This is a genomic window from Vreelandella boliviensis LC1 (genome assembly GCF_000236035.1).
Classification (GTDB): Bacteria; Pseudomonadota; Gammaproteobacteria; order Pseudomonadales; family Halomonadaceae; genus Vreelandella; species Vreelandella boliviensis.
Window position 1 is genome coordinate 352006 of sequence record NZ_JH393258.1, and the last position, 57671, is coordinate 409676.

The 57671-nt window shown below is 54.6% G+C and carries 50 protein-coding genes; 24 read left to right on the top strand and 26 right to left on the bottom strand.

Annotated elements, in window-relative coordinates:
• Positions 1 to 971: HTH-type transcriptional regulator CysB (gene cysB / locus KUC_RS10825; RefSeq protein WP_040481014.1), on the bottom strand; the 971-nt coding region annotated here is incomplete at its 3' end.
• A 389-nt stretch (positions 972 to 1360) separates the two neighbouring features.
• On the opposite strand from cysB, the gene trxA reads away from it, so the two are divergent.
• Positions 1361 to 1684, top strand: a complete 324-nt coding sequence (gene trxA, locus KUC_RS10830; RefSeq protein ID WP_007113240.1) for a thioredoxin — start codon at positions 1361 to 1363, stop codon at positions 1682 to 1684.
• Between the two features lie 96 nt (positions 1685 to 1780).
• Here the strand turns inward: trxA and KUC_RS10835 are convergent, their stop codons facing one another.
• Complete coding sequence (locus tag KUC_RS10835) at positions 1781 to 2878, bottom strand: AI-2E family transporter (protein ID WP_007113241.1); 1098 nt, start codon at positions 2876 to 2878, stop codon at positions 1781 to 1783.
• Between the two features lie 224 nt (positions 2879 to 3102).
• Between KUC_RS10835 and KUC_RS10840 the strand changes: the two genes are divergently transcribed.
• The gene (locus KUC_RS10840; protein WP_040480677.1) at positions 3103 to 3975 is read left to right on the top strand and encodes an SIMPL domain-containing protein; all 873 of its coding nucleotides are present in this window, start codon (positions 3103 to 3105) and stop codon (positions 3973 to 3975) included.
• Here the strand turns inward: KUC_RS10840 and serS are convergent.
• The gene (gene serS, locus KUC_RS10845; protein ID WP_007113242.1) at positions 3920 to 5197 is read right to left on the bottom strand and encodes a serine--tRNA ligase; all 1278 of its coding nucleotides are present in this window, start codon (positions 5195 to 5197) and stop codon (positions 3920 to 3922) included. The genes KUC_RS10840 and serS overlap by 56 nt on opposite strands.
• A 199-nt stretch (positions 5198 to 5396) precedes the next feature.
• On the opposite strand from serS, the gene KUC_RS10850 reads away from it, so the two are divergent.
• Positions 5397 to 5987 carry a DUF4202 domain-containing protein gene (locus tag KUC_RS10850; RefSeq protein ID WP_007113243.1) on the top strand — a complete coding sequence of 197 codons (591 nt, stop codon included), beginning with the start codon at positions 5397 to 5399 and terminating at the stop codon, positions 5985 to 5987.
• A 115-nt stretch (positions 5988 to 6102) separates the two neighbouring features.
• Positions 6103 to 9291, top strand: a complete 3189-nt coding sequence (locus KUC_RS10855) for an FAD-binding and (Fe-S)-binding domain-containing protein (RefSeq protein WP_007113245.1) — start codon at positions 6103 to 6105, stop codon at positions 9289 to 9291.
• Here KUC_RS10855 and trpC read toward each other — a convergent pair.
• From trpC to KUC_RS10880, 5 genes are all read right to left on the bottom strand, one after another.
• Positions 9288 to 10091, bottom strand: coding sequence for an indole-3-glycerol phosphate synthase TrpC (trpC, locus tag KUC_RS10860; RefSeq protein ID WP_007113246.1), 804 nt, complete (start codon positions 10089 to 10091; stop codon positions 9288 to 9290). The two genes, KUC_RS10855 and trpC, sit on opposite strands and share 4 nt — an antisense overlap.
• 40 nt (positions 10092 to 10131) lie before the next feature.
• Positions 10132 to 11151 (bottom strand): anthranilate phosphoribosyltransferase, encoded by a 1020-nt coding sequence (gene trpD, locus KUC_RS10865; protein WP_007113247.1) that lies wholly within the window; start codon positions 11149 to 11151, stop codon positions 10132 to 10134.
• 37 nt (positions 11152 to 11188) lie between these two features.
• Entirely contained in the window at positions 11189 to 11809 is a 621-nt protein-coding gene (locus KUC_RS10870; protein ID WP_050804847.1) for an anthranilate synthase component II, read from the bottom strand.
• A gap of 88 nt (positions 11810 to 11897) precedes the next feature.
• Positions 11898 to 14699, bottom strand: a complete 2802-nt coding sequence (gene fdhF, locus KUC_RS10875) for a formate dehydrogenase subunit alpha (RefSeq protein ID WP_007113249.1) — start codon at positions 14697 to 14699, stop codon at positions 11898 to 11900.
• Positions 14696 to 16447: an NAD(P)H-dependent oxidoreductase subunit E gene (locus tag KUC_RS10880; RefSeq protein ID WP_007113250.1), complete on the bottom strand. Its 1752-nt coding sequence runs from the start codon at positions 16445 to 16447 to the stop codon at positions 14696 to 14698. Before KUC_RS10880 ends, fdhF begins: the two co-directional genes overlap by 4 nt.
• A gap of 183 nt (positions 16448 to 16630) precedes the next feature.
• Between KUC_RS10880 and KUC_RS10885 the strand changes: the two genes are divergently transcribed.
• Positions 16631 to 17551, top strand: a complete 921-nt coding sequence (locus KUC_RS10885; RefSeq protein ID WP_007113251.1) for a metal ABC transporter substrate-binding protein — start codon at positions 16631 to 16633, stop codon at positions 17549 to 17551.
• A gap of 14 nt (positions 17552 to 17565) precedes the next feature.
• On the opposite strand, the gene KUC_RS10890 is transcribed toward KUC_RS10885, so the two are convergent.
• The gene (locus tag KUC_RS10890) at positions 17566 to 18294 is read right to left on the bottom strand and encodes a phosphoglycolate phosphatase (RefSeq protein ID WP_007113252.1); all 729 of its coding nucleotides are present in this window, start codon (positions 18292 to 18294) and stop codon (positions 17566 to 17568) included.
• Positions 18295 to 18424: 130 nt separating this feature from the next.
• Between KUC_RS10890 and KUC_RS10895 the strand changes: the two genes are divergently transcribed.
• The gene (locus KUC_RS10895) at positions 18425 to 19723 is read left to right on the top strand and encodes an NAD(P)/FAD-dependent oxidoreductase (protein ID WP_040480679.1); all 1299 of its coding nucleotides are present in this window, start codon (positions 18425 to 18427) and stop codon (positions 19721 to 19723) included.
• A gap of 14 nt (positions 19724 to 19737) precedes the next feature.
• Here the strand turns inward: KUC_RS10895 and rpe are convergent, their stop codons facing one another.
• Positions 19738 to 20430, bottom strand: a complete 693-nt coding sequence (gene rpe, locus KUC_RS10900; protein WP_007113254.1) for a ribulose-phosphate 3-epimerase — start codon at positions 20428 to 20430, stop codon at positions 19738 to 19740.
• Between the two features lie 223 nt (positions 20431 to 20653).
• Here rpe and cysP point away from each other — a divergent pair, with 223 nt between their 5' ends.
• The 4 genes from cysP to KUC_RS10920 are packed head-to-tail and all read left to right on the top strand — an operon-like array spanning position 20654 to position 24463.
• Entirely contained in the window at positions 20654 to 21664 is a 1011-nt protein-coding gene (gene cysP, locus KUC_RS10905) for a thiosulfate ABC transporter substrate-binding protein CysP (protein WP_007113255.1), read from the top strand.
• Positions 21665 to 21690: 26 nt separating this feature from the next.
• On the top strand, positions 21691 to 22545 hold the full coding sequence (cysT, locus tag KUC_RS10910; protein ID WP_007113256.1) for a sulfate ABC transporter permease subunit CysT: 855 nt from the start codon (positions 21691 to 21693) through the stop codon (positions 22543 to 22545).
• The gene (gene cysW, locus KUC_RS10915; protein WP_007113257.1) at positions 22545 to 23372 is read left to right on the top strand and encodes a sulfate ABC transporter permease subunit CysW; all 828 of its coding nucleotides are present in this window, start codon (positions 22545 to 22547) and stop codon (positions 23370 to 23372) included. Before cysT ends, cysW begins: the two co-directional genes overlap by 1 nt.
• Positions 23369 to 24463 (top strand): sulfate/molybdate ABC transporter ATP-binding protein, encoded by a 1095-nt coding sequence (locus KUC_RS10920; RefSeq protein WP_007113258.1) that lies wholly within the window; start codon positions 23369 to 23371, stop codon positions 24461 to 24463. Before cysW ends, KUC_RS10920 begins: the two co-directional genes overlap by 4 nt.
• A gap of 62 nt (positions 24464 to 24525) precedes the next feature.
• On the opposite strand, the gene KUC_RS10925 is transcribed toward KUC_RS10920, so the two are convergent.
• Positions 24526 to 25143 carry an alpha-ketoglutarate-dependent dioxygenase AlkB family protein gene (locus KUC_RS10925; protein ID WP_007113259.1) on the bottom strand — a complete coding sequence of 206 codons (618 nt, stop codon included), beginning with the start codon at positions 25141 to 25143 and terminating at the stop codon, positions 24526 to 24528.
• A 137-nt stretch (positions 25144 to 25280) separates the two neighbouring features.
• On the opposite strand from KUC_RS10925, the gene KUC_RS10930 reads away from it, so the two are divergent.
• Positions 25281 to 26174, top strand: a complete 894-nt coding sequence (locus tag KUC_RS10930) for a DMT family transporter (protein ID WP_007113260.1) — start codon at positions 25281 to 25283, stop codon at positions 26172 to 26174.
• A gap of 158 nt (positions 26175 to 26332) precedes the next feature.
• Positions 26333 to 26926 carry a YajG family lipoprotein gene (locus KUC_RS10935; protein WP_007113261.1) on the top strand — a complete coding sequence of 198 codons (594 nt, stop codon included), beginning with the start codon at positions 26333 to 26335 and terminating at the stop codon, positions 26924 to 26926.
• Positions 26927 to 26991: 65 nt separating this feature from the next.
• Here KUC_RS10935 and KUC_RS10940 read toward each other — a convergent pair whose 3' ends face one another.
• From KUC_RS10940 to KUC_RS10950, 3 genes are all read right to left on the bottom strand, one after another.
• Positions 26992 to 27624, bottom strand: a complete 633-nt coding sequence (locus KUC_RS10940; RefSeq protein ID WP_007113262.1) for a class I SAM-dependent methyltransferase — start codon at positions 27622 to 27624, stop codon at positions 26992 to 26994.
• A gap of 54 nt (positions 27625 to 27678) precedes the next feature.
• The gene (locus tag KUC_RS10945; RefSeq protein WP_007113263.1) at positions 27679 to 28314 is read right to left on the bottom strand and encodes a TIGR04211 family SH3 domain-containing protein; all 636 of its coding nucleotides are present in this window, start codon (positions 28312 to 28314) and stop codon (positions 27679 to 27681) included.
• An 88-nt stretch (positions 28315 to 28402) separates the two neighbouring features.
• Positions 28403 to 28732, bottom strand: a complete 330-nt coding sequence (locus KUC_RS10950; protein ID WP_007113264.1) for a DUF1820 family protein — start codon at positions 28730 to 28732, stop codon at positions 28403 to 28405.
• 206 nt (positions 28733 to 28938) lie between these two features.
• Here KUC_RS10950 and KUC_RS10955 point away from each other — a divergent pair, with 206 nt between their 5' ends.
• Genes KUC_RS10955 through KUC_RS10965 form a run of 3 tightly spaced genes read left to right on the top strand, consistent with a single transcriptional unit; the run spans position 28939 to position 33039 of the window.
• Complete coding sequence (locus KUC_RS10955; RefSeq protein WP_040480682.1) at positions 28939 to 30162, top strand: ATP-grasp domain-containing protein; 1224 nt, start codon at positions 28939 to 28941, stop codon at positions 30160 to 30162.
• Positions 30163 to 30192: 30 nt separating this feature from the next.
• Positions 30193 to 32250, top strand: a complete 2058-nt coding sequence (locus KUC_RS10960; RefSeq protein WP_007113266.1) for a hypothetical protein — start codon at positions 30193 to 30195, stop codon at positions 32248 to 32250.
• 30 nt (positions 32251 to 32280) lie between these two features.
• The gene (locus tag KUC_RS10965) at positions 32281 to 33039 is read left to right on the top strand and encodes a TlyA family RNA methyltransferase (RefSeq protein WP_007113267.1); all 759 of its coding nucleotides are present in this window, start codon (positions 32281 to 32283) and stop codon (positions 33037 to 33039) included.
• Between the two features lie 7 nt (positions 33040 to 33046).
• Here KUC_RS10965 and mscK read toward each other — a convergent pair whose 3' ends face one another.
• A complete protein-coding gene (gene mscK / locus KUC_RS10970) occupies positions 33047 to 36364 on the bottom strand; it encodes a mechanosensitive channel MscK (RefSeq protein WP_007113268.1) in 3318 nt (1105 codons plus the stop codon).
• Positions 36365 to 36563: 199 nt separating this feature from the next.
• Here mscK and KUC_RS10975 point away from each other — a divergent pair, with 199 nt between their 5' ends.
• The 4 genes from KUC_RS10975 to KUC_RS10990 all read left to right on the top strand — a co-directional run bounded on the left by KUC_RS10975 (position 36564) and on the right by KUC_RS10990 (position 38699).
• Entirely contained in the window at positions 36564 to 37595 is a 1032-nt protein-coding gene (locus KUC_RS10975) for a phospholipase A (protein ID WP_040481016.1), read from the top strand.
• Positions 37596 to 37676: 81 nt separating this feature from the next.
• Positions 37677 to 38009, top strand: a complete 333-nt coding sequence (locus tag KUC_RS10980; protein ID WP_007113270.1) for an ElaB/YgaM/YqjD family protein — start codon at positions 37677 to 37679, stop codon at positions 38007 to 38009.
• Positions 38009 to 38413, top strand: a complete 405-nt coding sequence (locus KUC_RS10985; RefSeq protein ID WP_007113271.1) for a phage holin family protein — start codon at positions 38009 to 38011, stop codon at positions 38411 to 38413. Before KUC_RS10980 ends, KUC_RS10985 begins: the two co-directional genes overlap by 1 nt.
• Positions 38388 to 38699, top strand: coding sequence for a YqjK family protein (locus tag KUC_RS10990; protein WP_007113272.1), 312 nt, complete (start codon positions 38388 to 38390; stop codon positions 38697 to 38699). The genes KUC_RS10985 and KUC_RS10990 overlap by 26 nt, the downstream gene beginning before the upstream one ends.
• Before the next feature lie 33 nt (positions 38700 to 38732).
• Here the strand turns inward: KUC_RS10990 and KUC_RS10995 are convergent, their stop codons facing one another.
• Positions 38733 to 39917 (bottom strand): BaiN/RdsA family NAD(P)/FAD-dependent oxidoreductase, encoded by a 1185-nt coding sequence (locus KUC_RS10995; protein WP_007113273.1) that lies wholly within the window; start codon positions 39915 to 39917, stop codon positions 38733 to 38735.
• 135 nt (positions 39918 to 40052) lie between these two features.
• Between KUC_RS10995 and KUC_RS11000 the strand changes: the two genes are divergently transcribed.
• Entirely contained in the window at positions 40053 to 41135 is a 1083-nt protein-coding gene (locus tag KUC_RS11000) for an efflux RND transporter periplasmic adaptor subunit (protein WP_007113274.1), read from the top strand.
• Entirely contained in the window at positions 41135 to 44269 is a 3135-nt protein-coding gene (locus KUC_RS11005; RefSeq protein WP_007113275.1) for an efflux RND transporter permease subunit, read from the top strand. Before KUC_RS11000 ends, KUC_RS11005 begins: the two co-directional genes overlap by 1 nt.
• Before the next feature lie 133 nt (positions 44270 to 44402).
• On the opposite strand, the gene KUC_RS11010 is transcribed toward KUC_RS11005, so the two are convergent.
• Complete coding sequence (locus KUC_RS11010) at positions 44403 to 44831, bottom strand: DUF3617 domain-containing protein (protein ID WP_040480684.1); 429 nt, start codon at positions 44829 to 44831, stop codon at positions 44403 to 44405.
• A gap of 164 nt (positions 44832 to 44995) precedes the next feature.
• On the opposite strand from KUC_RS11010, the gene KUC_RS11015 reads away from it, so the two are divergent.
• A complete protein-coding gene (locus KUC_RS11015) occupies positions 44996 to 45205 on the top strand; it encodes a zinc ribbon domain-containing protein (protein WP_007113277.1) in 210 nt (69 codons plus the stop codon).
• Between the two features lie 6 nt (positions 45206 to 45211).
• On the opposite strand, the gene KUC_RS11020 is transcribed toward KUC_RS11015, so the two are convergent.
• From KUC_RS11020 to KUC_RS11035, 4 genes are all read right to left on the bottom strand, one after another.
• The gene (locus KUC_RS11020; protein WP_040480686.1) at positions 45212 to 46042 is read right to left on the bottom strand and encodes an ABC transporter permease subunit; all 831 of its coding nucleotides are present in this window, start codon (positions 46040 to 46042) and stop codon (positions 45212 to 45214) included.
• Between the two features lie 10 nt (positions 46043 to 46052).
• Positions 46053 to 46964, bottom strand: a complete 912-nt coding sequence (locus KUC_RS11025; RefSeq protein WP_007113279.1) for an ABC transporter permease subunit — start codon at positions 46962 to 46964, stop codon at positions 46053 to 46055.
• A gap of 68 nt (positions 46965 to 47032) precedes the next feature.
• Entirely contained in the window at positions 47033 to 48214 is a 1182-nt protein-coding gene (locus tag KUC_RS11030; protein WP_040480688.1) for an ABC transporter ATP-binding protein, read from the bottom strand.
• 101 nt (positions 48215 to 48315) lie between these two features.
• On the bottom strand, positions 48316 to 49419 hold the full coding sequence (locus KUC_RS11035; RefSeq protein WP_007113281.1) for a polyamine ABC transporter substrate-binding protein: 1104 nt from the start codon (positions 49417 to 49419) through the stop codon (positions 48316 to 48318).
• A gap of 367 nt (positions 49420 to 49786) precedes the next feature.
• On the opposite strand from KUC_RS11035, the gene ahpC reads away from it, so the two are divergent.
• The gene (ahpC, locus tag KUC_RS11040) at positions 49787 to 50350 is read left to right on the top strand and encodes an alkyl hydroperoxide reductase subunit C (RefSeq protein ID WP_007113282.1); all 564 of its coding nucleotides are present in this window, start codon (positions 49787 to 49789) and stop codon (positions 50348 to 50350) included.
• Between the two features lie 184 nt (positions 50351 to 50534).
• Positions 50535 to 52091, top strand: a complete 1557-nt coding sequence (gene ahpF / locus KUC_RS11045) for an alkyl hydroperoxide reductase subunit F (RefSeq protein WP_007113283.1) — start codon at positions 50535 to 50537, stop codon at positions 52089 to 52091.
• A gap of 146 nt (positions 52092 to 52237) precedes the next feature.
• Here ahpF and phaC read toward each other — a convergent pair whose 3' ends face one another.
• The 5 genes from phaC to prmB form a co-directional block, all read right to left on the bottom strand.
• The gene (gene phaC, locus KUC_RS11050; protein ID WP_007113284.1) at positions 52238 to 54193 is read right to left on the bottom strand and encodes a class I poly(R)-hydroxyalkanoic acid synthase; all 1956 of its coding nucleotides are present in this window, start codon (positions 54191 to 54193) and stop codon (positions 52238 to 52240) included.
• 123 nt (positions 54194 to 54316) lie between these two features.
• Positions 54317 to 54727 (bottom strand): phasin family protein, encoded by a 411-nt coding sequence (locus tag KUC_RS11055; RefSeq protein ID WP_007113285.1) that lies wholly within the window; start codon positions 54725 to 54727, stop codon positions 54317 to 54319.
• Positions 54728 to 54936: 209 nt separating this feature from the next.
• On the bottom strand, positions 54937 to 55434 hold the full coding sequence (locus KUC_RS11060; RefSeq protein WP_050804849.1) for a hypothetical protein: 498 nt from the start codon (positions 55432 to 55434) through the stop codon (positions 54937 to 54939).
• A 90-nt stretch (positions 55435 to 55524) separates the two neighbouring features.
• Positions 55525 to 56616: a chorismate synthase gene (gene aroC, locus KUC_RS11065; protein ID WP_040480690.1), complete on the bottom strand. Its 1092-nt coding sequence runs from the start codon at positions 56614 to 56616 to the stop codon at positions 55525 to 55527.
• Between the two features lie 13 nt (positions 56617 to 56629).
• Positions 56630 to 57589: a 50S ribosomal protein L3 N(5)-glutamine methyltransferase gene (gene prmB / locus KUC_RS11070; RefSeq protein ID WP_040480692.1), complete on the bottom strand. Its 960-nt coding sequence runs from the start codon at positions 57587 to 57589 to the stop codon at positions 56630 to 56632.
• Positions 57590 to 57671: the final 82 nt, after the last annotated feature.

A 57671-nucleotide genomic window follows, 5' to 3' on the forward strand; every position in this document is an offset into this window, starting at 1 on the left:
TACACCGGTAGGTCTAAATCGTCAAACAGCGACTGTTCATGGCGCGGGCCTGCCGTTAGTGCTTCATCAACCCGGTCGCGGGTTAAGTGAGGCGCAAAGCGCTCCAAAAAGTCATACATATAGCCGCGCATAAAGGTTCCACGACGAATACCGATCTTGGTCGTGGAGCTGGCAAACAGATGGCTTGCATCCAGCGCCACCAAATCCTCATCAAGCGCCTCGTCCACAGCCATGTGTGCCACAATGCCCACCCCCATGCCCAGCCGCACGTAGGTCTTGATCACGTCGGCATCGGCGGCAGTAAGCACCACATTGGGCGTTAGCCCTTTCGCTTTGAAAGCATCGTCTAACTGCGAGCGACCGGTAAACCCAAACACGTAGGTGACCAGCGGATGTTCGCCGAGTGCCTCAAGGGTTAACGGGGCCTGGTTTGTCGCTAAGGGGTGCCCCTTAGGTACCAGTACGCAGCGATTCCAGCGATAGCACGGCAGTAGCACTAAATCGGTAAACAGCTCTAACGACTCAGTAGCAATGGCGAAATCGGCTTGCCCTTCACTGACCATTTGCGCAATCTGCTTGGGTGTACCCTGCTGCATATGCAGGGCCACATCGGGATATTTCAGGGTAAATTCGCTGATAATCGGCGGTAGCGCGTAGCGAGCTTGGGTATGGGTCGTGGCAATGGCCAAGCTACCGCGGCGCTCATCACTATGCTCCTGAGCCACCTGCTTGATGTTTTCTGTGAGGCGCAGTACCTGCCCTGCCAGGTCGATAATCGACTGCCCCGCAGGCGTCACCCGTGTTAGGTGCTTGCCGCTGCGAGCAAAAATCTCGACGCCAAGCTCATCTTCTAACAAACGAATCTGTTTGGAGATCCCCGGCTGGGAGGTAAACAGACTTTGCGCTGTGGCCGAGACGTTTAGGTTATGTCGATTGACTTCCCAGATATAGCGTAGCTGTTGTAGCTTCATATCCTCACCTTATTTATTCTCTATAGAGATCTTTGCAGATCGTACCTCTATGTATGCCGTATTTTTTAGCACACCCATGCGCTGCGGCTACATCACGTCTGACTGGTTGCGTTATTGACTCGTCACTCTACAGCACCATATAGAATAAAAAACATCATAATAATATCTTTATATTATAAAAAAAACGTCCTACCAGCACTCATTTATTTCTGCTATTTAGTTAACTCACTATGCAGGAAATTTGCCAGCAACCTTCGCGCCCGCTAACATCTGCCCACGCTTATCGCGATAGACATGCGGCACGGTAAACGAGCGCCAATTGATCGCGTAATGACCGTTGCTCCATTTGAGGCAACGAAACAGTAAGAGCAACGCAAACGGAGAAGCAAATGGCTAATAATGTTGATGTCACCAACGCCAATTTTGAGCAAGAAGTCCTCAACGCTGAACAGCCTGTGCTAATGAAATTCTGGGCGCCCTGGTGTGGCCCATGCAAAGTCATGGCCCCAGTCGTTGATGAAGTGGCTGCAGAACGTCAGGAAAGCCTTAAAGTCGTTAGCGTCAATGTAGACGACGCACCTGAAATTGCTGCCGAACAAGGCGTACGCGGCGTTCCTACCGTCATGCTGTTTAAATCCGGCACCAAAGTCGCTTCACTGGTTGGCGCGCAATCTAAGTCCCAACTGACGCAGTTCATCGAACAAAACGCCTGATGAATGTGTAGCACTTGTAACAGCCGCCGACTCTGTCGGCGGTTGCATTTTCACTACTCTCTATCTTAACTTCAGCTACCTTAAGCCACCTTAACTTCAGCGCTTCCACGGCGGCAGACTGGCGTCACTTGCGCGATCATCTTTAACGCGACGCTTTCCTGGCCCTAATAGCCGAGCGATCCACCGCGTTTGCGGGTGACTATCAAGCGCAATCTTCAGCGTCATAGTCAGCACTACCGAAAGCAGCATCCCCGCCGCACCAAATATCCATCCCCACACCACCAGCGATAAAAACGCCACGAAAGTGGAAAGTCCCAGCGCCTGCCCCATTACCCGCGGCTCAATCAGGTTGCCGAGCACAAAGTTGATGACCAAATAGGCGGAGGCCAGTAGCAACGCCTGAAAAGCGCCGCCATCTTGGGAGACCAGCAGTAACAACACGGGAGGGATCGCGGCCAACGCGGAGCCAATATTAGGGATAAAGTTTAGCGCAAAGGCTAATACGCCCCACAGCAATGGAAAATCTACACCTACAACCACACATGAGAGCCACACTAGTGCTCCGGTTGCTAGGCTGATCATGGTTTTAACGGCCAGATAGCGCTTTAGCGTTAAGCTGAATTCACTAAAGCGTTTCAAGCTGGGTGCAGGGTTTTCCAATGCACGAGAAACCTTTTCACGCACATTGAGTGTTTCAAACAACATGAAGATGACCAGAAGCCCAACAATAATGCTTTGCATGAAGAGGTTGCCAAGCTGCCCCAATAGCGCGGGCATCCAGGAGCCTTCATCTTCCCCTTCGAAGAGCGAGTTGATCTGATCAGGATTAATCGCCAGCCCCCGCGAAGAGAGCGCATTGAGTAAGTTCCAATACTGTTCATATAGCCGCGACTCGATATCGGGCAAGGCAGTTACAAAGGTACTGAAACTATTGACCACCAACAGGCCAATCAGCGATATAAAACCTAGCAACACCATCAAGGTCAGAAATGCCGACATCCGCATGCTTAAACCACAGCGATTCAGCCACTGCACTGGTGAAGTGCATACTACAGCGATAAATATCGCGAGCAGCAGCGGCACTAATAAGTCAGCGCCTGCTTTCATACCAGCAATAATCACTACCAGCGCGGCGAGGGCCAAAGTGGCATTGAGAGGAACGCTACGGTAATCCTCATCCGACAATTTCGACATAATCCATCCCTAGCTTGTTGTCCATATATAATGGCTGTATTCGCCATATTGCACAAACCGTGCAAATAATAAGCAACTGTGTTGCTTCCACTCTTCCGTGCTGAACTATATCTTCTTCAAAGCTTCAAAATGATCTCTACGCTTCCAAATAACGTCTACTCTAACTTATTGAAATCTGGTCTTAACTCAGCGGCGCAGTTACCCGCATACTAAGGAAGTCATTTATGAAACTCATTCCACTTAGCTCTCAAAGACTAGGCTCTACAGGCCTACGCTCTCAACTTCTAGGCTACGGCCTGCTAGGTGGTGCCTTTTTGGCACTCCTTAGCGCTCCTCTTGCTCACGCTTCACCGTCACACCCGCCCCAGCCCAGCCTGCATGTTCAAGCGCAGTCGTGGGTTGAGGTAGAGCCCGACAAAGCCACCCTAAATGCGCGGCTGTGGGAAAACACTCCCGCCCTTTCCACCTTGGAAGAGAGCGATAGTAGTGCACTTAGCGATGCTCGCGAGCGTTTAGAAACCCGTGCCAGCGAATTAATCGCGCAGATGGAAGCCACCGGCCTTGAGCGCAACGCTATCAATGCAGGCTCGTTAAATGTCTATCCTGAGCATATTCAAGGGCCGCGTAAAGAAGGCGGCGAGCATGAAACCCTGCAGCGCACGCGTCTTGAGCGCCCGATCACCGTCGAACTCACCGACCTTGATCAGTTAAGCGAGGTGTTAGACGCGCTAATAGCCGCTGGTGTTAACTCATTGGATGGCGTGCAGTTTGATCTACAAGACCGCGACGCTGCCAGCGACGAAGCGCTGGTTAAAGCGCTAGAGAAAGCACAACACAAAGCAAACCTAATGGCCGACAGCTTAGAAACCGAACTGGGCCATGTGCAGCGCATTGAAGAGACTCAATCACCTATTTTCCAGCCGCGTATGATGGCGATGCGGGCGGAGAGCGATGCCGCCGGTGCTAGCCAATCGGGTGCCGCCAGCGAGTATCGCCCCGGCACCATCCGCATTGATGCCGGGGTTAGCGTTGAGTGGGCGCTTAAAGGGCCAGACGCTCCACGCCGCCCAGGTAGCGACGTAGCGGCTCAGGAATAGTTACCGAGCCATCCGCCTGCTGGTGGTTTTCAAGCACCGCCAGCAGGCAACGACCTACCGCCAGCCCTGAACCATTAAGAGTATGCAGCAGCTGCGGCTTTTTGGAATCCGGATGGCGATACCGCGCTTGCATACGCCGCGCCTGGAAATCCTCGCAGTTAGAGACCGAAGAGATCTCCCGATACGTCTCCTGGCTGGGCAGCCACACTTCTAAATCGTAGGTTTTTGTCGCCCCAAAGCCCATATCACCGGTGCACAACGTCACTACACGGTACGGCAAATCGAGCGCCTGCAGGATCGCCTCCGCATGACCACGCATCTCTTCCAGCGCTTCGTAGCTCTTCTCTGGCTCCACAATCTGCACCATTTCGACTTTATCGAACTGATGCTGGCGGATCATACCGCGGGTATCGCGCCCGTGTGAGCCCGCCTCGGAACGGAAACAGGGTGTATGTGCAGTAAGCTTCATCGGCAGCGCTGCCTGCTCGACAATTTCATCGCGCACAAAGTTGGTCAGCGGTACTTCTGAAGTAGGAATCAGGTGGTACTCGCGCTCATCGTCAAGCTTGAACAAATCTTCGCCAAACTTCGGCAGCTGACCGGTGCCCATCAGAGAATCGCGGTTGACCATATACGGCACGTAGCATTCTTCGTAGCCGTGCTGCTCGGTTTGGGTATCCAGCATAAACTGGGCCAACGCCCGATGCAGCCGCGCAATTGGCCCGCGCATCACCGCAAAGCGAGCACCGGTGATTTTAGCCGCCAGTTCAAAATCGAGATAACCCGACTTCTTACCTAGATCAACGTGATCTAGCACCTCGAAATCAAACTCCCGCGGCGCCCCCCAGCGGTGCAGCTCAACGTTATCGTTTTCGCTTTTGCCTTCCGGCACGCTTTCGTGGGGTAAGTTGGGAATACCGCTAATAGCGTCGTCCCACTCTTCTTGCACCTCTGCCAGCTCGCGCTTGGCTTTATCCAGGCGATCGCCTAGATCGCTGACTTCATCCAGCAGCGGCTGAATATCTTCACCGTTGGCCTTGGCCTTACCAATCGCTTTGGAGCGCATATTGCGCTCGTTTTGCAGCTGCTCGGTTTGCGTTTGCAGCTCGCGACGTCGCGACTCCAGCGCCTGCAATCCCGCTTTATCAAGCACAAAGCCCCGCCGGGCCAGTTGTTGAGCAACCGTGTCAAGATCACCGCGCAGCAGTTTCGGATCGAGCATGAATCCTGTCCCTTGGCCTGAAAACAATAGAAGCAACGCGCCAATGCACGTGCATAAAGGGGTCTATTGTAGGCAAAAGCGCGACGGGGAGCTATGGGCGGTGTCGGATGGCATACGTATAGTGTTGTGATTCGCACGGTTTCTCGGCAACCTACAGCTTATTGCCAACTTAACCTCTCTTTAGCCGAGCACCGCTGCCATGCCTACCGCTTTTGATCAAACGCTCGTCGCCATCGATGCCCTGCACGCCGAAGATCCGCGTTCCACGACGCTTGCCAATGGCGCACCCATGCCCCAGGAACAGGCCTATGCCCAACGCATGAGTGGCTGGCTAGACCGTGTGCATGACTCCCCCGATGAAGTACTACGTCTGGCAGTGCGCGCCCAGCACTTACAGCGCTGGTTAGTGCCGCGGGAGGAGTACCCTGAAGGGCGCGTAGGCTATTTAACCTGGCGGCGCGACCAGGGCAAGCGCGCCGGAAACACTACCGCCCAGCTAATGCGCGAGGCAGGCTACAGTGACGAGGACGCCGAGCGAGCCGCAACGATTATTGGCAAAAAAGGGTTGGGACGCGACCCCGATGTGCAAGCACTGGAAGATTGTGCCTGTTTGGTATTTCTAGAGAACTACTTTGCCGACTTCTCGCGCAAGATCGAGCACGACCATATGGTACGGATCGTGCAAATGACCTGGCGCAAAATGTCGCCCCGCGCTCACGAACTGGCCCTAACGTTACCGATGTCGGACGCCTCGTCCGAGTTGGTAAGAGAAGCCCTGGGAGCGGAATAAGGCGCGGAGTTAAGGTGCTAAGTAAAACACCACCGTGAGATGCAGCCGGGCAGCCGCTGCGGTAAAGTAGCGGTCTTCTTTTATTGCGCCCCCGGCACTGACGGCCTGATCAACTATGATTGCATCCTTGGACACGCGTACCGCCCCGTTTAAACGCTTGGGAAACGAGTATGTACGATTTTTACAAGCCCTAAAAACCCGTGGCTTTGAAGGCGAAATTGCCCCGGATTATGCCAACCGTACGGTGCTGGCGACGGATAATTCGATTTATCAGCGCCTGCCCCAGGCGGCGGTGTATCCCAAGCATGCAGAAGATCTAGAGCGCCTCACCCGGCTGGCCGCGCAAACCACTCACCGAAGCATTGTGTTAACGCCCAGAGGCGGCGGCACCGGCACCAACGGCCAGTCGCTCACTGATGGTATCGTGGTGGACGTTTCCCGCCACATGAACCAGATTCTCGAGATTGACGTTGAAAACCACCGAGTGCGTGTGCAAGCCGGGGTGATCAAGGATCAGCTCAACGCGGCGTTGAAGCCCCACGGGCTATTTTTCGCCCCGGAGCTTTCGACCTCCAACCGCGCCACGATAGGCGGCATGATCTCTACCGATGCCAGCGGCCAGGGCAGCTGCGAATACGGCAAAACCCGCGACCATGTGCTTGAACTCGATACCATTCTGATCGGCGGGCAGCACTTGCACAGCCGCGCCTTAACCCAGGATGAAGAACAAGCCGAGCGCCAGCAAGAAGGCATTCTTGGCCGCGTGCATACCACCGCGGCCGAGATTATCGACCAGCAGCGTGAGCTGATTGCGGCAAAATTTCCGCCGCTCAACCGCTGTTTAACCGGCTACGATCTGGCCCATTTGCGCGATGATAAAGGCCAGCTTAATCTCAACAGTCTGCTGTGCGGCTCGGAAGGCTCATTGGGCTTTTTGAACGAAGCGGTGCTCAATGTGCTGCCGATTCCTAAGCACTCCACGCTGGTCAATGTGCGCTATACCAGCTTTATGGACGCCCTGCGCGACGCCAAAACGCTGAAAGCCGCCAGCGCCCGTCCCACCTCCATCGAAACGGTGGATGACACCGTCCTCCAGCTCGCCATGGAAGACTTTGTCTGGGACAGCGTAGCGGCGTTTTTCCCGGACACCGGAACGGCGCCGATTCGCGGCATCAATTTGATCGAGTTTAATGACGAAGATGAAAGCGCCCTCGCCGAACGGGTAACGTCATTTATCGAACAACTGAGCCAAGATACCAGCGTCGAGCGGCTGGGCTACACCCTGGCCGAAGGGCGCGGGCAGATTCAGAAAGTCTACGCCATGCGCAAACGCTCGGTGGGTTTGCTCGGCAATGTCCAGGGAGAGAAACGCCCGATTCCGTTTGTAGAAGATACCGCTGTGCCGCCGGAGCATTTGGCGGACTTTATCGCCGAGTTTCGTGCCGCGCTGGATGCCCGAAGGCTCTCCTACGGCATGTTTGGCCATGTAGATGCGGGCGTGCTGCACGTGCGCCCGGCGCTGGATATGAAAGACCCTGCCCAGGAAGCGCTGATTCGCGAAATCTCCGATGAAGTCGTGGCTCTTACCCAGAAATATGGCGGTCTGTTGTGGGGCGAACATGGCAAGGGCGTGCGCTCTGAGTACGCGCCCAAGTTCTTTGGTGAGCTATATCCCAGCCTACAGCGGGTAAAAGCGGCCTTTGACCCCTTCAACCAGCTTAATCCCGGTAAGATTGCGTCTCCTCTTTTCACCCCTCCCGAAGCCGCGAGTCTCTCTATCCCGCCCGAAGCCGCGAGTCTCTCTACCCCGCCCCAAGTTGCGGGTAAGCCTGAAAGCGTCGAACTAATCGCCAGGGATAGCGACCCCGATCTGTTGACGGTCGATGGCGTGCCCATGCGCGGCCAGTTTGACCGCACCATCGATGAGCGTGCCTGGCAGGCCTACGACGCCGCGGTATACTGCAACGGCAATGGCGCTTGTTACAACTATGACCTTGACGACCCCATGTGTCCGTCCTGGAAAGCGACGCGGGATCGCCGCCACTCGCCCAAAGGCCGCGCCAGCATGATCCGCGAGTGGCTGCGCCTGCAGACCCTGGCTGGGGTCGACGTTGTTGAGGAGTCGCGCAAGAAAAAAGCCGAGGGGGGCTGGGGCTTTATTAAAAGCTTTCCGTTGCGGGTGGCCAATACCCTAAGCCGCAAACAGCACCACGACTATTCCCATGAAGTATACGACGCCATGGCGGGCTGCTTGGCGTGCAAATCCTGCGCGGGGCAGTGCCCGATCAAAGTCAACGTTCCGCAGTTTCGTTCGCAGTTTTTAGAGGTCTACCACGGCCGCTACCTACGCCCGCTGCGCGACTATGTAATTGGCGGCACCGAGTTTATGCTGCCTACCCTGGCCAAGGCCGCGCCGCTGTATAACGCGGTGATTGGTCAGCGCTGGGTGGAAAAGCTGATGCGCAGCAGCGTAGGCATGAGCGATTCCCCGGCACTTTCACGGGCCAGTGTTAAAAAGCAGCTAAACGCCTGGGGAGTCGCCGAGGCAACGCCGCTCTCGCTGGCCCTGTTAACGGATCAACAGCGCGCCAACAGCGTGATTATTGTTCAGGATGCCTTCACTACGCACTTTGAAGCCAAGCTGGTCATGGACGTAGTGGAGCTGCTGTCGCGCCTCAATCTACGCGTGTTCGTGATGCCCTATTCGGCTAACGGCAAACCGCTCCAGGTGCAGGGCTTTTTGGGCGCCTTCGAACGCACCGCCGCCAAGCAGGCCGAACGGCTACGCACCCTCGCTCGTTTTGATATCCCCATGGTGGGCATCGACCCGGCGATGACGCTCACCTACCGCCAGGAGTACGTCAAAGCGTTAGGCAATGAGGCCGTACCAGAGGTGTTGATGCTGCAGGAGTGGCTAGCAACGCGTATCAACACCTTGGCGCCTCGCCAACTGAAACTAACCGACCCTGGCTTTAAGCTGCTATCCCACTGCACCGAGAAAACCAACGCGCCAGGCAGCCCCAAGGCGTGGCAGCAGGTGTTCGCAGCGTTTGGTTTAGAGCTTGAGTTGGTGGCTACCGGCTGCTGCGGCATGTCGGGTACCTACGGTCATGAAACCCGCAACGCCGCTACGTCAAAAACTATCTACGCCCAGTCGTGGCAGCCCCAGGTAGAGGCACAGGAAAACAGCGGCAAGCTATTGGTTACCGGCTACTCCTGTCGTAGCCAAGTGAAGCGCTTTTCCCAGCAAACCCTACCACACCCGCTTCAGGCGCTGCTTATGTGCCTGAAGCAGGCCGGTTAAAAGAACAGGCGTTTCAACGCCAATCCCGGATCGCTTTCGCGCATAAAGGCTTCGCCAACCAGGAACCCGTTAATATTGTGGTCACGCATTAGCTCAACGTCATCGCGGGTATGAATACCCGATTCGGTAATCACCGTGATGCCCTCTGGAATGCGCGGCAACAGATCCAGGGTGGTGTTCAGGCTGGTTTCAAAGGTATGCAGGTTGCGGTTGTTGATGCCGACCAGCTTTAGATCCAGCGCCAGGGCGCGCTCAAGCTCCTCGGCGTCGTGCACCTCTACCAATACATCCATCTCCAACTGACTGGCCTGCTGGTGCAGGTCGCGCAGCTGTGCGTCATCCAGGGCGGCAACGATCAGCAGAATGCAGTCCGATCCAATCGCCCGAGCCTCACAGACCTGATAGCTGTGGGTAATAAAGTCTTTGCGAATCACCGGCAGCGTGCAGACATCCCGAGCGGCGATCAAATAGTCTTCGTGACCTTGGAAAAAGTCAGCGTCGGTGAGTACCGACAGACAAGCCGCGCCCCCTTGAGCATAGCTTTTAGCGATATCCGAAGGGTGAAACTCTTCACGAATAATGCCTTTTGACGGTGAGGCTTTTTTCACCTCGGCGATAATCGCTGGATCACCTGTGGCAATGCGCGTATTAAGCGCCTCAATAAAGCCACGCGGGGCACTTTGCTGCTCCCCGAGAGCGAGCAGATCTGCCTCTGAAACGGCCTGACGGCGCTCGGCCACCTCCTGCTCTTTGCGAGCCAGAATGCGCGTTAAAATAGTCGGCGTTGCCTGTTGAGTCATGATGATCTCGTCTTGTTTAAATACTTATCTTTTTAACAGCCTACTGCTTAAAAACGCTGGTAAAGTGCGAAAGCTCTTTGAGTTTTTCGAGCGGCAGCTTGGAGGCTTGTGCGTCCTGGGCCACCATCACGCCCTCTTTTAAGGTATCTGCAACGCCTGAACAGTAAAGCGCGGCCCCGGCGTTTAGCGCGACCATATCGGCAGCGGCACCTTCACCGGAAAGCGCTGCCTTGACCAAGCGCAGGCTGTCTTCAGCGCTGGCGGCTTTCAGCGTTGCCAGGCTCTGGCGCTCAATGCCCAGCTCTTCAGGCGTAATGGTGTACTGGGTAATCTCACCCTCTTTTAGTTCAGCTACCAAGGTGGGGCTGGCCAGGGAGATCTCATCCAGGCCGTCCTCAGAGTGGACGACCATCACGTGCCGGCTGCCCAAGGCTTTCAGCACTTCCGCCATTAATGGCACTAACTCCGGCGCGTAAACACCCAGTACTTGGTTGGGTGCGCCAGCAGGGTTGGTCAGCGGGCCCAAAATATTAAACAGCGTGCGTACGCCCATTTCCCGGCGCGGGCCAATGGCATAGCGCATCGCCGGATGGTGGTTGGGTGCGAACATAAAGCCTACGCCCACCTGCTCAATACAGCGCGCTACCTGTTCAGGTTTGAGATCCAGGTAGATACCCGCCACATCGAATAGATCAGCGCTGCCCGACGACGACGAAACGCTACGATTACCGTGTTTGGCTACATGGGCACCAGCGGCAGCGGCGACAAAACTGGCAGCCGTGGAAACGTTAAACAGGTTGGCGCCATCACCACCGGTGCCGACGATATCCACGATGTTTTCGGCATTCAGCTCAACGCGCTTCATCAGCTCGCGCATTACCTGAGCAGCGGCGCTAATTTCAACGGCGCTTTCGCCTTTCATGGCAAGGCCTACCAGCAGGCCACCAATTTGCGCATCGCTGGCATCGCCGGTCATGATCTGGCGCATCAAGGCGTGCATGGCATCGAAAGTGAGGTCTTCGCGGCGCATCACCGCATTAATCGCGTCTCGCATTTGCATGAGCAGAGGGGCCCCTAAAAGCGTGTGAAACCGGCCATCAGCCGCGTTTTAAAAAATTGGCCAACAGCTCGTGGCCTTGGCGGGTAAGAATTGACTCGGGGTGAAACTGCACCCCTTCAATATCCAGCTCGCGGTGACGAAACCCCATGACTAAACCGGGGGTCACATCGTCATCGCCTGTCCAGGCAGTAACTTGCAAACAGTCGGGCAAGCTTGCTTTATCGACGACCAAAGAGTGATAGCGGGTAACCTCAACTGGGTTATTCAGCCCTTCGAACACGCCTTGATTAGCGTGCAGCACAGCAGAGGTTTTGCCGTGCATCACCTGCGGAGCGTGCACGACCTTGCCACCATACACCTGGCCAATCGCCTGATGGCCCAGGCAGACACCTAAAATAGGCAGCCTGCCAGCAAAGTGTTTGATGGCAGCCATGGAGATTCCCGCCTCGTTGGGCGTGCAGGGCCCTGGCGATACCACCAAATGCGTCGGCGCCAGCGCTTCAATTTGCTCAATGGTGATGTCGTCGTTGAGGTGAGTGATCACTTCTGCGCCCAGCTCACCCAGATACTGCACGATGTTAAACGTGAAGCTGTCGTAATTATCCAGCATGAGGACTTTCCGCGCTGACTGCTTCCGCACCGACTCAGCTTGCGCCATTATCCTACTTACTCCATTGCGTCATTTCGACCACAGATGAAACCGCTAATGTGGTGATGATACCGCAACCGAGCACTCCCTTGCAGGCTTAAGTGCCACCTCGCGTGTCTCCCCGCGTCAGCCGACAGGCTGCGTACTTAAACTCGGGTATTTTGCCGTAGGGATCGAGCGCTGGGTTGGTAAGCAGATTGGCGGCGGCTTCGGCGTAGGCGAAGGGCACAAACACCATGCCATCGGGAATTTTTGGATCCATCCGCGCGGTCAGTGTAATCGTGCCGCGACGGGTGGTGATAGTAAGCGGATTCCCCGGTGCGACACCCAAACGATTGAGCTCCCCAGGTGAAAGACTGGCCACTGCCTCGGGCTCTAGGGCATCCAATACCACGCTGCGCCGGGTCATGGAGCCGGTATGCCAATGCTCCAGCTGTCGCCCGGTGGTCAGCACTGTGGGGTAATCGTTATCCACTGGCTCGTCGGGCGGCAAGGGTCGCGTGGGGGCAAATTTGCCACGCCCACCAGCGCGCGGGAAAGCGTCACTAAATACCACGTCTTGGCCGGGGGCATCTTCAGATGCGCAGGGATAAGTGACCGAGCCCTCTCGCGCCAAGCGCTCCCAACTGATGTGATTCAGCGAAGCCATACCCTGCTGCATTTCAGCAAACACTTCTTGGGGGTGGGTATAATTCCATGCCAAACCAAAGCGGTTGGCAATCTCTTGAATAATCCACCAGTCGGGTTTGGCCTCGCCGGGGAGCGGCAGTGCAATGCGCCCCAATTGAACCTGGCGGTTGGTGTTTGTCACCGTGCCCTCTTTTTCCGGCCACGCGGAAGCGGGCAAAATCACGTCGGCAAACTGAGCGGTTTCGGTGACAAATAGATCCTGCACCACCAGATGCTCCAGCTTACCCAGCGCTGCCCTAGCGTGGTGTAGATCAGGGTCAGACATCGCCGGGTTTTCGCCCAGAATATACATACCGCGCACTTGGCCTGCGTGAATGGCGTCCATAATTTCCACCACCGTTAAACCCGGCTGCGCATCCAGCGGTGTATTCCATAACTCTTCAAAGGCAGCACGCAGCTGGGCATCGCCCACTGGCTGGTAGTCCGGCAACACCATGGGTATCAGGCCCGCATCCGACGCCCCCTGGACATTATTCTGCCCACGCAGCGGGTGCAGCCCGGTACCGGGGCGGCCGGTGTGACCACAGGCCAGCGCCAGCGAAATCAAGCAGCGGGCGTTGTCGGTGCCGTGGGTATGCTGGGAGATACCCATACCCCAGAAGATCATTGCTTTTTCTGCATTGGCATAGCGCCGGGCGATATCACGAATCACATCGGGTTCGACGCCGCATAGCTCGCTCATGGTTTCCGGCGCGCTCATCGCCACGCTCTGCTTCAGCGCTTCAAAGCCCTCGGTATGGGCAGCGATATACGCATCGTCATACAGTGATTCGGCAATAATCACGTGGAGAATGGCGTTGAATAGCGCCACATCGGCGCCCGGCTTAAAACGCACGCTCAGGCTGGCGTAGCTATCCAGCGCCTGGCCGCGGGGGTCGAGAATAATAATCTCGGTGCCGTTCTTCGCCGCCTGTTTAAAAAAAGTCGCGGCTACGGGGTGGTTAACCGCCGGGTTGCAGCCGGTGAGAATCACCACATCCGCTTCCAGCGCCTGCATAAAGGAGGCAGTCACCGCCCCAGAGCCTAAGCACTCCATCAGCGCGGCCACGGAACTGGCATGGCACAGCCGCGTACAATGGTCGACGTTGTTGTTGCCAAAACCGGTGCGCACCAACTTTTGGAACAGCCAGGCCTCTTCGTTGGAGCACTTGGCGCTGCCAAACCCCGCCAGCGCCTTGGGGCCATGCTGGGTTTTTAGCTCCGCTAAACCGTCCGCGGCTGCGGCTAGCGCCTCTTCCCAGGTGGCCTTGCGAAAATGCGTCAGCGGCTGGGCAGGATCAAAACCAGGGTCTAGGACTTTGGGAACGCCGGGCTTGCGGATCAGCGGCGTGGTCAAGCGTGCGGGATGGCGCGGATAGTCAAAACCAAAGCGACCTTTAACACACAATCGGTTGTGGTTAGAGGGGCCGTCGCGCCCTTCTACGTAGGCAATGGCATCGTCTTTGATATGGTAAGTAAGTTGGCAGCCCACGCCGCAGTAGGGGCATACCGAATCCACTTGGCGGTCTATGGCTTTGGAATCGCCTTGCCCGTTATTGTCGACAAGCGTAGCTGGCATAAGTGCGCCCGTCGGGCAGGCTTGCACGCACTCCCCGCACCCCACGCAGGTACTTGCGCCCATGGGGTCGTCAAAATCGAAAACGACTTTCGCAGCCGCACCGCGATGGGCAAGGCCAATCACATCATTGCTTTGTACCTCCCGGCAGGCACGCACACAAAGCGTACACTCAATGCAGGCGTCTAAATTAACCTGCATGGCGGGATGGCTAGTGTCGGTCGCTTTATCAAGGCGCACCCACTCTTCACGCTTGGGCGGTAACCAGGCTTTAACGGCGTTCTCTTCAACGCCAAGCTGGTCGGCCATGGCCCAAAAGTGGCTGGAGCGATCAGGGCTCTGTTCACGAGAAGGCTGATCCGCCATCAGCAGCTCCAACACACCTTCCCGAGCGACCTTGGCGCGCTCCGAGCTTGCACTATGAACGACCATATTGGGAGCGGCTTCGCGTAGGCAACTGGCCGTCAAGGCACGCTCGCCCTCCACCTCAACCATGCAGACACGGCAATTGCCGTCGGCGCGGTAGCCCGGAGCATCTTTAAAGCACAGGTGGGGAATGGTTTCTCCGGCGCGTTTGGCGACCTGCCATAGGGTGTCACCGGGGTAAGCGGTTACCTCAACACCATCAAGGGTTAATGCGAACGGGGTGGTCATGGCGCACTCCCTTTCAAAATAGCCTCTGCAGCGTCGCTAACAATAATCTGCTGCTGGGCAAGCTCGGCTCGAAAGTCTTTCAACAGCCCCAGTACGGGGTTGGGCGCTGCTTGACCCAAACCGCAAATTGACGCGTCCTGCATCACCTGCGCCAGCCGGGTGAGCTGGCCTAGATCCCAATTGTCGCGCTCTAACAGCAAGTGCATTTTTTCAGTGCCTACCCGACAAGGGGTACACTGGCCGCAGGATTCGTCGGCAAAAAACGCCAGCAAGTTGGTCGCCACCGCCTGCAAGTTATCCTGCTGGGAGAGCACGATTACCGCCGCCGAGCCAATAAAACAGCCATGATTCTGGAGCGTATCAAAATCCAGTGGTACATCCGCCTTGCTGGCGGGCAGTATACCCCCCGAGGCGCCGCCGGGCAGGTAAGCCGCCAGCTGATGACCTTCGGCCATGCCACCGCAGTACTCATCGACCAGTTCGCGCAGGGTAATACCTGCGGGGGCAAGGTAAACGCCTGGATATTTTACCCGACCAGAGACCGAAAAACTGCGCAGCCCCGAACGGCCATTGCGGCCTTGCCCGGCAAACCATTCGGCCCCCTGCTGCCAAATCGGCGCAATCCAGTACACCGTCTCAACGTTATTGACCAGCGTCGGGCGGCCAAACAGCCCCTGCTGCGCCACGTAGGGCGGACGATGGCGAGGCTTGCCAGGTTTGCCTTCCAGCGACTCAATCAGCGCGGACTCTTCACCGCAAATGTAAGCGCCTGCCCCGCGGCGCAGCACGATATATTCCGACGCAACCAAACCCGCCTGAACAAGCTCGCCAACCGCTTCTCCCAGCACCCGGCGAAGACCAGGATACTCATCGCGCAGATAGATATACAGCGCCTTGGCCTCTACCGCCCAGGCGCTGATCAGTGCGCCTTCCAAAAATTGATGGGGCGATTTTTCGAGATGATAGCGATCTTTAAAGGTGCCTGGCTCGCCTTCATCAGCATTGATCACGCAGTAGCGCGGCCCAGGCTCCTGACGTACAAAGTGCCACTTTTTAAAGGTTGGGAACCCCGCGCCGCCGAGCCCTCTTAACCCAGCGTTCTCCAGCGTCGCCATAAGTGTATCAACGCTGACGCGGCCCCCTCGGCAGTCGGCCAGCAGCTGATAGCCGCCCGCTTGCTGATATGCCTCAAGGCGCTGCCATAAAATCGCTTCCGGGTGAAAATGGCCCGTATCCACCACTGCCTCAACGCCTTCGGCGGTAGCAAACTGCACATGGTGGTGGCCCACTTCAACCACCGGTGCGCTATCGCAACGCCCCATGCAGGGGGCACGTAGAACGCGCACTGCTTCAGGGTCAAAGCCCGCTTCCAGCTTTGCTTTAAGCTGGGCCGCCCCAGCTAACTGGCAGGAGAGCGAATCGCATACCCGTACTGTGGTGTCGGGCGGCGGTGTTTGAGCATCGTGCACCACATCAAAGTGGGCATAAAAGGTGGCGGTTTCATATACTGCCGCCATAGGCAGGTTCATATACGTCGCTAAAGCGCGTAACTCAACCATCGACAAATGGCCATGGGCGTCCTGAATAGCGTGTAAATGCTCTAGCAGCTGATCGCGCTGGCGCAAGCTGGGCTGCTGGCGTTCGTCACCCAGCAGCGCTCTTAAGGCCACCAGCGCCACTGGCGATAGTTCGCGGCCTTGGGGATGGCCACGCCGACGCCGTAAAGAAGAAACCGTTCGGTTAGTCATAAGGCACGCTATGCGTAGGAATGTAATACTATTCAGCATAGTGGCACTTTCACCTAGAGGGAATCCTCTCTTGGGCAATACTTCTTTCGGCCTACCGTTGCATTGGAACTGGCAACGGGCCACCGCAGTCTTTATCATCTGCCGTCTTTTTCGATAGCTTTTATAGCCAGTTAGGAGCGTAGGATGTCAATGTGGGTTACCTGGGTGTGTACGCTCTTATTCGTCGCGCTAATGAGCGCTGCGCCAGCCTATGCCAACACAACATTGCGCGTTATTGCCTCTTTTTCAGTCATGGAGGAGTTGGTCAAACGAGTGGCAGGCGACACGGTCAGCGTCAACGTCATTGTTCCTCGGGGAGAAGACGTTCACCGCTGGGAATTAACGCCGCCCAACGTGCTGGCGTTAGAAGAGACCCATATCGTGTTTTATAACGGGCTTGGATTAGAACCCTGGATACGCCATGTTCAAGCGATGTCTGACGATCAGCTTACATTAGTGGAAGTGGCTAAAAAGGCCGACTATAAACCGCTGATGATCTCGACCGGGCAGTATGAAGGCGAGCCAGACCCACACATGTGGATGGATCCAGAGGGGGCTGCAGCCTACATTGACGTGATTGCCGAGACCCTGGCGGATCATCTACCCGACCAGGCAGATGCGTTTTATAACCGCGCTGAAGAGGCACGCAAGGCGCTGAACAATCTTAACCAAGCGGTTAAAGAGCGACTTGACGGCATTCCCAACACTAATCGCACCCTGCTGACCAGCGAAGCAGGCTTTGGCTATTTCGCCCGCGCTTACGCTTTTGAAGCGCAAGGCGTGTGGGGAGTTAATCATGAGACCCAAGGCAGCGCCCAGGCAATGGCCAAGATGAGCGAATATCTTGCTAATAATCGCCCACGCCCACCAGCGCTGTTTTTTGAAAGCACCACGCCGAGTATTCATATGGACGCCCTGTCCCGTGAGGCATCGCTCCCCCTGGCAGGCCCGCTTTATGTCGACTCACTGAGTGGCGCAGATGGCCCTGCGGCCAACTACTCGGCCATGCTGCACCACAACGCTGAGGTCATGCACACTGCCCTGGGGGGCGCAACGGCCGAATAATCGATCCACTGCCATTAATCAATAGCCTTAGACGTTTGGGGTGCGGTCATCAGCAATTCGGTTAACGAACCAAGCACCCGATCGGGGTGACTGGTTTCAATCGGCTCACCATGATTATACCCGTAGGGCAGCGCCAGGGTGGTAAACCCCGCCGCTTTCCCGGCAGCAATATCGTGACGTGAATCGCCTACCATCACACACTCCGTTGGCGGTATTTGGCAGTGTTGAGCAGCGTGCAACAGCGGCAAGGGGTGGGGCTTCTTTTCGGCCAGGGAATCACCGCCGAGCCACAAGGTAAAATAGCTCTGCAGTTCGAAGTGACTTAACAGCGGTTCAATAAAGCGCTCGGGCTTATTGGTAATCAACACCAGCATCAGACCGTGTTGATGCAGTGCCTTAAGCGTCTGCTGAACCCCAGGGTAGAGCGTCGTCAGAGTATTGGGTGCTGCGCCGTAGTGCACCATAAACGCATCATAGGCGCGCTGTTGCAGGCTAGGCTCTGGCGGGGCTTGCAACGCCCAGGTCAGGGCCCTTTCCACTAATACCGCCGCGCCATTGCCAACCCAGTCCCGCACCTCTGCCTCGCCCGGGCTGGGCAAATCAAGCTCCTTCAGCGTGCGCGCCACTGCGGCGGCAAGGTCGGGCACTGAATCAATCAGCGTGCCATCCAAATCAAAGGCAATCAGCCGCTTACCCCCTAGTACGGCATGCAGTGCTGAATACGCTTGTGAATGCATTTTCATTGCCCTCTGTTTCTTAGTTGGTTGCGCATCACGTTAGCCTTAACATAAGAAGATCATCTTACACGTTCGCATTAGTCAGAAGCGTAAGAACCCTCTATGCTTGGGCTAATTTAGCTAAGGAGGCAGTGATATGCCCACTCCCAGAATCGTGGTTGTTGGCGCTGGCGCGGGCGGCTTAGCCCTTGCCACGCGATTAGGCCGTACCTTAGGTAAGCGAAAACGCGCAGAAATTGTGCTGTTGGATCGCAATACTACCCATGTATGGAAGCCTCTGCTTCACGAGCTGGCCACCGGAGTGCTGAATTCCAGCATGGACGAGGTGGATCTTCGCGGGCATTCCTCTGCTCACTTCTACCGCTATCAGCGCGGCTCGCTCACCGGCCTCAATCGCGAGCAGCAGACGCTGCAATTAGCACCGATCCATGATGAAGATGGACAAGAAGTGCTACCCGCCCGCGAGCTTGCCTATGACTATCTGGTCATGGCAATAGGCAGCGTTTCCAACGATTTCGGCACGCCCGGCGTGGCGGAGCACTGCCACTTTATTGATTCACCCGAGCAGGCCAAGGCGTTCCAGCGCGATATGATCAACACCTTTCTGCGCTACACCGATCCCAATCTACGCCAACATACTCAGTTGACCATTGGAATCGTCGGCGGCGGTGCGACGGGGGTAGAGCTTGCTGCCGAATTGTTTGACGCTTCGCGCATGCTCAATGCCTATGGGGTGACGTCGTTAGATAATCAGCAAATCAGTGTACACTTGCTGGAAGCGGCACCCCGCTTGCTGCCGGGGCTTTCCGAGCGGGTCAGCGAAACCGTTAAAACAGAACTTGAGAGCATGGGCGTGACCGTCCACACCGATACCGCCGTTAAAGAAGCGCAGGCGCATCAGTTGGTCACCGGTGACGATGAAGTGATCAAGACCGATATCAACGTGTGGGCAGCGGGTATCAAAGCGCCACCATTTTTGGCCGAGCTAGGCCTAACGACGAATAAGAAAAACCAAATTGACGTAAAAAGCACCCTACAAAGCGTCGATGATGAGAAGATTTTTGCCCTGGGAGACTGCGCCAGCTGCCCAATGGGGGAAGATAGCACCGTGCCTCCGCGTGCCCAGGCTGCTCACCAGCAGGCTAAGCTGCTGGCCAAAAACCTGGTTAATCTACTGGAAGGTAAACCACTAGCCGATTTCCGCTACCGTGATCACGGCTCGCTGGTATCGCTGGCCCGCTTTGACGCGGTGGGCAATTTAATGCGTAGCTCCGCCTCCCGGGGCCTGTTTTTAGAGGGCTGGCTGGCTCGCCAAGCCTATGCATCGCTCTATCGCATGCACCAACTCTCTATTCATGGGGCGCCGAAGACGGGGCTAGCGTGGCTGGTCGATAAACTTAATCGTTACTTAAAACCGCGCATGAAACTTCACTAAACGACACTTACTTATTACTTGGCAAGCGCCGCACGCATCTGCTTGATCACCGTGTCATAGCCGTGCGGATCGCTGGCTTGGTGGGCGCTAAAAATGGCGGACCCAGCCACAAAGGTATCGGCGCCTGCGGCGGCGATCTCTGCGATGTTATCCACTTTCACCCCTCCGTCGATTTCCAAGCGTATATCAAATTTTGAGGCATCAATGCGTGCCCGTGCCTCACGCAGCTTGTCGAGCGTGCCAGGGATAAAGGATTGCCCACCAAAACCTGGGTTAACGCTCATCAGCAGCACCATATCGACTTTATCCATCACATAGTCGAGGTAGGAGAGCGGCGTGGCCGGATTAAACACCAGACCTGCCTTACAGCCGCCATCACGAATCAGCTGCAGCGAGCGATCAACATGCTCAGAAGCTTCGGGGTGAAAGGTAATATAGCTGGCGCCCGCCTCAATAAAATCGCTGATCATGCGGTCTACCGGCTTAACCATCAAATGCACATCAATCGGCGCCGTCACTCCGTGCTTACGCAGTGCTTTGCACACCATCGGGCCAATGGTCAGGTTGGGCACATAATGATTATCCATTACGTCGAAGTGCACTACATCCGCGCCAGCCGCCAGCACGTTATCGACCTCCTCGCCAAGCCGCGCAAAGTTAGCGGAAAGAATAGAGGGGGCAATCAAAAAGTCCTGCGCAGCGGTCATAACAGGTTCCTAAATTAACAGGGGAATGGGTTCGCTATATTACCAGAGCCACCCACTAAGCCCCATCACTCTCGCGCTTTTTGCATTGGGCATCTACGCACACACATATTCTCAAATAGAATATAAAACATGATTGTAATTCCACATTGATAGATTTAACCTTGCCAATATTGCAAGACGACTATTAGCGACACTTTGCGCTAACTGAATTAAGGAGTTAGTTATGACATTGCCAACAATTTTCCGCCGCAGCCTGATTGCCATTGCGCTAGGCGTTACGGTAAGTGGTACCGCCGCTGCCCAGGAGCGGGAACTGCTTAACTCGTCTTACGATATCGCTCGCGAGCTGTTTGCTGCGATCAATCCTGAGTTTCAAGCCTGGTGGCAGGAAGAGCACGGTGAAGAGATTGCCATTAGCCAGTCTCACGGAGGTTCTTCAGCCCAAGCGCGTGCCATCCTGCAGGGTCTGCGTGCCGATGTGGTGACCTTTAATCAGGTAACTGACGTACAGGTACTCGCCGATGCAGGGTTGGTGGCCGAAGATTGGCAGGATGCATTTGAGAACAATGCCTCGCCCTACTACTCCACCACTGCCTTCCTAGTGCGTAAAGGTAACCCTAAAGGTATCGAAAGCTGGGACGACCTAGCTAAAAAAGACGTCCAAATCGTCTTCCCTAATCCAAAAACGTCAGGTAACGGCCGCTACACCTATTTAGCGGCGTGGGGCTTTGCCGAGAACGAATTCGATGGCGATGAAGAGCAAATCGAAGAGTTTATGCGCACTTTCTTAGCCAATGTGGCGGTATTTGATACCGGCGGCCGTGGGGCGACCACCAGCTTTATCGAGCGCAATATTGGCGATGTGCTAATTAGCTTTGAGTCTGAAGTTAACAACATTCGCAGCGAGTACGGCAGTGACGATTACGAAGTGATTGTCCCGCCGGTCAGCATCCTGGCTGAGTTCCCCGTTGCCGTCGTTGGCGAAAACGCTGAGCGCAACGGTAACAGCGACTTGGCCCAGAGCTACCTTGAGTACCTCTACACGGAAGAGACTCAGCGTCTGCTCGCGGGCTTCAATTACCGGGTGCATAACGAAGCCGTGGTCGAAGAGTTCGCCGACCAGTTCCCGGAAACTGAATTGCTCGAAGTAAATGAAGTATTTGGTAGCTGGGACGAAGCAATGGAAACTCACTTTGGCAGTGGTGGCCTTCTCGATCAGTTACAGCGCCGCTAATAATCACTTATGAGCTAGCCTGAACTATGAGTCAACTTGCCACTTGGCGAACCGGCAGCACGCGCGTGCTGCCGGGTTTTGGCCTTTCTATGGGTATCAGCGTGCTGTTTATCTCGCTGGTGCTGCTGTTGCCGATCACCGGTTTGTTTGGCCAGCTAGCGGGGCTTAGCTTTGCCGAATATTGGGCGATCATTACCGAAGGTCGCGTGGTCGCCAGCTATATGGTCACCATTGGCGCGGCAGCCGTAGCGGCGCTGGTTAACGCCGTATTTGGCTTGTTACTGGCGTGGGTGTTAGTCCGCTACGAGTTCCCTGGTAAGCGCTTACTGGATGCCTTAATGGATCTACCCTTTGCGCTACCCACCGCCGTGGCAGGCATTACGCTGGCAACGCTCTATGCCAGCAGCGGCTGGATGGGACGCTTGCTAGAGCCGCTAGGCTTTCAAATCGCTTACACCTGGGTGGGTATCGCCCTAGCCATGGCCTTTACCAGCATTCCGTTTGTGGTGCGCACGGTGCAGCCGGTGCTGGAAGACTTGCCCGCCGAGGTCGATGAAGCCGCCATGTCGCTGGGTGCTACCGACGGTGTGGCATTTCGCCGAGTCATTCTGCCCCACATTTGGCCCGCTCTGGTTACCGGCACAGGGTTAGCGTTTGTGCGTTCGCTAGGCGAGTTCGGGGCGATCATTTTTATCGCCGGCAATATGCCTTACGAAACGGAGATCACCGCGCTAATGATTTTCGTCAAGCTGCAAGAGTATGACTACGCCGGAGCATCGGCGATTGCCTCGGTAGTATTGTTTGTCTCCCTGGCACTGCTGCTGGCGATTAATATTTGGCAGGGACGCTTTGTGCGCCGCCTGCATGGAGGTAAGGGGTAATGCGTCGAATTGGTGATGCGCCGCTTATCCGGCGGCTGCTGATAGGTGCCGCTCTGGTGCTGTCAGCGCTTTTTTTGCTGCTACCGCTGGTGGCCATTTTCGCCCAGGCGTTGTCCGAGGGCGTCATGGTCTTCTGGGCCAACGTGAGTAACACCTTTACCCTGCACGCGATTGGCTTAACGCTGATGATTGCGCTGTTAACCATCCCGGTGTGCCTAGTATTCGGCATTGCTCTGGCTTGGTTGGTCACGCGTTTCAGCTTTCCTGGGCGTCGCATTCTGCAAACGCTGATCGATATCCCCTTCGCGGTATCGCCCGTTGTTGCTGGTCTTATCTACCTGCTGCTGTATGGCCGCAACGGCTGGATCGGCGGATGGCTGGATACTCACGACATTCAGTTGATGTTTGCCTGGCCGGGCATTCTGATGGTGACTATTTTTGTGACCTGCCCCTTTGTTGCTCGGGAGCTGATCCCCTTGATGCAGGCGCAAGGTTCCCGCGAAGAGGAAGCGGCGGTTACCCTGGGCGCGTCCGGCTGGACGACCTTTCGCCGCGTCACGCTGCCCAATATTCGTTGGGCGCTGCTTTACGGCGTGATACTGACTAACGCCCGCGCAGTGGGGGAATTTGGCGCTGTATCGGTGGTCTCCGGCGCTATTCGTGGCAAAACCAATACGCTACCACTGCACCTAGAGCAGCTTTATCAGGATTATAACGCTGTGGGGGCGTTTGCCTGCGCGGCCCTACTCGCCTTTATTGCCCTACTGACGCTCGCCGCCAAGGCCGGGCTGGAATGGCGCGCAGCGCGCCGGGAGGCATTTGCATGAGCATTCACTTACACAACATCGCTAAGCACTTCGGCAATACCCAGGCGTTAGAGCCGATTAACCTCGATATTCACGAAGGTGAATTGGTAGGCCTACTCGGCCCTTCGGGCTCGGGCAAGACCACACTGCTGCGGATTATCGCCGGTTTGGAAAATGCCGACCACACCGCACAGCCGGGTAAGATTCTGTTTGGTGATCGCGACGTGACCAATGTGCATGTGCGCGACCGGCGGATTGGCTTTGTCTTTCAGCACTACGCGCTGTTTCGCCATATGAGCGTTTACGACAATGTGGCCTTTGGACTGACCGTATTATCGCGCAAACGCCGCCCCAGCAGCGGTGAGATTCGTGCCCGGGTGTTTAGGCTACTTGAAATGGTCAAGCTGGAGCACCTCGCCAATCGCTACCCTGCGCAACTTTCGGGCGGCCAGCAGCAGCGAGTGTCGCTGGCCCGCGCCTTGGCCGTTGAGCCTGAAGTATTGCTGCTGGACGAGCCGTTTGGCGCGCTCGATGCCAAGGTACGCCAGGAGCTACGCCGCTGGCTGCGTCATCTCCACGACGAACTCAACTTCACCAGCGTGTTCGTGACCCACGATCAGGAAGAAGCGTTGGAGTTATCTGACCGCGTAGTGGTAATGAGCAATGGACGGATTGAGCAGATCGACACCCCCGATGACCTCTACCGCACGCCGAAAAATCGCTTTGTGTTTGAGTTTTTGGGCGATGTGAACCATCTCGAAGGCAAAGTGAGTAATGGCGTACTCACCTGCGGCGACGCCTATTGGCACGTTGATCTACCCGATGGTCATGAAGAGCTGCTACTCCGCCCCCATGAAGTGCGGCTGACCGAGCAACCTACCTCAGAGAGCCATCTACCGGTCACCATCACGGCGATCTCGCCGGTGGGTGCCGAAGTTCGCGTGGAGCTAGAGGCTGATTGGCTCGCTCAGCCTTGGCTTGCTACCGTGCGCCACACTGACTTTGAGCATTTGGCGCTACGCCGCGGGCAACGCTTATTCGCTCACCCCCGCCACTGGCGACGTTTTCCCGAGACGGAGTCGAAAGCGACGGAGCAAAGTCGCGTCGCATAAAGCCACACCAGTGCTAGCTACCCCAAACAGGGTGGCTAGCGTTAGGTTCCAATCGGGTTAGCTCAAAAGCGCAGTTGCCTAAACGTTAGGCTTACCCGCGGCTCGATATCTTTCTTGGTTTTAGGCAGGCTATGTAGCCAATTTTGCTGTGTGGTGCCTTTCATAATTAACAGACTGCCTTGCTCTAGATTAAGCGATACCTTCTCCCCTGTTTTTTTATGTTTAAACGAGAATTTCCTTTCGCCGCCTAAGGTCAACGCCCCGATCGCACCATGCTCAACAAGGTCTTTTTCGGCATCACTGCGCCAACTCATGCCCTCCTCGCCTGAACTATAAAAATTACCCAGACAGGAATTGAACACGTCTCCGCAGTTACTCTCCACCACTTGCTTAATCTCGCGTAAAAAAACCGGCCACACTAACGCCATTTTCGTATATCCCGAATACGTATAGGGAACCGGCTCGTCCGCATACCAGGCGATCTTCCTCTTTGTAACGATCTCTTTCCCGTAAATAAACGCGCGATCATGCTCCCAACTTAATTCGCTAATGCATTTATCTAAATACATAGCGGCTGTGGCCGTATCCAGGATTTTGCCGTGGTAATAAGCTGCACCATCGCGTGGAAGCAGATTAATCAACTTCATATCGTCATTTTCAAACAGATCTGTATACGTCATAGCTGCGCCTATTTTGTGCTAACTAAAAAGACAGCAAGAAACGGGTTTTTCCCACACCAACAAGAAGGCAATACTATGCCCCACTGGGTCAACCCAAGCGCCATTTGACTAATAGAAACCTTAAAAAAGGGCATAAAATGAGAGCAATAGACTATCTACGACTACTGTCGCTAGCCGCTATCTGGGGAGCAAGCTTTCTTTTTATGAGAATCGCCTCACCGGCGATTGGCCCCATCAACACAGCATTTTTTAGAGTCTTTTTTGGTCTAATTGGTTTAGCTATCATCATCTTAGTCATACGTAAGACCCTGGAGTTCAGAGGCAAACTGGGTAAAATTTTGATGTTGGGAGCCATTAACTCAGGAATCCCCTTTCTGATGTACAGCATCGCGGCCACATTATTACCGGCTGGCTATTCAGCGATTTTAAATGCGACAACGCCTTTAACCGGTGCCATGATTGGCTTTTTCATCTTTAGCGAGAGATTAACTATAAAAAAATGGCTGGGTGTAACGCTAGGTATTATTGGCATTACGGTTATTACCACCGTGGGTGATTCAAATATTGTTGGCAATATCTATATTGGCGTTGCTGCCTGTATCATAGCCACTATTGGTTACGGCTTTGCGGGCTTTCTTACCCGAAAGTGGATAACCCAACAGGGCGGCCTGGATTCAACGCTGGTTGCGTTTGGCAGTCAAATAGGCGCAACCGCTTTTCTCACTCCCTTTTTGCTTTGGAACATTTCATCTGGCCCCAGCATTGATTGGCTTCAAGGTGATGTGTGGATCAGTCTGCTAGCCCTCGGCTTTTTATGTACCTCCCTCGCTTATATTCTTTATTTTAGACTAGTCGCCGACATTGGGCCGTTACGCTCGCTCACCGTTACGTTTTTGGTGCCGCCCTTCGCTGTGTTGTGGGGTTATCTAGTCCTCGACGAGACGATTTCAAGCGGTTTTCTAGTGGGATCTCTGATCGTTTTGCTTTCCGTTTGGTTAATCGTTAGTCCCGACACTCAAAAAACAGCCTAAGACACTCACTAGCATTACTTCTTTCACAATGGCCATGGTGTGTGCAGTAATAACGCAATAAGGGGGTGACTGTGACCAAACATACTTACATCGCCAGAACATACCGCCAACGCGCTACCCGCGTTATACTGATGTTTTAGCCATAGCGGAGGAAGACCATGCTTCGGCGTCACTTTTTACGGATTTCAGGTGTACTGCTTGCCAGTGCATGGCTTGCTGGTTGCGCCAGCCCTCAGTACTTACAGCTCAGCCCTGAGCGCAGTGCACAGGTGCCGCAAGTTGGCTCAGGCCAGCAGGTTACTGTCATTGCCCAGGATGGCCGCGATAGTGATATTATTGGCAACCGGGCTGGCGGCGATATGTCGACAGCGCATATTACCGTTAGCAGCCATGAGCTGATACCACGCTTACAGCAAGAAGCTGAGCGCGCCGTACGTGATATGGGTTTTAGCCCCACTACCGAACAGGCCGAGGGCCGCCCGAGCTTAACGCTGGAACTTGCTAGCCTGAACTACGCCCGGGGCGACAGCGGCCAGCCGCTGGTCGATGAAGCGCGTCTTGAAGGTGTTTTTCGCGCTATCGCTCAAAACAAGGGTACCACTTATACCGGCACCTACACCTCGCGCCGCACCCAAGGTTATGCCCTTAAGCCAGACGCCGACAGTAATGCACGAATGTTAAGCGATCTACTTAGCGATGGTATGAACCGCGCGTTTAGCGATCCAGAGTTGGGCCGTTTACTCGCACGTTAAGATATCTCTGCTTATAGCGCCACCACAGGCACGGGCTGCACCCTTATAACGCTGTTGTTAACGTTTTAAAGGCGCGGCCCGCGTCGTTCTAGTGCCCACACACTCTCCGTTCGTCCACGCTCATCAGGGCTGCCCTCTTCAAGAAAAGTGAGCGCGAAATTTGGAGTAAACAGGTTTTCAATCTCGCTTGCTGGAACGCTATAAGGCGGCCCAGCACTGCCATCGGTATGCGACAAACTAATCAACAAGCCCTTGGCGCCAGGCGGCACCAGCTGCGCAAGATGAAACGCATAGCGCTGCCGAGTGGGTGGCGGTAACGCTATTAGCGAGGCGCGATCATAGAAAGCGCCTATCTCGGCGGCCTGCTGGATGTGCAGGTGAAAAAAGTCACCGCACCATAATTCCACACTGCCTTGGCGGGAAATCGTAAACCCAGCCTGACGGTAGCGGGATACTGAAGTGCTGCGCTGTAGCAAAAACTGCTCAATGGCCTCGGGAGCAAATTCTATACCCAGAACTGGGTGCCCTTCATCCGCCAACCAGCGCATGTCAAGGCTTTTACCGCACAGAGGCACCAGCACCTTGGTGCGATTAGCAACGTCGAGCGACTTCCAATGGCGCAGCAACGCTGGGTGCGCCTGCTGCAGGTGAAAGCCAATACGCCCTTCTTGCCAGCGCTTGCGCCATTGATCGCTCATGGTTTTGCCACCTTGTTTTGGATGCGCACATGCGTACATGTGCGTTGCGCGCGATTAGAACCAACGGTCACGCTTTTTACGCCGACGTGGCAGGTGCGGCACGATCAGGCCGACCAGCAGGCCAGCCCCAGCCACACCGCCGCCGTACATGAAGTAGCGCATCAGTAGGTCTTCTTCCTGAGTCTCCAAGCGAGCCTGAAGCCCCCTCACCTGCTGTCGCGACTGTTCTGCCTGGCTATCCAGCTCCTGATTGCTCGCCTCAAGCTCGGCAATACGGCGTTCGCGAACTTCGAGGGTTTCGGTCATTGAGGCCGTACGCTGTTCCCAGGTTTCATTGATACCCTCAAGCTCAGCGGTGAGCTCTTCAACCTGCGCTTCTAACGCGGGTAGCTGTTCAACCGCACTCGGCGTTTGCTGAAGCTCATTACTCAACACCCAGACCGCATTGCCATCGCTGTTACGCACACGGGTATAGTCGCCGCTGGTTTCCAACACCTCTACCTGCTCGCCTGCGTTGAGCGTGCCAATGATGCGGTAACCATCGGTTGGACCGCTGCGCACATAGGTGCTTAACTCATCGGTCACCCACGCTTGGTTAGCGGATTGGGCAGTGGCATTGAAGCTGGTAACACTGAGTAAAATGCCAGCCGCAGCGGCGTAATTTCGATAACGAGTTCTATTTACTAGCATGACATCATGTCCTGATTAAAAACGCTGCAAGGCGGACGAAGCCCACAGCGCTTATCGTCTAACTTATCGGTGCGCTTGTCTCATACGCTTACCCTTCGCCGCGCGGGGGCAACGGAAAGGGACGGGGGAACTCCGCTACCCGGGCATCGGTTTTGACCGCTTTCAATGGCCCTTCGCGCTCTACTTCATCAATGCGCACAATAGCATTTAACGGTAGGTAGCTACGTTTGACACCATCGAAGGTTCGTTGCAATTTTTCAGTCGCAGGGTCAACCACTACCCGTGAAGCATCGTCAAAGACAAACTCCTCGACTTCAATAAAGCCCCAGAGTTCGCTTTGAAAGATCTCTCGGACGTATAAATCCCAAATTTCACCCTGCTGGTGAACCACCACACGGTAGATCGGCTTGGCCGCCATCTTGGCCTAATCCTCTTGCCATTCGTACATTAAGTTGAACCGCCAAGCTTACCATATTCCTGCCGCTGCGCCTTTAGGCCAACCCCTTAGCAGGCTTAGCGTTAATGCGGCGGATAATGCACTCATTAGCCGCGCATGTCCCCCTCGTGTATGGTAGTGAGCGAGGTTTGGCAATAGTGCTTATTCACCAAGTAGGAGTCATCAACATGCAGAAAGATCCCAATAAGGGCTATATTGCCCTGCTAGGCTGGAGTCTCAATGCGATTGAAGCGGCCGAAAATTTTGACCGTCGCTACATTGTCGTTGCACCTGATTGGGCGGAAGAGTATTGCCAAAAACATGACATTCCCTACGTGCCTTGGAATTTCGAGCGACTCAATGACCGCTCGATGGAAATTGCCGAGACACTTAAAGAGAAAGGCGTTGATGTCGCCATTCCGCTCTACGAAGAGACCGTTGAGTGGGCCGGGGCTATCAACTCAGTACTGCTGGATAACCCGCGCCTTTACGGCCAGTCGCTACTGCTGCGCGATAAAGCATTGATGAAGCGTCGTGCCCAGCTAGGCGGCATCCGCGTGGGTATTTTTGAAGAAGCCCACGATAAAGAAGACGTAGTACGCTTTCTAAAGCGGGTAAACCAGACACTGCTTAAGCTGGACGGCGACCCCAACGACCCGATTCACCTTAAAGCGTTTGATAAAGCGGGCTGCCTTGGCCACCGCGTTATTCGTACCCCAGATGAAGTCGATACCATCCCGGAGGAAGAGTTCCCGGTGCTGATGGAGTCACATCTGGATGGCTGGGAATTTGCCGTGGAAGCGTGGATTCACGATGGTAAAATCGCCTTCTTGAACATTTCTGAATACGTCACACTAGGTTACTCGGTGTTTGTGCCTGCGTCGCCTGAGCTTGAAATCTACCGTGATCAAATCACTCAACAGATTGAAAAGCTGATTAAAGCGTTCGATATTGAGTTTGGTATGATCCACCCGGAATACTTTGTCACCAGCGATGGTGAGATGTACTTTGGCGAAGTGGCTTACCGTCCGCCCGGCTTCAAGGTATTTGAACTGCTAGAGCGTGTGTACGGCTTTAACGCTTACGAAGCTTCAATGCTGGTGTTCGACCCAAAAACCACGCAAGAAGAAGTGGCCAACTTCTTCCCCAAAGAAGTGGTCGATGCCGATGGCTTTGCCGGTTGCTTTGGCGTTTACCCCCGCCGTCGTGTGGTCAGCCGCTTGGAAATTCCCGAAGAAACCGAAGATCACCCCTATTTTGAGTCTCATGAGTTAACCTCACCAGTAGAAGAAACCGTTACTAAACGCACCGCGTTTGGTACCCATTGGGGTCTGATCTACTTTAAAGGCGAGGATGCGCATACAATTCGCGATCTGCTAAAACGCCAAGAAGATCTCGACTTCTATGTATAATCCCCGCTAACGCTGGGATAAGGAGTCACCGTGGAGACTGATCAAGTTACGTCTTCTCAAGAAGATAGCAAGCTCAATGGACTGTTGAGCAAATTTGATGATGCCGTGCGCCTGCTAACCCAGGCGCCCGCCTTCTCAAAACCCGCCAAGCTGCCGCGGGTGATGGATACTGCGCGGCGAGTACTGCTTCAGGATGGCGGTTGTGAAGCACTGGAGTCCCGCGCGCAAGCGTTTGAGGACTCTGGTGTTTTTTTGGGCTCCGATTGGGAAACTCCCCAATACTTGGTACCAACCCTGACGACCTTCTCGCTGAAAAGCGCGGATGCCAATGTGGTCGTCATTGAGGCATTAAGCGAGCTTCGGCTCCTTGCTGTCGCTAAGGGCAATTTTGAACACCCGCTGGTTTCCGCAGAACATGCCCACCACTACCTTACGCAGGTAATGGCGATTAATTTATGGCTGCTTTTCTTGCCGCCCAGCGAGGCGGAGCGGGAAACACAAGGGCGATTGGCGACCATCCCCCGCCAGCTTTTCCAGCATTTAGCCGAACGAATTGGCTACGAACACATTGTTGATCGCCTGATTGATGAGATTTGGCGCATTTTGAAACAGCGCCCTATTCAGGTTGATGCGATCAAACAGATGATCACCCAAATTGCGCTATGTCAGGCTAATCCAGAGATTGATCTTGGCGCCAGTGGCCAAGGTGCCGACCGGCTGGTGAGTTCGCTTTACGGGCCCACCCAAGCCTGCCGCGAAGATCCTGGCGTCGATATTTATCGCGAACGGTTAGAGCATATGGATCAGGCTGCTCTGCAGGCTGAATCTACCGGTTTCGCTCGGGCGATGCACGACACCGGTCTGGTATCGCCTTATCACGCCGTGCTGTTGCGTCATCTACTCGAAGAGGGTGATCACTTACTCTCCGAGGCGCTGGGCCTTTCATCGACGGGCCGCGACTGTCTACTTTGCTATCGCGAACTGGTTCAAGCGCTGATTCGAAGCGGCGTTTATCCTGCCACCGCTCAAGCGGTTTACGGCTTGGCACTGATGCTTGAGCGCGGCATTCTCTATCAGCCGCCGGTAGCACCGGCAATGTGGCGTCAGCTTAATTTACCACTCTCGGAGTGGGCGCAGTCACGCCTTACTATCGCCTATGGCGATACCGTCTCCCCCCGCGCGCGCCTGATTGAAGGTGTACTCTGCATGCTGGGATTGCCCCTAGGCGTTGGGCAGGGTAACAACCCTACCTGCCAGTCAGCACGGGCACTCTCCATGTGGGCCTACAATGACCCGGACTATCTGCTGCAAATGGTAGCCTGGGCTGCCCGCGACGACGAAATCATCATGCATTTTGAGGGACAAGCCATTTCATCAATGGCGAGCCTCTCCGGTGTAGCGACGCAACTACCCATGGATTTAGATCCGGTTTCGCTGATTGTCGTGCCGCATTTGGATCGCATTTACGCTGAAATGGGTCGGCGCTGTATTGGCCGCGAAGGCGATCCCCACCGCTGGGTGAATCCTGAATTTCACGGCTGGTGGTCGGGCCGTGGCTTTCTTATCAATGTCGATGTTGCCACCGGTCAGCTAAGCAATGTGGACGACTTTATACGCCACTTCTTCGCCTATTATCACCCCTACTACAATGGTAATCAGCCGCTGATTCACCCCCAACCGGCGGGTATTGCGGTCACGGATAGCGCGGCGCGTTTTATCGGCTGGCACGCGATTACTATTTTGCGGGCGTCCCTAGACCCGACTGATGTCATGCGGATTTACTTCTATAATCCCAATAATGATAGCGGGCAGGATTGGGGCGATGGCGTTATTGTCAGCACATCGGGCAATGGCGAACGCTTTGGCGAGGCCTCGCTACCTTTCGAGCGCTTTGCATCGCGGCTGTATATTTATCACTACGATCCTCTTGAGCGTGTTGACATAGCAGACGTCACCAGCGAAGAGGTGGAAAATGTTAAACAATTCCTGCACCGTAGTTGGGGGGCCTCGCGCCTACCGCCTACCGAACTGCAGGCGGATCAAGGTTCCAATTCAACCCTAACCAATTCACCCCCAGACGTGGGGTAAGCCGCTCTCTTACCGACACTTTCAACCACTATGATGCGACTCGATCAACTGTTGGTCAGCCAGGGGCTGGCCAACTCGCGTACCCGCGCTCAAAGGCTTATTCGTCACGGGCGTATACGGCTTGCCGAGAATGGTAAGCCGTTAACTAAAGCGTCCGAAAAATGGCCTGACGATACCCGGTTTGAAGTAGAAGACGATCCCGAAGAGCGCTATGTGTCACGGGCAGGGTTGAAATTAGAAGCGGTGCTCAAAGCGCTTGATTTGCGTTTTGATGATGCTGTTGTGCTGGATATAGGCCAATCAACCGGCGGCTTCAGCGACTGCGCATTGCGCTTTGGCGCCCGCCATGTGATTGGTATAGAAGTTGGCCATGGTCAGCTTGCACCTGAATTGCGCTGCGACCCACGCGTCACCTGCCTGGAGGGGGTAAATGCACGCTCGATGAGTAGCAGCCAAGTCCTCAACAGCGTGCTTGTCACTATGCCCATCGATAGCGCCATCATGGACGTTTCATTTATATCTCAAACGCTGATACTGCCCGAAATTGCTGCCCTGCTACCACTGGGGGGGCAGTTGATTTCGCTTGTGAAACCGCAATTTGAGCTAACCCCCGGCGCCCTGGATAAACGCGGCGTGGTGCGCGACGCTAAGCACTTTTCAGTAGTAGAAGCCAATATTCGCAGCACCTGCAACGCCTGCGGACTTACCATTCGCCACTGGCAGGAGAGCCCAATTACCGGCGGCGACGGCAACCGCGAATTTCTCCTTCACGCAGTAAAAGAGGCTTAAGCGAGCATTAAGTTGACGCGGGGGGCGTCAGTTGATTAGTGGACTGCACTTTTACCGCTACACCCTGATCAGGGTGTAGCCACACATCCATCTGTTCAAACGCCACGCGTACGCCAGCTTCCCGAAACAGCGCATCTACCCGACAGTTAATTTCATCGGCGGCAAACAACCGGTCGAGCAGGTTGTCGACGAAAATGCGCAGCTCAAAATTGAGGCTGTGCTGCCCATAGCTTAAACAGAAAACCTGGGGTTCTGGATCGGTTAGCACGCGTGGATTTTCATCCGCCACCAGACGTAACAGCTGATGCACCTTGGCCATATCGGAGCCGTGGGCCACGCCGTAGGTGAGAACAACGCGGGTGATGTTATCCGACAACGACCAGTTAATCAGTTGGTCGGTCACAAAGGTTTTATTGGGGATAATGATCTCTTTGCGATCAAAGTCGGTGACGGTAGTCGCGCGGATACGGATCCGGCTGACGGTACCGTGCAAATTGCCAATCGTGATGGTGTCGCCAATACGAATCGGACGCTCAAACAGGATGATCAAACCGGATATAAAGTTGGCAAAAATTTCCTGTAAGCCAAACCCCAACCCCACACTCAGGGCGGCTACCAGCCACTGTAGTTTGTCCCAGGAAACGCCAAGGGTTGACAGCCCCATGACAATCCCCGTGCCCACAATGGTGTAGGAGAGCAACGAGCTAATGGCATAGGCGCTACCCTGTTTCAATGACAGCCGGGAAAGCACCATCACTTCCAGCAGACCGGGTAAGTTGCCCGCCATGATAAATGTAACAGCCACAATCAGCAGGGCAGCAAAGATGTCTGATATCGATAGAGCGGTATCGACCAGATCCCCTTCTTGTGCCTCCCATAGTGACACGTTATCCAAATAGCCAAGCACCGAAAGCAAGTCTGACCAAACCAAATAAAGTAGCGCACTAAAGCCAATCAACACAATCAACTTAGAAAGCCGCAGCGACTGGCTATTGATCTGCGCCATATCCAGCGGAGGCTCCTCTACTACTTCGAGGCCACCTTCCGCCCCCTCTTGTACCTGAGCACGACGGCGCGCCAGCGCACGACGATAAGCGAGCCGCCGTGCGGCCACCGCGAGACTTCTCACCAAAGAGGCTTCCACCACGACCCATAGCCCCAGCAAGTAAAGGGTAATCGCGAACCGCCCCACTAGGCGTAACGCAGTGTATTCATAACCCCAGGCCACCAATCCCAGCAGAATTAGCGGCACCGAGGCCATCGCCAGGCCCAACAGCAAGCGAAACAGGTGCACGCCAAAAATGGGAATATGCGCCAGTATCAATTGCGCCAGCCACCAGCTCATCGCTATCAAGCCAAACGAAAGTATCCCCAAGGCGACAGGACGCAGCGCTAGCGGCGTTTCCATCTCTCCGGACATCGCCGCAATGGCAATCACCGGCATTAAGGCGATACCCAACCCGCCTAACAGCTGACGCAACCGGGCATTGTAGTGCGGCGACCAGGTAAAGTGACGTTCAGCCACGCCATCGGTGACTAATAACCTGCGCAGCCAGGCGACAGCTGCCCAGCTAAGCGCTAATTGAAGCAGTGCCGGGGCAACACTATTAGCTAACGACCCCGCCGCCCCAAGCAGGCCAACGCCAATACCCGCTAATGCCAGCGGGCCTGAGAGTGCCAGCAGCGCATTCAGCAGCACCGCCCTAGGAGTATGCAGCTGGGTATCGCTCTTTAACCGACCAATCTGCGAATGCAGTTTGGCCAAGCGGGCCTTAATCTTTCGACGCAATCCCATTAGCACCAGGCTTAACACCACTAGCGGTGCCCCTCTAAGCACTTCCCACGAGAACCCTTGCCAGCGGGTAGGCAAAATGGCGCGCCACTCTCCTTCTTGCCACTCTAGCCGCAGGTTGCGCGGTAATTGGCGCACCCAATTAAGATCCAATGGACGGCTGTTGGCGACCCAAAACAGCTGCTCATCGATGGTTTTGCGTAACTCACTGGTCGTCGTTATTAGCTGCTGCTGGTTGAGCTGCAGCTCAATAGCTGCGCTTAATAAGCTGCCGTAAGACTGCTCCAGTTGTTCGACCAGCTCACGGCGTGATTGATAAAGCTTCGAAAGGGAGTCGACCAGCCCTGGCGTCGCCTCTATGCCCGCTTCGGCTAAACGCGAAGTGGCATACTGTTCGCTTTGGCGTAGCTGATCGCGCTGGCGGACTAAATCAAACTGTTTTAAACGCAGGTCGGCGATTTCGTCCTGCAAATCTCGTGGTGCCGACAAGGGGGGCAACGACTTGCGCTGTTCGCGCAGAATACGCGACAGCAGTTGGCTACCGCGGATAGCCTCAATTTGCTCATTAAGGCTACGCTGTAGCTGACGCACGTTCTCCAACTGCCGCTGGGCTTCAATATTTTCGCGCACAATACTGTTAGCGCGGTCGGTTGCCCGAAGCAGCTCCAGGCTTAGTGTATGGTTGGTTTGCTGCGCTTGCACCACCACCGGATGCCCCGCGGCGATTAATGGGTTATCCCTGGCGGCATCGGCAATGGCTTGCTCAGAAGCCAACCGACGCTGCCGATCAATCACCCCTTGCAGCATCGTTAGCTGCTGCTCTTGATAATCAATCTGCACCATTAGCACATCACGGCGCTCCTGCGCTAACTCACGCAGGCGGCTATTAGCGCTTAGCTCGCGCTGATAAAAGCTTACTTCGCGTTCGGCAAGCGCCCGTTCAAGGCGTAACTGGATAAGTCGGGCATCGCTCAGTGCAGAGAGTTGGCGATCCGCTAGCAAAGCCTCGCGCTCGTCGTGCTGTCGGCGTAAACTCTCCGCGCGTTGGAGGGTTTCCGCGATGGATTGCTGGGCACGTTCAGGCAGTGTTTGGGCGGCCAGTAGCTGCGAGTTCACTTCCGCCAGCTGGCTTTGCAATTGCTGTAGCTCGACCACGGCGTTGGATTGCAACGTTTCCAGCTCGTCGAGGGCACGATCGCTCAAGTCGGCAACGGTTAGCTGCTGCGAGGTTTCTTCAGCTTCGCTCAACTCACGTTGCAGACGTGCTAGCATTTCAGGGGCTTGTTCTACACGGGTGTCTAACGCAGCAAGGCGCTCATCTACAGAGGCCAACCGCTCATATGCGTCAAGGGCCGCCTCTAGGGCCTCTTTATCGCTTGCCTGCTGGGCGGTCAACGTTCCTTCAGCCGCCTCTATCTGAGCAAGCCTTGATGCCAGCTCAGCCGACTCTGGCACCCGTTCGAGCATACTGGCTTGAAGCGCAGCGTGGGCTGGATTAATAGCGGCACTGCTCATAACGAACAGCAGGAACAAACAGGATATACTCCACTTACAGACGCATCTCACCACGTTACTTATGCCTCGTTGACATCGAAAGCTCCGCAGACACGGATAGTAGGGTTATTGTCAGACGTTCTGATAGGCAGCGCAATCAGAGGTGTTGACTTCCGCAGTCGGCGTGATAGAAACAAGCTTGGCATTTGCCTATTCATTCATTTTGCGAGTCACCTTGATGGCCACCCGAAAACTGCCGTTGACGAAACTTATTGTCCTGCTGAGTCTTGCTACTTTTAGTACGAGTGTCGTCGCTGAGTCTCAACAAGAGATTGAGGCGCGTATCCGTGCCCTCAACGCTGAGCTGCATGATCTGCATCAACAGTTACAGCATATTGAGAGCCCCGAAGATGCTGCGCAGGGCATACCGTTTGAACAGTTGCCGGAAGAAGCTGCACGGGAAGATTTAAGCGAGCGCCGTAAGCTTGAACAGGAATCAACCCGGAACCCATTTTCAATTACGACCCACCGTACCAACTACCTGTTTCCGGTTAGCTATAACACCAACCAGAACCGTGAAAGCTTCCGCAACATCTCTGACGATAGTGAAATGGATGACGTGGAGTTGAAGTTCCAGTTCAGCGCCAAAGTTAATCTGGCTGAGCAGGTGTTTGGTAACTACGGCGACGTTTACTTTGGCTACACACAGCGCAGTTGGTGGCAGGCTTATAACACCGACGCCTCGTCGCCTTTCCGAGAAACCAACTACGAGCCGGAAATATTTATCGACTTTGACAATGCCTGGGAGGCGCTTGGCTGGGTGAATACCCGCAACCGAGTATCCCTCAATCACCAGTCTAATGGTCGCTCAGATCCTCTCTCACGTAGCTGGAATCGGGTTTATCTTGAAAGCAACTTTCAACGCGGCGACTGGGCGCTTACCCTGGCACCGCATTGGCGCGTACCAGAATCCTCAAAGGATGACGACAACCCAGATATCGAACGCTACATGGGATACGGCGATATTCGTCTCGCCAAACGCCTCAATAACAACCATGAAGTGAGTGGTCAGTTACGTGGCAACCCTAGTGCTGGCAATATTGGCACCCAGATTGATTACAGTTGGCCTGCCTTCAACAGCTTGCGGGCGCATGTACAGTACTACTATGGATATGGTGAAAGCATGATCGATTATGATCATCGCGTGCACCGCTTAAGCCTTGGGTTTAGCTTAAATCCCTTATTTAGTGCCACAGGGCTGAACCAATAGGCGCATTTACTTGTCTGCTATTAAGTGGCTGCTATGCTTGTAGTAGACCAATCATTCACTCGTCCGTCAAAGGAAGACTCCATGGCTAAACATAATTCAGACACCACTACACGCTCTGACCAACTTAAAGAAGACCTTCGCCACTTGAGCGAAACAGTTGAAGAATTGGTCAATGCCACGTCAAAAGATGCCAGCGGTGAAATGCATGACCTTCGCGAACGTGCGGAGCGTCGATTAAAAGATACCCGCGCACGCCTCGAAGCACGCGGTGAGCGTATTTATGAAGACACACGTGAAACGTTGTCTCATCAAGCTGACTGCTGTGACCGCTACGTGCATGACAACCCCTGGACGAGCATTGGCATTGGTGCCGCAGCGGGTGTGGTTGTGGGTATGCTACTCGGTCGTCGCTAATGGCTTTGGGTCCCACCCAACGCGTCTTCTCTGCTGCCAAACGCCTACTGAAATCGCTGATTGCTAATAGTGAAACCCGCCTGCGTTTGGCGGTGTTTGAGTTAGAAGAGGAGCGTGCTCGCTTACTGGTTCTACTGCTACTCGCAGGAGCAAGCTTACTGCTGCTCTTGCTGGGTATTGCCACGTTGACGGCATTAGTAGTGGTTCTGTTCTGGGATAGCTATCGCTTGACCGCCATTGCCATCAGTGCTGGTGTGTTGATCGGTGCCAGCTTGCTACTCGCGGTTATTGCGATTCGCCAGTCCAAGCAACACTCTCTTTTAAAAGAAACACTCAAACAGCTTGCCGCAGATCGAGCATTGCTTGAGGAGCCAAGCGATGAAACCATCCGCAGACACCGCTAAACCGCCAACGAAACCACTAAGTCGCGCTGAGCGCAAAGCGCTGCTGCTGGCTGAATTGGAGCAGCAGCGCGTGGATATTTTGGTCGATAGCGATTATTTGCAACAGGCAGCTTTACCGCTGGATAAAAATTGGCAAAGCTTCAAACTACCGCTCTACATCGTCGGCGGCTTTGCCGCATTCAAGCTGATACGCCACCCAGGTGGAGCAATGGTGGCAGGCAGAAAAGCCCTTGCAGGCTATATGCTGCTCAAGAAGCTTAAATTATTAGCCAAAGTGGCTACTTAACTCTGACGCTATTGCCTGGACTAGTGGCGCTGCTTAGCAAGATTGTCCGCAGGCTACTCCGCTAGCCCACGCCCACTGAAAGTTATAACCACCTAGCTCCCCCGTTACATCCAATACTTCTCCGATAAAACGAAGCTGTGGTAAACCTTTAACCTCAAAGGTTTTGGACGATAGCGCATCGGTATTGACCCCACCCATGGTTACTTCAGCGGTGCGCCAACCTTCGGTTCCTGCTGGCTTCAATTGCCAGGCATTGAGTCTTCCCGCCCACTCATCCAACGCTGCGTTAGCATACTGGGCCAGTGGCCGTGCCGGGTCATGGTCGGGATACCATTCTAGCAGTGCTTGCGCTAGACGCTTTGGAAAGCGTTCGCCAAGCCAAGTAGAAAGCTGACGCTTAGGGGTCTCTTGTCGCGCCTCGCGCAGCGATTCCGCCACATTCTCCCCGGGCAGCAGATCAACCGTAATGCTCTCACCGGGCTGCCAGACGCTGGATATCTGCAGCATCGCCGGCCCAGACAAACCGCGGTGGGTAAACAGCATAGGGTCCACGAAGCGGCAACTGCCAGCGCTAACGGTCACTGGCACGCTCAAGCCAGAAAGCTCTGCTGCGCGCGCTTTCCAGGTATCGCTCAAGGTAAACGGCACCAGTCCAGGACGGGTATCGAACACCTCCAGGCCAAATTGACGGGCTATGTCATAACCAAACCCCGTCGCTCCCATGCTCGGAATGGAAAACCCACCGCTCGCCACTACCACCACACCCGTATCGATTTTACCTATCGAGGTCGTTAGCCGCATGGCACTGCCCTGCTGCTCCACGCGAGTAATCTGTGTACTGAGTTTTATTTCAGCCCCCGCCCACTCACACTCGGTAAGTAGCGTGCGGACGATCTCTTTGGCAGAGGTTGCACAGAATAGCTGCCCCGGTGTTTTCTCCACATGTTCAACGCCATGGCGCTCAACCAGCTCGACAAAATGCTCAGGCCGGTAGCGTTTAAGCGCCGATATACAAAAGTGAGGGTTTGACGAGTAAAAGTGCTGTGGCGTAGTGCCAAGATTGGTAAAGTTGCAGCGACCGCCCCCGGACATCAGGATCTTCTTGCCCGCTTTGTTAGCATGATCAAGCACTAACACCCGTTTGCCGGCATAGCCCGCCTGCGCCGCGCACATTAAGCCCGCAGCGCCAGCTCCGATGATGACGACATCATAGATCATAATGGACAGCTCATAATGAGGGCGACTCCCGCTGTAAAAAGCAGGCATTTTAACAGGGTCAGGCTTAAAAATTATTATATAACCGAATTACCCTATACAATTATTGTATGAATATTATCTAACGCTGAGAACACTATGCTTTTGCCTATTCATCGACGACAGCTGTTGCGACTCGCGCTGGTACCTCTCACCCTGCTGCTATCCAATGTGGTGATCGCCCAATCCACGCCATCAGTCATCGGCACGCGGGTAGTCATGAGCACATGGTCGGACCCACTGGAAGCCTTGGGAACGCTTAGCGCTGATGAGAGCGTCACGCTATCAGCTACCGTCACGGACATTGTTGCCGATATCAATTTCCGTGACGGCGAGCAGGTAGAAAAGGGGCAACTGCTTATTCGCTTAGAAGATGCAGAAGAGCAGGCGCAGTTAAGGGCCTCCCAGGCACTTCGCGAAGAGCGGCTCAATGCATCCAACCGGGCTTCACAGCTGCAAGAGCGCAATCTTGCGGCCCGGGCCGATGTAGAAGATAGCCTATCTCGGCTGCGTCAGGCAGATGCCAATATTCAAGCAATTGAAGCTCAGCTAGCTAATTATCAAATAAAAGCCCCCTTTAACGGCCGTGTCGGCTTTCGCAATATCAGTATCGGTGCCTTGGTCACCCCAGGAATGGAGCTGGTGACGCTCGATAAATTGGATGTTATGCAACTCGATTTTGGCGTACCCGAGGTATTCCTGGGCCGCCTCTCGCCGGGTTTGATGCTTAATGCCACGACTGCCGCCTACCCTGACGACATCTTTAGCGGCGAAGTCGCTACCATCGGTACGCGGGTGGATCCAGTAACGCGCAGCGTTAACATCCGTGCTGATCTCGATAATGCCGATGACCGACTGCGTCCCGGCATGCTGATGGAAGTGATCGTTCAACAACGCGTACGCGACACCATTGTCATCCCTGAGGCTGCCATTGAGCCTAGCGGTGACCGCCACTTTGTGATGCTTATCGAACAGCCTGAGGGCACCACACGCCTGGCACGACGCGAAGTGGTGATCGGCGAGCGGCGCAATGGGGAGGTGGAAATTCTTGAGGGCTTAGCCCCTGACGATTTAATTGTCGTTCATGGCCTACAACTGGCCCGAGATGGGCAAGAAGCGAGGTTGATCGGGATTGTCGATGAAGAGACCGGTATACGAGCGCTGCTGGAGGCCGACCGCTAATGCGCTTATCGGATATATCTGTTCAGCGCCCCGTCCTGGCAATGGTGATCGCAGCACTGATTATTGCCTTCGGTCTACTGGCGCTTAATCGCTTGCCGCTGCAAGAGTATCCTACCATCGACCCGCCAGTAGTCACCGTCGATACCCGCTACCCCGGCGCCTCGGCCAGCGTGGTCGAAACACGCATTACTCAAGTGCTAGAAGACCGTATTGCTGGCGTTGAAGGCATTGAGCTGATTACCTCACGCAGCGAAGATGGCCGCTCGCGAATCGAAATCGAGTTTAGCATTGATATGGATATCAATGCCGCCGCCAATGACATTCGCGACCGCATTTCCGGCGCGCTACGCAACCTACCCGACGACGCTGATAACCCCGAGGTTACCAAAGCCGATAGCAGCGAAGAGATAGTGGTGTGGCTAAGCCTTTCTGGCGAAGACTACTCCATCACCGAGTTGACCGATTACGCAAACCGCTTTCTGGTCGACAGCTTGTCCGTTCAGCCTGGGGTGGCACGAGTGCGTGTCGGCGGCGGCAGTGACTATGCCATGCGCGTGTGGCTGGATCGAAACGCCTTGGCCGCGCGGGGACTCACCGTTAGCGATATTGAAGATGCACTCCGGGCAGAGAACGTTGAACTGCCTGCGGGTTCGCTTGAATCCGAAGATCGTCAGTTTATTGTTCGCCTCCCGCGTAGTTTTGCTAGTGCGGAGGATTTTCAGCGCCTTGCCCTCAATGCCACCCGCAGCGCCTCCCCCAATCAGGGCGAAAATGGCTATCTGGTACGCCTTGCTGATGTGGCCAGAGTAGAAGTGGGCGCGGTAGAGGATCGCTCGGTATTCCGCTCTAATGGCATACCCATGGTGGGCCTGGGCATGATCATGCAGTCGACGGCCAATGTGATAGAGCTCTCCGAAGCGGTGCAGGTAGAGCTTGAACGCCTACAAGGCACGCTACCCGAAGGCATGTCTCTGAGCCTGAACTACGACGCCTCGCTGTTCGTCTCCGGGGCGATTAAGCAGGTCGTTATGACGCTATTTATCGCCATGGGCTTGGTCGTGGTGGTGATCTTTCTGTTTCTGGGCAATTTGCGCACCACCCTGGTTCCTGCGGTGACCGTTCCGATTGCCGTTATTGGAGCCTTTACCGCTCTTGCCGCGATGAATTTCTCGATTAACCTGCTAACGCTGCTAGCGCTGGTACTGGCGATCGGTCTGATTGTCGATGACGCTATCGTAGTGCTTGAAAATATTAACCGACGCATGCACGACTACGGCGAAACACCGTTAGTCGCCGCCTTTCGCGGTACTCGGCAGATCGCCTTTGCCGTCATCGCCACCACCCTGGTGTTAGTGGCGGTTTTCGTGCCGCTCAGTATGCTGCAAGGCGATATTGGTCGGCTATTTTCCGAGTTCGCGTTGACCATGGCCGCCGCGGTAGTGGTCTCTACCTTGTTGGCGTTAACGCTTACGCCAATGATGGCGTCCAAAATTCTTAAGCCGGGCATGCACGACAGCCGGATTGGCAAAGCGGTGCAGTGGCTGCTTAGCGGCACCCAGCGACGTTACCAGGCGTCGTTAGAGTGGATGCTTAAAATGCGCTGGCTGGTAATAGCTGCGTTTGCATTGCTGATTGGTGCCACCGCCTGGCTGGCCACGGTGCTGCCGAACGAATACACCCCACAGGAGGATCGCGGCAACTTTATCGTGTTAGTGAATGGCCCTGAAGGTGCCACCTTCGACTACATGATGGATTACATGGATGAGATCGAATCGCGTATGACGCCCCTGGTAGAAAGCGGCGAGTTGGAGCGCGTGGTCGTTCGCGCCCCGCGTGGTTTCGGCAACATTGAAAACTTTAACAGCGGCTTTATTATCGTCAATATGGCCGACTGGGGCAGTCGACGCAGTGCCTGGGAGATTATGGCCGAAGTGCGCGAAAAGCTACGCACCCTGCCGGGGGTACAAGCCTTCCCGGTGATGCGCCAAGGGTTTGGGCAGCGTACCCAAAAGCCGGTACAGTTTGTGCTGGGCGGAGGCAGTTACCAAGAGCTTGCCCGCTGGCGCGATACGCTGATTGATCATGTGCGCGAAAACAATCCGCGTTTAATGGCACTTGAGAGCAACTATAACGAAACCCAGCCGCAGTTGCGGGTCGACATTAACTACGAGCGTGCCGCTTCGCTAGGCGTTACCGTGACCGAGATCGGCAGAACGCTTGAAGTATTATTAGGTGGGCGTAACGTCACACGCTATGTTGATGACGGTGAAGAGTACGATGTGATTTTGGAAGGTGACCGCGGTAGCCAAAACAGCCCAAGAGCGCTGGACAACATACAGGTGCGCTCAGCGCGCACAGGCGAGCTGATACCTCTGGCCAGCCTGGTCACCCTCTCCGACTTTGCTGGCGCCAGCACCCTGAACCGCTTTGACCGTATACGGGCGATTACAATTGAAGCCAACTTGGCGGATGACTACCCCCTCGGTGAAGCCTTGAACTATTTAGAGCAGAGTGCCATAGAGCTACTGCCAGAAGAGGCACAAACCAATGTGGCAGGGGCCTCGCGGGACTTCCAAGAGGCCAGCGGTGCTACCGCTTTTCTGCTGATACTGGGCGCATTAGTGGTCTTTTTGGTGTTAGCCGCGCAGTTTGAGAGCCTGATTCACCCCTTTGTGATTATGCTCACAGTGCCGCTAGCGATGAGCGGTGCTCTACTCGCTCTGCTGTTAAGCGGTCAATCGCTGAATATCTACAGCCAAGTAGGCTTGGTGCTGCTAATTGGCCTAGCGGCTAAAAACGGCATTCTGATTGTCGAGTTTGCCAACCAACTGCGCGACGAGGGAAAAGCATTTCGTACGGCGTTGATTGAAGCCTCTGTGACGCGTTTAAGACCCATCCTAATGACCGCCGTGACCACCATGGCCGGTGCCATTCCACTGATTGTCTCGACAGGGCCTGGGGCAGAGTCGCGCCTGGTCATCGGCACTGTAATTATGGCGGGGGTAGGCTCGGCGACGCTGTTTACGCTGTTTGTCGTGCCTGTGGCTTACGATCTACTCGCGCGTCACACTGGTTCTCCAGGTGCCGTTAAGCGGCAGTTGGAGGAGGAAATTGCAAACGCGCCAGCGGACTGATGTCATGGCGACTGAAGCGTGGCAATTTGGGCGGGAGGGATGTCATTGCGAAGCTTCGTCGTTTCACTCTTCGCAATAACACTCTCAATGAAAAAGGGTGCCTATTGGCACCCTTTGAAAAGAGAGCTAGCGATTACTCACACTCGCCGAGATGCTCGCCTTCAATCACGGTATTCATGCTCAGCTCACCCATGGGTGACTGGGTAAGGATATCAACGCTGCCTTCGATACGTTCACCCATAAAACGCATTTCGCCATCGATGGTGGCTTCACCGCCCTCAGCACGACACACCATGCTGTAGCTTAGGCCGTCCGCGTTCAACTCCTGGTCGAGCAGCTCGCAACCCTCCTCCTCCTCAATGAAGCCGAATTCAGCGCCCTCAAGCTCTTCCTGGGTAATACACTGGCGCTCGGTTTCCGTTTGATCCGGAATTTCCATTTCGCCGCTAATGCTGGTTTTGCTCACAAACTCCCACTCACCAGGGGTGACATTGGGAGTTTCAGCCAACGCGACCATCGGAAAGGCCACTAGGGCCGCTACTGCCATGTTACGTAACATCATCGCTACTCTCACTGCGTTTGCTTTAGGAACCTATGAATATCCTACCTGATTCAATCCCACGATGCTTTACCTGACCGCCATACTGCTACACTCAACGTTTTATGAATCACGCAATGTAAAACAAATGCCTGATTCAGCGCACCCGCTATACAAGGTAGCCAACAATGCAAGACGACGCCCTGGTCAATTATGACTTTCACTGTCCTTACTGCGATTCTCCACTGACCTTTCTCATTGATACTTCACAGGGCAGCCATGACACCTGGGAAGATTGCCATCAGTGCTGCGCACCCATCCAGCTACAAATTATCGTCTCGCCGATGACAGGGGCACTCGACAGCATTGTCGCCGGGCGCGACGACGACGTCCTATAGCTTGAATTAAACCTCTTGCAGGGCAGCCTTCCGCTTGGTCTCATTACGCCGCATAAAAAACCAAGCCAATAACGTTGCCAGGGATACGGTCAATATAATCAACGTGGCGAGCGCATTAATCTTTGGCGACACGCCCATACGTACCGATGAAAACACCACCATGGGCAGCGTATTAGCCCCTGGGCCTGAGACAAAGCTGGCGATCACCAGGTCATCGAGTGACAACGTAAAGGCCAACAGCCAGCCAGCCGCCAGCGCCGGGGTAATAATCGGCAACGTGATCGAAAAGAAGGTTTTCAGCGGCGGCGAGCCCAAATCCATCGCAGCCTCTTCAATCGAATGATCTACTTCCCGCAGCCTTGCCGCCACCACCACCGCCACGTAGGCACTGCAAAAGGTAGTGTGAGCAATCCAGATCGTCGCCATACCCCGGTCGGCGGGCCAGCCGGTAATCTGCGCCATCTGCACAAATAGCAGCAATAGCGAGAGACCCGTTATTACTTCAGGCATCACCAGCGGCGCCGTCACCATACTCGATAGCGCCGTTTTGCCTCGGAAGTGGCCGAAGCGTGTCATCACAAAGGCCGCCACGGTGCCCAAGCAAACCGCCATGCTGGCCGCAAAAAAAGCGATGCGTAGGCTCGTCCACACCGCCGACAATATCTGCTGATCACGAAACAGTTCGCCGTACCACTGGGTGGAAAACCCCGCCCACACTGTGACCAGTTTCGACGCGTTAAACGAATACACCACCAGCACAAACATCGGCAGGTAAAGAAACAGTAGGCCAAGCACCAGCATGACCGTCGAGAAGTTAGGCCGTCGCATTCTGATCATGATTCAAGCGTCACTCTTGAAATTCGCGGGACTGGTAGCGGTGGAACCAGACAATCGGCACCAGTAACAGCAGTAGCATTACCATGGCCAGCGCCGACGCCACGGGCCAGTCGCGGTTGAGGAAGAACTCCTCCCACAGCACTTTGCCGATCATTAGCGTGTCAGGGCCGCCCAGCAGCTCGGGGATCACAAACTCCCCTACCGCCGGAATAAACACCAGCATCGAACCGGCTACGATGCCGCCAGTAGAGAGCGGCAAGGTGACTTTGATAAAGGTATTGAGTTTGCGCGAGCCAAGATCAGCAGCGGCCTCTAATAGCGAGTTATCCATGCGCGTTAAGTGGGCATACAGCGGCAACACCATAAACGGCAGGTAGGCGTAGACAATACCAATGGTGACCGCAAACTGGGTATTCATCATACGCAGCGGCGAATCAATCAGGCCAACCCCTATCAACAGGTTATTGATTAAGCCGCTGTTACTGAGAATCCCCATCCAAGCGTAGACACGAATCAAAAACGACGTCCACGACGGCAACATCACCAGCAGCAGTAACAGCAACTGCCAGCGGGCCGGTGCCCGTGCCATGGCATAGGCCATCGGGTAACCCAGCAGCAAACAGGCCAGCGTGGCGATAAACGCCGTCTTCACCGAACCCCAGTAGGCGGCGATATATAGCGAGTCGGAGAGCAGAAAAAGGTAATTGCCTAGGTTGAGAAATACATGCAGCGTCTGATCGACGTACTCAAGCAGCGGGCCATAGGGAGGAATGGCAATCGCCGCCTCGGAGAGGCTGATTTTGAGCACCAGCGCAAAGGGCAGTAAAAAAAACAGCGTTAGCCACACAAGCGGAAACGCGATCACTGCCCGACGCCCTAACTGCAAGCGTTTGAGCAGTGCTGAAGAACGAGATAACTTCATTAAGGGCCGTCTCCTCGCGGTAAGGAATGCGCCACTGTTGCAGTTCAGTATGCTAGCGGTTAAAGGCGTTAGCGGTTCAAAACAATCGTGCTGTGATCTTCCCAGTAGACATACACACTGTCTTCCCAGGTAGGCCGATCACCGCGACGCTTTGTATTGGCCATACTGACTTTAATGATCTGGCCCGACTGGGTGCGCACGTAATAGAGCGAGAAACCGCCTAGATAGGCGATATCATCCACCTTGCCTTCCGCCCAGTTATATTCAGTGGTGGGTTTCTCGCGGGTTAGCCAGATTTTTTCAGGTCGAATTGCGACCCAAACCCGACGATTCGACGCCTGAGTGGTAATACCATGGTCAATGTAAATAGGTCGTTCAAGTGCAGGTGCGACAATGCGGCAGTGGTCGGCTGCGTCTTCGATAATCTCCCCTTCAAACAGATTCACAGTGCCGACGAATTCCGCCACCATGCGGCTTACCGGACTTTCATAAATATCGATTGGCGAGCCTACTTGCTCAATCCAGCCATCGGCCATTATCGCCACGCGGTCGGCCATGGTCATGGCCTCTTCCTGGTCGTGGGTGACCATAATGCAGGTAACCCCTACCTGCTCGATGATCTCGACCACCTCCAGCTGCATTTCAGTGCGCAGCTTTTTATCCAGCGCGCCCATGGGCTCGTCTAACAGCAGCAATTTTGGTCGTTTGGCGAGCGAACGCGCCAGCGCCACCCGCTGGCGCTGGCCGCCAGAGAGCTGGTGCGGCTTGCGCTTGGCAAAACGCTCCATATGCACCAGCTTCAGCATATGCGCGACGCGAGCGTCGATATCTGCGTTGGGTAGCTTGTCCTGCTTTAAGCCAAAGGCAATATTCTGCGCCACCGTCATATGCGGAAATAGCGCATAGGACTGAAACATCATATTGATAGGCCGCTTGTGCGGGGGCATCGCGGTGATATTTTCACCGTCTAATAAAATGCGGCCTTCAGAGGGCGTCTCAAAGCCCGCCAACATCCGCAGCAGGGTTGATTTACCCGACCCGGAACCACCCAATAGCGCGAAAATCTCCCCGCGCTTAACCTGCAAATTGACATCATCCACCGCCAGCGCATCATCAAACCGCTTGCTCAAGCGTTTTACTTCCAGCACCACATCTTCAGCAAACCGCGGGGTTTTGCCCTGGGATCTCGGCGAGGTAGAAGTAATTGGCAAAGCAGATGAAGGCTCGTTCGACAGGGGCGTAGTGACCATTCGCCACTCCCATCAAAAGGCCCGGAAACCCGGGCATTAAAAAAGATGAACAGCGAGCCGGTGAGTATCAGCCTCTGGCTCGCCGTCGGATAAATGTCGGTTTAACGACCCGACTTCACGCGATTCCAAATACGCGTGCGGGCGCGCTGCACATCTTGAGGCTTTTCAATCGCTACGTACAGGTTTTGCATGACCTCGGTTTCCGGGTAAATAGCCGAGTCATTGATGATCTCATCAGAGAGATACTCATTGGCCGCCACGTTAGGATTGGCATAACGCACGTACTCGGTAATTTCAGCGGCGATTTCCGGGTCGAGAATAAAGTTGATAAAGGCGTGAGCGTTTTCAGTGTTCGGCGCATCAGCGGGAACTGCCATCATATCGAACCAGAGGGCAGCGCCTTCTTTGGGAATGCTGTAACCAATACTGAAATCACGGCCAGCCTCTTCAGCACGCTCGGCAGCCTGGAAAATATCGCCAGAGTAGCCAGCGGATACGCAGATATCACCATTCGCCAGATCAGACACATAGCGTGACGAATGGAAGTAGGTCATATTGTCGCGAACACCGGCAATCAACTCGCCGCCAGCTTCCAGGTCATCAATATTTTCGCTAAGCGGGTCTAAGCCCAAATACGCCATAGCGGGAGAGAGCATCTCATCACCTGAATCCAGCATCGACAAGCCGCAGCCCGCCTCGCTCAACGCAGCAGTTATTTCAGGGTCGAATAGAAGAGCCCAGCTATCCACCGGCGCGTCGTCACCCAAAATCTCCTTCACGCGATCAACGTTATAGCCAATACCATTGGTGCCCCACATATAGGGAACAGAGTATTCGCTACCGGCATCGATGGTTTCCAAGCGGGTCATCAGTTCGGGGTTGAGATTGTCAAAATTGGGCAGTAACTCATGATTGAGCGTCTGGTAAACACCGGCACTCAATTGACGAGTAAAGTAGTGGGTAGAGGGCACCACTACATCGTAGCCGGAGCGCCCGGCGAGCAGTGCGGCATCCAAAATTTCATTGCTATCATAAACGTCATAGATCACTTCAATGCTGGTACGCTCGGTGAATTTTTCCAGCGTTTCCGGAGCAATGTAGTCTGACCAGTTAAACACCCGCACCTCTTCAGCGTGGGTAGCGCTAGCCGCTGCGGCGAATGAGATGGCCGCAACGGCCGCGGAAAGTTTATGGATGTTCCCCATTATCACTGCTCCTGTTATCTAAGCTATTCACTAAACGATTCAGCCAAATAATTTGCCAAGTGCCTTTTACCAAGTGCGCCCTGCTGCTGTCGCCACCAGCTATCAGCGGCTAACAATAGCGTAGGCCATAATGCTGACCGTGCGAATTTTGCGGTGCAGCGACGTCGGCCGCAAGACAATGTGAAAAATTCTTGTATTTTACCCTACCGACCCCATTAAGTAGCCAATGAAACAGGATTCTCTTATCCGCCAATAGGGCAATGCTATTGGCTAGATGGCTTTTTTTAATTTTAGACATTAGTCACTAGCCGTTAGCATTAGCCATACTTTATAAACCCGACACTCATGACACCTGGAGATTATCTGAATGTCCTTGATCAACACTGAAGTAAAGCCGTTTAAAGCCACTGCTTACCTGAATGGCGAATTCGTCGATGTGACTGAAGCGGATCTGCAAGGCCAATGGTCTATCTTTTTCTTCTACCCGGCTGACTTCACCTTTGTATGCCCGACCGAGCTTGGCGATCTGGCTGATCACTATGCTGAGTTCAAGAAGCTGGGCGTCGAAATCTACAGCGTTTCAACCGATACACACTTTACTCACAAAGCTTGGCACGACAGCTCTGAGACCATCGGTAAACTGCAATACCCGATGATTGCTGATCCGACGCTACGTATTTCGCGTAACTTCGAAGTACTGATTGAAGAAGCCGGCCTTGCTGAGCGCGGCACCTTTGTTGTCGACCCCGATGGCAAAATCCAAATTGTTGAAATCAACGCTGGCAACATTGGCCGTAACGCCGAAGAGCTGCTGCGTAAAGTGAAAGCTGCTCAATACGTTCGTGCCAACCCGAACGAAGTGTGCCCGGCTAAATGGAAAGAAGGCGAAGAAACACTCGCTCCGTCTCTGGATCTTGTAGGCAAAATCTAAATCGCCTACAGCTTTCACGCGCTTGCTCTTATTTGCTAGCACAAGTGCGTGCAGATTCTACGCCCGGGTTTCACCCGGGCGTTCTGTTTTAAAACAGTTTTCAAACCAGTTTCTAAATATTAATGATTAGCACCGTCACACGCGTGTGTTCAATACGTCTGTTACCTGCGAGGAAGCTACTGTCATGCTGGACGCCAATTTAAAATCCCAGTTGAAAGCGTATCTGGAAAAAGTGACTCAGCCGTTCGAGATCGTTGCCTCCCTCGATGACGGTGCCAAGTCGCAAGAACTCCTCGGCCTGCTTGAGGACATCAGCAGCTTAAGCGATAAGATTACGCTACACAGCGATGGCCAGGACGCCCGCAAGCCATCGTTTGCGATCAACCGCCCCGGTGAAGAGACGGGCGTGGTGTTTGCTGGTATCCCCATGGGTCACGAGTTTACATCGCTGGTGTTGGCGCTGCTGCAAGTAGGCGGCCATCCGCCCAAAACCTCTGATGAGCTACTCGACCAAATCAAAGACCTCGACGGCGAAATGCTGTTCGAGACTTACTACTCGCTTTCATGCCAGAACTGTCCTGACGTGGTACAAGCGCTAAACCTAATGGCGATTTTCAACCCGAACGTACGCCACGTCGCTATCGACGGGGCTCTGTTTCAGGACGAAGTTGAGTCGCGGGAAATCATGTCGGTGCCGAGCATTTATCTGAACGGTAAGCCGTTCGATCAAGGCCGCATGACACTTGAGCAGATTCTGGCCAAGGTTGATACTGGTGCCGCCGAACGCGATGCCAAAAAGCTAAACGAAAAAGCCGCTTTCGATACGCTGGTGATTGGTGGCGGTCCGGCAGGCGCGGCGGCAGCGATTTACTCAGCACGTAAAGGTATTAATACCGGCGTTGCAGCTGAGCGCTTCGGTGGCCAGGTAGCGGACACCATGGGAATTGAAAACTTTATCTCTGTTTCCCATACCGAAGGCCCCAAACTGGTTAGTGCGCTTGAAGAGCACGTAAAAGATTACGAAGTCGATGTCATGAATCTGCAGCTTGCCACCTCATTTAAAGCAGCCGAGGTGGAAGGTGGCTTGCACGAAGTCGCCTTTGAGTCTGGCGCAAAGCTTAAGAGCAAAACCCTGATACTGGCGACGGGCGCCCGCTGGCGCGAAATGAATGTGCCCGGCGAACAGCAGTACCGCAACAAAGGCGTGGCTTACTGCCCCCACTGTGACGGCCCGCTGTTCAAAGGTAAGCGGGTAGCCGTGATCGGTGGCGGTAATTCGGGTGTTGAAGCGGCGATTGACCTGGCGGGTATAGTCGGCCATGTCACGTTGGTGGAGTTTATGGGCGAGATGCGCGCCGACGCGGTATTGCAGAAAAAGCTCAAGAGCCTGCCTAACGTCGATATTATTCTCAACGCACAAACGACCGAAGTGACGGGTGATGGCAGCCGTGTCAATGGCTTGAACTATAAAGACCGCACCACCGATGAGAGCAAAACCATCGCGCTGGAAGGTATTTTTGTTCAGATTGGTCTGGTGCCTAACACCGAATGGCTGAAAGGCTCACCGATTGAAATGACGCCCCGCGGTGAGATCATCGTGGATGCTCACGGTATGACCTCGGTACCCGGCGTATTCGCCGCAGGGGATGTTACTACTGTGCCCTACAAGCAGATCATCATCGCCATGGGCGAAGGCGCCAAGGCATCGCTGGGCGCCTTCGACTACTTAATCCGCAATTAATGACTTAGTAGTGAAAGATTTAGTTAAAGACTTAGCAGCATCGATCCTTTTGACGTAAAAGACCGTGACGTCTAGCCCGCTGATTTCAGCGGGCTTTTTTTTCTGGTTTTGGGCACCAGCTATGCTATTCAAACCCAGCTAAGTAATTACGTTTTAGACGGAATTTCCCCTAGCACTTCGGGAATTGTCGTTTTCACATAGCGTCCTGGCGCAGGCTCAATCACCTTGAGTTCACCATCACCAGGTTGGCGCACGGGCACCATCTTTTCGCTATCGGCATAGCTATTTTCGGTCATCCACGCCTGCCAGTGTGGCCACCAGGAGCCTTCCTGAGCAGTAGCGCTTTCCAGCCAGGCGTCATGGCTTTCCGGCAGTGCGTCGTTAGTCCAGTAGCCGTACTTGTTTTTATGGGGCGGGTTGACGATACCCGCAATATGCCCAGAGCCGCCTAGTACAAAGGTGACCGGCCCCTTGGGTAGCAACGCCCCATAGTAGGTGCTGTTCCATTTGGCGATGTGGTCTTCTTTGGTGGATACGAAATAGCTGGGCGTTGACACCTTGCGCAGATCAATTTTCACGCCATCCAGTTCAATGCCACCAGGCTCAACCAAGCGGTTCTCTAAGTACATATGGCGCAAGTACCAAGCATGGGTACCTGCGGCTAAATTGGTGCCGTCGGTATTCCAGTAGAGCAGATCAAAGGCGGCGGGCGTTTCACCCTTCAAGTAGTTATTAATGTAGAACGACCAAAACAGATCATTCTCACGCAGCAAGTTGAAGGTGTAGGCCATTGAACGGCCATCAAGGTAACCCTTCGCTTCTAGCGTTTTCTCAATCCCCTCAACTACCCGCTCATTAAGAAATACGCCGATGTCGCCAGGATCGCGAAAATCCTGCAGCGTGGCCATATAGGTTACCGACCTTACTTTGCGCCCACGTCGAGTGCTGGTGAGATACGCCACCGTAGAAGCAGTCAACGTGCCTCCGACACAATAACTGAGTAGATTAACCGACTTTTCGCCACAGGCCTGCTCAATGGCTTCCATGGCGCTAATCGGCCCCATCTGCATATAGTCGGCCCAGGTGATATCGCGCTGCTCCGGGCCAGGGTTACGCCAGGAGATCAAGAAGACAGTATGTCCTTGATCAACCAGCCACTTAACCATTGAGTTACCTTCACGTAGATCCAGAATGTAGTACTTATTGATCCACGGCGGCACCATCAGCAACGGCGTTTTAAAGGTCTTTTCCGTCGTTGGCGTGTACTGGATCAACTGGATCAATTCGTTTTCATACACCACCGAACCGGGAGTTACGGCGATGTTATCGCCCACACCAAAGGCGGCGCGATCGGTCATGCGGACATTAATACCTTCAGCAGAGTTACCCAAATCTTCCCGTAGGCGGGCTAAACCATCCACTAGGTTTTGACCACGGGTTTCAATGGTACGGCGCATGACCTCTGGGTTGGTGGTCATAAAGTTAGTGGGCGCCATCGCATTGACCAACTGGCGAGCGTAAAACATCAAGTTACGCTGTTTGGTTTCATCCAAACCACTTAAACTTTCAACCAGCTCTTCCACCATCTGCGAGAACAGTAAGTACTGCTGCATAATGGCCATGTAGTGTGGGTCTTGAGTCCAAGCTTCGTCTTTAAAGCGGCGGTCACTTTTGGCCGGGGTGATCAGCGGAGTAATTTGCTCGCCAGCCATGCCACGAACGGCTTGCTGCCACAACAGCCACTGGTCTTGTAGCAAACGGTTCTGGGTTTCCCACAGTAGGGTAGGGTTTTGCATTAACGACTGCGCACCCGCTTCAAAGCTTTCACGCATATCACTGTAAATGGAGTCGGCGGCTTCACTGGGCGCGATACGGGAAAGCAGATCCTGCATCAATCCTTGGTACTGTTCACCAATCTCTTTAAGCTGATTATTCCAGGCTTCAATCTCCGCTGTCGATAACCCTTCAGGCAGTCCTTGAGAGAGACCTTGAGAGAGACCTTGAGATAGCCCTTCAGAAAGCCCTTGAGGCAGTCCATAAGACAAGCCCTCAGAGAGCCCTTGCGATATTGCCTGGAACGGATTGTGCCATGCTGACTGCATACTTATTCTCCCTACGCCTATCTTCGGGCGCACCGACCGCTTTTGCTAAGATCAGTTTTAAAATATAAGCTCAAGCTTATAAATGCATCGCGGCGCCCTTGGGCGCCGCGATGATGTCACTAATCAGCTCTTACGCGATGACTGACTAGAGGCTTTGGCAGGCTGCTCGCTTTTAGTAGCAGCCTTGGCTTGCTCGGACATTTGCTGGCCGGCTTCGCTGAACATTTTTTCCATTTCAGACTTAAACTGCAGGCTCATTTCGCTCATTACGCGCGCATCTTCCTGCATCTGTTGGGAAAGCTCGTTCATCATTTCAGCTTGCTTGGTGCCGAAATCACGTAGGCTTTCTGCGTCTTGAATTTCAGTGGCGCTACGAATGCGCTCGGTACCCATCTGGCTGTAGCGCTTCATGGCTTCCAGCTGATACTGGGTCATTTTTTCCATGTTGTTAAGCATCAGCGAATTAATTTTACGCATGGGCTCAAACATTTGCTTAGTTTGGGCGTTAAAGGCGTCCATCATATTGTCTTGCATAGTGTCTGCTCCTGTTTAGTTCCTTGGCATGAGCCTTGGAGTGACTCATCGTGATGTAGTTTTGCTGCACTGCAAAAAGAGTAATCCCTGGCATGCTGCATTGCAACACCACTGTTGCTTTCAGTGATGCTGTGCCGTATTACCCTGCCCTACCTCAACAGACCTGATACTGCCTGTTAAGTAAATCCGCGATAACTGACTAATTTATTCTATGCATCGCTACGCTTGGATGTAGAACGCGTGCTTGAACCGGAACGGGAGCGCGACGATGCTGTTGACTTGGTCTTACCACCACTACTGCTACTGGCACTTTTATTGGCATTACTCGCATTAGCACTTGCCGCACTGCTTTTCGTGCTATCAGCACTTTTCTTGGTTTCACTGCCGTTAGCCGAGGATGCACTAGTGGAATTAGTGCTTGAGCTGCCCGCTTGGCGCAACATATCCAGCATCATTTGCTGATAAGTGCCGAAGTTGGCTAGCCCTTGAGACAGCCCTTCAGATAACCCCTGAGAGAGACCTTGCTGCATCATCGGCTGCTGGAGAAAAGGCCTCATGAGACTCATGGGATCGTACCCTTCTACCCCAGACTCCATTTGCCGTTGGATATTTTCCAGCAGGTGTTTCTGGAAAGCTTCGACATCCGGCAAACCCAGTGATTGGCGAAACTCGTCCGGAGTAAGATCAAACTCAACGTTAATCTTCATAGGCGTCTCCTGCACTGTTTGTCACGACCGTTAGTCATGCATTTGTTTTGTTTGAGTGTAGCAGCGAACTACAAATCTCACCGTATTGCGTTAGCGCTGGGTTAAACGCGGCGTATCAACGCTCACCTCACCATTTTGTCCGCGCTGGCGCAGCCAGTGATCCAGCAGCGTAATCGCCATCATCGCCTCAGCAATGGGCGTTGCGCGAATACCCACGCAGGGGTCGTGACGCCCTTTGGTAATTACTTCGACGGCCTGTCCATGGACATCAATGGAGCGGCCCGGCGTGGTGATACTGGACGTCGGCTTTAGTGCTAGGCGAGCCACAATGGGCTGGCCGCTGGAGATACCACCAAGCACGCCGCCAGCGTGATTGGAGAGAAAACCTTCTGGCGTCATCTCGTCCCGGTGTTCACTGCCGCGCTGGGCGATACAGCCAAAACCTGCACCTATTTCAACACCTTTTACCGCATTAATACTCATCAAACCATGCGCCAGATCAGCATCCAGGCGGTCAAATACCGGCTCGCCCAGCCCAACAGGCACGCCCTCAGCAATCACGGTAATCTCAGCACCGACTGAATCCTGGTCGCGGCGCAATTGATCCATATAGGCTTCCAATTCGGCTACGCGCGCCGGGTCAGGGCAGAAAAAGGCATTTTGGCCCACCGACTCCCACTGTTTGAATTCAATCTTGATCGGGCCTAGCTGACTCATATAGCCGCGAATCTGCACCCCTTGGGCGGCCAGATACTTTTTGGCGATCGCCCCGGCGGCCACCCGCATGGCGGTTTCACGGGCGCTGGAACGCCCGCCACCACGATAGTCACGGTGGCCATATTTGTGGTGGTAGGTGTAATCCGCGTGGGCGGGCCGAAACTGCTCTTTGATTTTTGAGTAGTCGTTGGAGCGCTGGTCGGTATTTTCGATTAACAGGCCAATGGAGGTGCCGGTGGTCTTGCCTTCAAACACCCCGGACAGAATGCGCACCTGATCAGGCTCTTTGCGCTGGGTGGTATGCCGCGAACTGCCCGGCCTGCGGCGATCCAGATCGAGCTGCAAATCGGCTTCGCTTAACTCAAGCCCTGGCGGGCAGCCGTCCACGATCGCACCAAGCGCAGGGCCATGACTCTCACCAAACGTAGTGACGGTAAATAGTTTGCCAAAGGTATTGCCAGACATGGCGGTTAGTTCCTCACTGGAAAGACGCCGCATGGGCGTCGAGTTCAGCGGCGCTCAAGGCAAATACGCCCTGGCCACCACGCTCGAATTCAAGCCATAAGAAAGGCACGTCGGGAAACGCGGCTTCCACATGGCGATCAGAGTTGCCGACCTCTACAATCAGCCAGCCCTCATCGGTTAAGTGTTCCCGCGCTTCACGCAGTATGCGTCGCACAATATCCAGGCCATCGCTGCCTGCGCCCAGCGCTAACGAAGGCTCATGGCGAAACTCGGCGGGCATGGTGGCAAGGTCGCGAGCATCCACATAGGGCGGATTGGAGACGATGAGATCAAAACGCCGCCCTTCCAAGCCACCGAAGACGTCCGACTCGACCGCACGTACCCGATCGCCCACATCGTGGCGGGTAATATTTTGCCGTGCCACGGCTAGAGCATCCTGGCTGATATCCGCAAGCGCCACTTCGCAGGTGGGCAAATAGAGAGCTGTGGCAATGCCGATGCAGCCGGAGCCGGTGCATAAGTCCAGCACACTGGCGGGCGGCTCTTCTGGGAACCAGGCAGCAAAGCCATCCTCAATCAGCTCGGCAATCGGCGAGCGCGGAATCAGCACGCGTTCATCAACGCTAAACGGGTGACCGGCAAAAAAGCTCTCGCCGAGCAAATAAGGCAGCGGGCGACGGGTGGTGATACGCTTCCGCGCCAGGGCAATAATCCGCTGGCGTTCAACGGGCAGCAGCCGCGCTTCTAATACACTGGGGTCAATATTCCACGGCAGGTGCAGCGCGCCTAAGCAGAGCGCCACCGCCTCATCCCAGGCAGAGTCAGTGCCATGGCCATAGTGCAGCCCCGCCAGATAAAACTCGCTGGAGACCCAGCGCAGGTAGTCGCGTAGCGTAAACAGCTGGCTCACCAGCAACGACTCCGACAGGGAAAGGGTTGAGTGTGAATGCTCAACATTTAGATGCGTGGTCACAGCGGCTCCTGGTTAACAATACTCATGGCAATAAAGCGTTATACGTATAACGAATAAAAAGATTGTACCTTTCACTTCGTCC

What these genes read in the sequence shown, in the direction of transcription:
- serS (WP_007113242.1), bottom strand. Translation starts at nt 5,197, where the DNA reads ATGCTCGATCCGAAACTGCTGCGCGGTGATCTTGACACGGTTGCTCAA.
- KUC_RS10975 (WP_040481016.1), top strand. Translation starts at nt 36,564, where the DNA reads ATGGCCACCCGAAAACTGCCGTTGACGAAACTTATTGTCCTGCTGAGT.
- KUC_RS11030 (WP_040480688.1), bottom strand. Translation starts at nt 48,214, where the DNA reads ATGGTCACTACGCCCCTGTCGAACGAGCCTTCATCTGCTTTGCCAATT.
- KUC_RS10990 (WP_007113272.1), top strand. Translation starts at nt 38,388, where the DNA reads ATGAAACCATCCGCAGACACCGCTAAACCGCCAACGAAACCACTAAGT.
- KUC_RS11025 (WP_007113279.1), bottom strand. Translation starts at nt 46,964, where the DNA reads ATGAAGTTATCTCGTTCTTCAGCACTGCTCAAACGCTTGCAGTTAGGG.
- KUC_RS11060 (WP_050804849.1), bottom strand. Translation starts at nt 55,434, where the DNA reads ATGAAGATTAACGTTGAGTTTGATCTTACTCCGGACGAGTTTCGCCAA.
- KUC_RS10985 (WP_007113271.1), top strand. Translation starts at nt 38,009, where the DNA reads ATGGCTTTGGGTCCCACCCAACGCGTCTTCTCTGCTGCCAAACGCCTA.
- KUC_RS10940 (WP_007113262.1), bottom strand. Translation starts at nt 27,624, where the DNA reads ATGAGCGATCAATGGCGCAAGCGCTGGCAAGAAGGGCGTATTGGCTTT.
- cysT (WP_007113256.1), top strand. Translation starts at nt 21,691, where the DNA reads ATGAGTCAACTTGCCACTTGGCGAACCGGCAGCACGCGCGTGCTGCCG.
- KUC_RS10925 (WP_007113259.1), bottom strand. Translation starts at nt 25,143, where the DNA reads ATGACGTATACAGATCTGTTTGAAAATGACGATATGAAGTTGATTAAT.
- KUC_RS11000 (WP_007113274.1), top strand. Translation starts at nt 40,053, where the DNA reads ATGCTTTTGCCTATTCATCGACGACAGCTGTTGCGACTCGCGCTGGTA.
- KUC_RS10855 (WP_007113245.1), top strand. Translation starts at nt 6,103, where the DNA reads ATGATTGCATCCTTGGACACGCGTACCGCCCCGTTTAAACGCTTGGGA.
- KUC_RS10935 (WP_007113261.1), top strand. Translation starts at nt 26,333, where the DNA reads ATGCTTCGGCGTCACTTTTTACGGATTTCAGGTGTACTGCTTGCCAGT.
- KUC_RS10995 (WP_007113273.1), bottom strand. Translation starts at nt 39,917, where the DNA reads ATGATCTATGATGTCGTCATCATCGGAGCTGGCGCTGCGGGCTTAATG.
- KUC_RS10870 (WP_050804847.1), bottom strand. Translation starts at nt 11,809, where the DNA reads ATGGCGCAAGCTGAGTCGGTGCGGAAGCAGTCAGCGCGGAAAGTCCTC.
- KUC_RS10895 (WP_040480679.1), top strand. Translation starts at nt 18,425, where the DNA reads ATGCCCACTCCCAGAATCGTGGTTGTTGGCGCTGGCGCGGGCGGCTTA.
- KUC_RS10980 (WP_007113270.1), top strand. Translation starts at nt 37,677, where the DNA reads ATGGCTAAACATAATTCAGACACCACTACACGCTCTGACCAACTTAAA.
- phaC (WP_007113284.1), bottom strand. Translation starts at nt 54,193, where the DNA reads ATGCAGTCAGCATGGCACAATCCGTTCCAGGCAATATCGCAAGGGCTC.
- KUC_RS11035 (WP_007113281.1), bottom strand. Translation starts at nt 49,419, where the DNA reads ATGGGGAACATCCATAAACTTTCCGCGGCCGTTGCGGCCATCTCATTC.
- KUC_RS11020 (WP_040480686.1), bottom strand. Translation starts at nt 46,042, where the DNA reads ATGATCAGAATGCGACGGCCTAACTTCTCGACGGTCATGCTGGTGCTT.
- fdhF (WP_007113249.1), bottom strand. Translation starts at nt 14,699, where the DNA reads ATGACCACCCCGTTCGCATTAACCCTTGATGGTGTTGAGGTAACCGCT.
- KUC_RS11055 (WP_007113285.1), bottom strand. Translation starts at nt 54,727, where the DNA reads ATGCAAGACAATATGATGGACGCCTTTAACGCCCAAACTAAGCAAATG.
- KUC_RS10930 (WP_007113260.1), top strand. Translation starts at nt 25,281, where the DNA reads ATGAGAGCAATAGACTATCTACGACTACTGTCGCTAGCCGCTATCTGG.
- KUC_RS10885 (WP_007113251.1), top strand. Translation starts at nt 16,631, where the DNA reads ATGTCAATGTGGGTTACCTGGGTGTGTACGCTCTTATTCGTCGCGCTA.
- rpe (WP_007113254.1), bottom strand. Translation starts at nt 20,430, where the DNA reads ATGACCGCTGCGCAGGACTTTTTGATTGCCCCCTCTATTCTTTCCGCT.
- trxA (WP_007113240.1), top strand. Translation starts at nt 1,361, where the DNA reads ATGGCTAATAATGTTGATGTCACCAACGCCAATTTTGAGCAAGAAGTC.
- trpC (WP_007113246.1), bottom strand. Translation starts at nt 10,091, where the DNA reads ATGACTCAACAGGCAACGCCGACTATTTTAACGCGCATTCTGGCTCGC.
- KUC_RS11015 (WP_007113277.1), top strand. Translation starts at nt 44,996, where the DNA reads ATGCAAGACGACGCCCTGGTCAATTATGACTTTCACTGTCCTTACTGC.
- ahpC (WP_007113282.1), top strand. Translation starts at nt 49,787, where the DNA reads ATGTCCTTGATCAACACTGAAGTAAAGCCGTTTAAAGCCACTGCTTAC.
- KUC_RS11005 (WP_007113275.1), top strand. Translation starts at nt 41,135, where the DNA reads ATGCGCTTATCGGATATATCTGTTCAGCGCCCCGTCCTGGCAATGGTG.
- KUC_RS10880 (WP_007113250.1), bottom strand. Translation starts at nt 16,447, where the DNA reads ATGACTAACCGAACGGTTTCTTCTTTACGGCGTCGGCGTGGCCATCCC.
- KUC_RS10840 (WP_040480677.1), top strand. Translation starts at nt 3,103, where the DNA reads ATGAAACTCATTCCACTTAGCTCTCAAAGACTAGGCTCTACAGGCCTA.
- KUC_RS10835 (WP_007113241.1), bottom strand. Translation starts at nt 2,878, where the DNA reads ATGTCGAAATTGTCGGATGAGGATTACCGTAGCGTTCCTCTCAATGCC.
- KUC_RS10850 (WP_007113243.1), top strand. Translation starts at nt 5,397, where the DNA reads ATGCCTACCGCTTTTGATCAAACGCTCGTCGCCATCGATGCCCTGCAC.
- KUC_RS10945 (WP_007113263.1), bottom strand. Translation starts at nt 28,314, where the DNA reads ATGCTAGTAAATAGAACTCGTTATCGAAATTACGCCGCTGCGGCTGGC.
- KUC_RS10920 (WP_007113258.1), top strand. Translation starts at nt 23,369, where the DNA reads ATGAGCATTCACTTACACAACATCGCTAAGCACTTCGGCAATACCCAG.
- cysW (WP_007113257.1), top strand. Translation starts at nt 22,545, where the DNA reads ATGCGTCGAATTGGTGATGCGCCGCTTATCCGGCGGCTGCTGATAGGT.
- cysP (WP_007113255.1), top strand. Translation starts at nt 20,654, where the DNA reads ATGACATTGCCAACAATTTTCCGCCGCAGCCTGATTGCCATTGCGCTA.
- trpD (WP_007113247.1), bottom strand. Translation starts at nt 11,151, where the DNA reads ATGCAAATGCGAGACGCGATTAATGCGGTGATGCGCCGCGAAGACCTC.
- KUC_RS10890 (WP_007113252.1), bottom strand. Translation starts at nt 18,294, where the DNA reads ATGAAAATGCATTCACAAGCGTATTCAGCACTGCATGCCGTACTAGGG.
- KUC_RS10965 (WP_007113267.1), top strand. Translation starts at nt 32,281, where the DNA reads ATGATGCGACTCGATCAACTGTTGGTCAGCCAGGGGCTGGCCAACTCG.
- aroC (WP_040480690.1), bottom strand. Translation starts at nt 56,616, where the DNA reads ATGTCTGGCAATACCTTTGGCAAACTATTTACCGTCACTACGTTTGGT.
- KUC_RS10955 (WP_040480682.1), top strand. Translation starts at nt 28,939, where the DNA reads ATGCAGAAAGATCCCAATAAGGGCTATATTGCCCTGCTAGGCTGGAGT.
- KUC_RS11010 (WP_040480684.1), bottom strand. Translation starts at nt 44,831, where the DNA reads ATGATGTTACGTAACATGGCAGTAGCGGCCCTAGTGGCCTTTCCGATG.
- KUC_RS10950 (WP_007113264.1), bottom strand. Translation starts at nt 28,732, where the DNA reads ATGGCGGCCAAGCCGATCTACCGTGTGGTGGTTCACCAGCAGGGTGAA.
- ahpF (WP_007113283.1), top strand. Translation starts at nt 50,535, where the DNA reads ATGCTGGACGCCAATTTAAAATCCCAGTTGAAAGCGTATCTGGAAAAA.